The 48,763-nt window shown below is 59.8% G+C and carries 39 protein-coding genes; 24 read left to right on the top strand and 15 right to left on the bottom strand.

Features of this window, described 5'->3' with window-relative positions; all coding sequences use genetic code 11:
• Positions 1-780: 780 nt before the first annotated feature.
• Complete coding sequence (locus CKO36_RS10065) at positions 781-1,020, bottom strand: hypothetical protein (protein ID WP_200283928.1); 240 nt, start codon at positions 1,018-1,020, stop codon at positions 781-783.
• Positions 1,021-1,130: 110 nt separating this feature from the next.
• Positions 1,131-5,036 (bottom strand): DUF3683 domain-containing protein, encoded by a 3,906-nt coding sequence (locus tag CKO36_RS10060; RefSeq protein ID WP_200283927.1) that lies wholly within the window; start codon positions 5,034-5,036, stop codon positions 1,131-1,133.
• Positions 5,037-5,248: 212 nt separating this feature from the next.
• Between CKO36_RS10060 and CKO36_RS10055 the strand changes: the two genes are divergently transcribed.
• Together CKO36_RS10055 and CKO36_RS10050 are read left to right on the top strand one after the other, a co-directional pair.
• On the top strand, positions 5,249-5,797 hold the full coding sequence (locus CKO36_RS10055; protein ID WP_200283926.1) for an EF-hand domain-containing protein: 549 nt from the start codon (positions 5,249-5,251) through the stop codon (positions 5,795-5,797).
• A 106-nt stretch (positions 5,798-5,903) separates the two neighbouring features.
• Positions 5,904-6,467, top strand: coding sequence for a cytochrome b (locus tag CKO36_RS10050; protein WP_200283925.1), 564 nt, complete (start codon positions 5,904-5,906; stop codon positions 6,465-6,467).
• Positions 6,468-6,509: 42 nt separating this feature from the next.
• On the opposite strand, the gene CKO36_RS10045 is transcribed toward CKO36_RS10050, so the two are convergent.
• The gene (locus CKO36_RS10045; protein WP_200283924.1) at positions 6,510-7,835 is read right to left on the bottom strand and encodes an ABC1 kinase family protein; all 1,326 of its coding nucleotides are present in this window, start codon (positions 7,833-7,835) and stop codon (positions 6,510-6,512) included.
• Between the two features lie 201 nt (positions 7,836-8,036).
• Here CKO36_RS10045 and CKO36_RS10040 point away from each other — a divergent pair, with 201 nt between their 5' ends.
• The 5 genes from CKO36_RS10040 to CKO36_RS10020 all read left to right on the top strand — a co-directional run bounded on the left by CKO36_RS10040 (position 8,037) and on the right by CKO36_RS10020 (position 15,773).
• Positions 8,037-9,860, top strand: a complete 1,824-nt coding sequence (locus CKO36_RS10040) for an oxygen-binding di-iron domain-containing protein (RefSeq protein WP_242469510.1) — start codon at positions 8,037-8,039, stop codon at positions 9,858-9,860.
• A 343-nt stretch (positions 9,861-10,203) separates the two neighbouring features.
• Positions 10,204-11,151 carry a DUF808 domain-containing protein gene (locus CKO36_RS10035; RefSeq protein WP_200283923.1) on the top strand — a complete coding sequence of 316 codons (948 nt, stop codon included), beginning with the start codon at positions 10,204-10,206 and terminating at the stop codon, positions 11,149-11,151.
• A gap of 77 nt (positions 11,152-11,228) precedes the next feature.
• Entirely contained in the window at positions 11,229-11,687 is a 459-nt protein-coding gene (gene fliW / locus CKO36_RS10030; protein WP_200283922.1) for a flagellar assembly protein FliW, read from the top strand.
• Positions 11,688-11,821: 134 nt separating this feature from the next.
• Complete coding sequence (locus tag CKO36_RS10025) at positions 11,822-13,150, top strand: hypothetical protein (RefSeq protein WP_200283921.1); 1,329 nt, start codon at positions 11,822-11,824, stop codon at positions 13,148-13,150.
• 100 nt (positions 13,151-13,250) lie between these two features.
• Positions 13,251-15,773, top strand: a complete 2,523-nt coding sequence (locus tag CKO36_RS10020) for an EAL domain-containing protein (RefSeq protein ID WP_200283920.1) — start codon at positions 13,251-13,253, stop codon at positions 15,771-15,773.
• 39 nt (positions 15,774-15,812) lie between these two features.
• Here CKO36_RS10020 and CKO36_RS10015 read toward each other — a convergent pair whose 3' ends face one another.
• The 4 genes from CKO36_RS10015 to ureA are packed head-to-tail and all read right to left on the bottom strand — an operon-like array spanning position 15,813 to position 20,696.
• Positions 15,813-18,386 carry a penicillin-binding protein 1A gene (locus tag CKO36_RS10015; protein WP_338053452.1) on the bottom strand — a complete coding sequence of 858 codons (2,574 nt, stop codon included), beginning with the start codon at positions 18,384-18,386 and terminating at the stop codon, positions 15,813-15,815.
• 35 nt (positions 18,387-18,421) lie between these two features.
• A complete protein-coding gene (locus CKO36_RS10010) occupies positions 18,422-20,041 on the bottom strand; it encodes an urease subunit alpha (RefSeq protein WP_200283919.1) in 1,620 nt (539 codons plus the stop codon).
• Positions 20,038-20,373, bottom strand: coding sequence for an urease subunit beta (gene ureB / locus CKO36_RS10005; RefSeq protein WP_200283918.1), 336 nt, complete (start codon positions 20,371-20,373; stop codon positions 20,038-20,040). Before ureB ends, CKO36_RS10010 begins: the two co-directional genes overlap by 4 nt.
• Positions 20,370-20,696, bottom strand: a complete 327-nt coding sequence (gene ureA, locus CKO36_RS10000) for an urease subunit gamma (protein ID WP_200283917.1) — start codon at positions 20,694-20,696, stop codon at positions 20,370-20,372. The genes ureB and ureA overlap by 4 nt, the downstream gene beginning before the upstream one ends.
• Positions 20,697-20,802: 106 nt before the next feature.
• Here ureA and sthA point away from each other — a divergent pair, with 106 nt between their 5' ends.
• The gene (gene sthA, locus CKO36_RS09995; RefSeq protein WP_338053451.1) at positions 20,803-22,203 is read left to right on the top strand and encodes a Si-specific NAD(P)(+) transhydrogenase; all 1,401 of its coding nucleotides are present in this window, start codon (positions 20,803-20,805) and stop codon (positions 22,201-22,203) included.
• Here the strand turns inward: sthA and sbcB are convergent.
• From sbcB to rpsP, 5 genes are all read right to left on the bottom strand, one after another.
• Positions 22,200-23,705 carry an exodeoxyribonuclease I gene (sbcB, locus tag CKO36_RS09990; RefSeq protein ID WP_200283916.1) on the bottom strand — a complete coding sequence of 502 codons (1,506 nt, stop codon included), beginning with the start codon at positions 23,703-23,705 and terminating at the stop codon, positions 22,200-22,202. The two genes, sthA and sbcB, sit on opposite strands and share 4 nt — an antisense overlap.
• A gap of 15 nt (positions 23,706-23,720) precedes the next feature.
• Positions 23,721-24,065: a 50S ribosomal protein L19 gene (rplS, locus tag CKO36_RS09985; protein WP_200283915.1), complete on the bottom strand. Its 345-nt coding sequence runs from the start codon at positions 24,063-24,065 to the stop codon at positions 23,721-23,723.
• The gene (gene trmD, locus CKO36_RS09980; protein ID WP_200283914.1) at positions 24,062-24,841 is read right to left on the bottom strand and encodes a tRNA (guanosine(37)-N1)-methyltransferase TrmD; all 780 of its coding nucleotides are present in this window, start codon (positions 24,839-24,841) and stop codon (positions 24,062-24,064) included. The genes rplS and trmD overlap by 4 nt, the downstream gene beginning before the upstream one ends.
• A 1-nt stretch (position 24,842) precedes the next feature.
• Entirely contained in the window at positions 24,843-25,400 is a 558-nt protein-coding gene (rimM, locus tag CKO36_RS09975) for a ribosome maturation factor RimM (RefSeq protein ID WP_200283913.1), read from the bottom strand.
• Between the two features lie 61 nt (positions 25,401-25,461).
• On the bottom strand, positions 25,462-25,728 hold the full coding sequence (gene rpsP, locus CKO36_RS09970) for a 30S ribosomal protein S16 (RefSeq protein ID WP_200283912.1): 267 nt from the start codon (positions 25,726-25,728) through the stop codon (positions 25,462-25,464).
• Positions 25,729-26,097: 369 nt separating this feature from the next.
• On the opposite strand from rpsP, the gene gltB reads away from it, so the two are divergent.
• Together gltB and CKO36_RS09960 are read left to right on the top strand one after the other, a co-directional pair.
• A complete protein-coding gene (gene gltB, locus CKO36_RS09965) occupies positions 26,098-30,930 on the top strand; it encodes a glutamate synthase large subunit (protein ID WP_200283911.1) in 4,833 nt (1,610 codons plus the stop codon).
• Positions 30,923-32,389, top strand: a complete 1,467-nt coding sequence (locus CKO36_RS09960; protein WP_200283910.1) for a glutamate synthase subunit beta — start codon at positions 30,923-30,925, stop codon at positions 32,387-32,389. The genes gltB and CKO36_RS09960 overlap by 8 nt, the downstream gene beginning before the upstream one ends.
• 69 nt (positions 32,390-32,458) lie before the next feature.
• Here the strand turns inward: CKO36_RS09960 and CKO36_RS20110 are convergent, their stop codons facing one another.
• Together CKO36_RS20110 and CKO36_RS09950 are read right to left on the bottom strand one after the other, a co-directional pair.
• Positions 32,459-33,535, bottom strand: coding sequence for a methyl-accepting chemotaxis protein (locus CKO36_RS20110; protein WP_275957841.1), 1,077 nt, complete (start codon positions 33,533-33,535; stop codon positions 32,459-32,461).
• 202 nt (positions 33,536-33,737) lie between these two features.
• A complete protein-coding gene (locus CKO36_RS09950) occupies positions 33,738-34,772 on the bottom strand; it encodes an endonuclease (RefSeq protein WP_200283908.1) in 1,035 nt (344 codons plus the stop codon).
• Between the two features lie 163 nt (positions 34,773-34,935).
• Between CKO36_RS09950 and coaD the strand changes: the two genes are divergently transcribed.
• The 6 genes from coaD to ruvB all read left to right on the top strand — a co-directional run bounded on the left by coaD (position 34,936) and on the right by ruvB (position 38,786).
• The gene (gene coaD, locus CKO36_RS09945; RefSeq protein WP_200283907.1) at positions 34,936-35,412 is read left to right on the top strand and encodes a pantetheine-phosphate adenylyltransferase; all 477 of its coding nucleotides are present in this window, start codon (positions 34,936-34,938) and stop codon (positions 35,410-35,412) included.
• 58 nt (positions 35,413-35,470) lie between these two features.
• Positions 35,471-35,725, top strand: a complete 255-nt coding sequence (locus tag CKO36_RS09940; RefSeq protein WP_200283906.1) for a YfhL family 4Fe-4S dicluster ferredoxin — start codon at positions 35,471-35,473, stop codon at positions 35,723-35,725.
• Positions 35,726-35,804: 79 nt separating this feature from the next.
• On the top strand, positions 35,805-36,554 hold the full coding sequence (locus CKO36_RS09935; RefSeq protein WP_200283905.1) for a YebC/PmpR family DNA-binding transcriptional regulator: 750 nt from the start codon (positions 35,805-35,807) through the stop codon (positions 36,552-36,554).
• 6 nt (positions 36,555-36,560) lie between these two features.
• Positions 36,561-37,097 (top strand): crossover junction endodeoxyribonuclease RuvC, encoded by a 537-nt coding sequence (gene ruvC / locus CKO36_RS09930; protein ID WP_200283904.1) that lies wholly within the window; start codon positions 36,561-36,563, stop codon positions 37,095-37,097.
• The gene (gene ruvA / locus CKO36_RS09925; RefSeq protein ID WP_200283903.1) at positions 37,094-37,717 is read left to right on the top strand and encodes a Holliday junction branch migration protein RuvA; all 624 of its coding nucleotides are present in this window, start codon (positions 37,094-37,096) and stop codon (positions 37,715-37,717) included. The genes ruvC and ruvA overlap by 4 nt, the downstream gene beginning before the upstream one ends.
• Before the next feature lie 7 nt (positions 37,718-37,724).
• Positions 37,725-38,786 (top strand): Holliday junction branch migration DNA helicase RuvB, encoded by a 1,062-nt coding sequence (ruvB, locus tag CKO36_RS09920; RefSeq protein ID WP_200283902.1) that lies wholly within the window; start codon positions 37,725-37,727, stop codon positions 38,784-38,786.
• Here ruvB and CKO36_RS09915 read toward each other — a convergent pair.
• Positions 38,758-39,084, bottom strand: coding sequence for a late competence development ComFB family protein (locus CKO36_RS09915; RefSeq protein WP_200283901.1), 327 nt, complete (start codon positions 39,082-39,084; stop codon positions 38,758-38,760). The genes ruvB and CKO36_RS09915 overlap by 29 nt on opposite strands.
• 261 nt (positions 39,085-39,345) lie before the next feature.
• Here CKO36_RS09915 and CKO36_RS09910 point away from each other — a divergent pair, with 261 nt between their 5' ends.
• From CKO36_RS09910 to fliJ, 8 genes are all read left to right on the top strand, one after another.
• A complete protein-coding gene (locus CKO36_RS09910; protein ID WP_200283900.1) occupies positions 39,346-40,776 on the top strand; it encodes a sigma-54 interaction domain-containing protein in 1,431 nt (476 codons plus the stop codon).
• A gap of 154 nt (positions 40,777-40,930) precedes the next feature.
• Positions 40,931-42,334 carry a sigma-54 interaction domain-containing protein gene (locus CKO36_RS09905; RefSeq protein WP_200283899.1) on the top strand — a complete coding sequence of 468 codons (1,404 nt, stop codon included), beginning with the start codon at positions 40,931-40,933 and terminating at the stop codon, positions 42,332-42,334.
• A 150-nt stretch (positions 42,335-42,484) separates the two neighbouring features.
• Positions 42,485-42,832 (top strand): flagellar hook-basal body complex protein FliE, encoded by a 348-nt coding sequence (gene fliE / locus CKO36_RS09900; protein ID WP_200283898.1) that lies wholly within the window; start codon positions 42,485-42,487, stop codon positions 42,830-42,832.
• A gap of 33 nt (positions 42,833-42,865) precedes the next feature.
• Positions 42,866-44,497 (top strand): flagellar basal-body MS-ring/collar protein FliF, encoded by a 1,632-nt coding sequence (fliF, locus tag CKO36_RS09895; RefSeq protein ID WP_200283897.1) that lies wholly within the window; start codon positions 42,866-42,868, stop codon positions 44,495-44,497.
• The gene (gene fliG / locus CKO36_RS09890) at positions 44,490-45,494 is read left to right on the top strand and encodes a flagellar motor switch protein FliG (protein WP_207161438.1); all 1,005 of its coding nucleotides are present in this window, start codon (positions 44,490-44,492) and stop codon (positions 45,492-45,494) included. Before fliF ends, fliG begins: the two co-directional genes overlap by 8 nt.
• Positions 45,491-46,795, top strand: coding sequence for a FliH/SctL family protein (locus CKO36_RS09885; RefSeq protein ID WP_200283895.1), 1,305 nt, complete (start codon positions 45,491-45,493; stop codon positions 46,793-46,795). Before fliG ends, CKO36_RS09885 begins: the two co-directional genes overlap by 4 nt.
• Entirely contained in the window at positions 46,792-48,201 is a 1,410-nt protein-coding gene (locus CKO36_RS09880; protein WP_200283894.1) for a FliI/YscN family ATPase, read from the top strand. Before CKO36_RS09885 ends, CKO36_RS09880 begins: the two co-directional genes overlap by 4 nt.
• Positions 48,198-48,632, top strand: coding sequence for a flagellar export protein FliJ (gene fliJ, locus CKO36_RS09875; protein ID WP_200283893.1), 435 nt, complete (start codon positions 48,198-48,200; stop codon positions 48,630-48,632). Before CKO36_RS09880 ends, fliJ begins: the two co-directional genes overlap by 4 nt.
• Positions 48,633-48,763: the final 131 nt, after the last annotated feature.

The raw sequence follows: 48,763 nt of genomic DNA, 5'->3' as shown, positions 1-48,763 counted from the left end.
TTGAGCAAGTGCTTGAACGCATGCCTTGGCCGGCTTGGCCGGCTCGACGACGACCTCGACCGGCAAAGCGCCCCTACCTGATGCCTGTGGCGGCTTAGCAACAATGGACCAAGGCATGATCAAGGCCCATTTTTTTATTGTTTAAAAACACATCTGATGGGTTAAGCTTAATCGCCAAATTATACTCTTTTATAGAATCACGGTACCGTTCTAACGAAAATAGTAAATTGCCTTTCAGATTGGTGCTTAAAGATTTCTGAGTTGTATCATATTTAAGTTCTATGGTCTATCAGCGTATTGTAAGCCCTCGCCGCTTCGTCCACCCAAATAATAGGATTTAACTAATAACTCTAAAGCATTTATATCGTCCGAGTTGTCAGCCAAATGCTTGAGAAAATATTCAATGGCATCATCGTATTGGTCAGCTATAAAATAAGATGTTGCCAAATCTATATCAGTTGGCTCTACTTCTTCTAGAATTTATCTAGGTTTAGTGGCATTTACATTGTCGCCGCTTTCAACCGTTTGTGGTGTTGTAACGCAACCTAAAATTATGAATGCAAAATATATATCAGATAACCATGCTTTATGGCGTAAATAGGCATAATTTGCTACTCCTATGCTATTGCGATCAGTTAGTTAGGCAGAATGTCGGTCAAGTGTTCTAGACAGAATCTGCCTATTACAGCTTAGTGTAGATTCTGTCTAGCTCTCCAGCTTAAGCTATACTATGCAATTTATACTGGATAAACTCCACACACTCTGACTGTAAAGTTGAAATTAGCACATGCCGGAACCCCAAGCAACAGAAAATACAGTCAAAAGGATCGTTTTTAGGATCGATTCATCGCCAGAGCACGGCAGATAGGCGTCAAAGAGAATGCGCTTCAGTGGCTGGTGCGCCGCGCGGAGGCGTATCTTGTAGCCTTTCCAGACAAGCGTCTGCGGCAACATACGCTTGGGATGTAAATGATTATCTGGAACAGGCAGGCTGGCTAGACAGAATTTTAGACTGGCCATTCGTGCAAATCGTCGATGCTATACAGAATTTGCTGATGACCGCAGAGGCGACGGTGGTTTAGCGGTGACCATCCCTGATGACCATCCTGGATATCAGGGCATGGCCTGGATCATAACAACACGCGCTCAATCCCACCGGCGCGTACCTGCTCGATAAAGCCTTGCTGCCAGCCCTCGCCAAGCTGGCGGCGCGCCAATTCGACGACAATGTAATCAGTTTTCAGCCCTGTTTGGTCACTGAACTTGGCCAACCCTTGTTGACAGGCCGGGCAGGAGGTCAGCAGTTTGGCCTGACCATCGCTCACCCGGGTTTCACCCGTCAGCCGCTTCAGTCCGGCGGCCAGTTCCTCGGCCTTGCGCAGGCGCACTTGGTTGGCGATGTCCGGTCGTGCCGTGCCCAGGGTGCCGGCTTCGCCACAGCAGCGCTCGGAGAGCGTCACCGGCTGGCCCAGCAGTTGGCTGGCTACCGAGATGGGCTGGTACGCCTTCATCGGGGTGTGACAGGGGTCGTGGTAGAGGTACTGGGTGCCATGCTTGGGCGCGAGCGCCACGCCCTGTTCCATCAGATACTCGTGGATGTCGAGCAGGCGGCAGCCGGGGAAGATGCGCTCAAACTGATAACGCATGAGCTGGTCCATGCAGGTGCCGCAGGAGACCAGCACGGTGTGGATGTCGAGATAGTTTAGCGTGTGGGCGACGCGGTGAAAGAGCACCCGGTTTTCCATGGTGATGCGTTGCCCGCGTTGTTCCAGCCCGGCGCCGCGCTGCGGATAGCCGCAGCACAGATAACCCGGCGGCAGGATGACCCGTTCGCCCTGATGGTAGAGCATGGCGAGGGTGGCCAGACCGATATCTGAGAACAGGCGCTCCGAGCCGCAGCCAGGGAAGTAAAAAATCGCCCGCTGGTCGTCATCCTCTTCCTGCCGGGGGTTACGCAGGATGGGAATGCGGGTTTTGTCCTCCAGGTGAAGGATCTCCCGATAGCCCTGTTTGGGCAGCTCGACTCGAATCGGGCGACTGACCAGATGGCGCGCCTGCTCGAGCGCGCGCGGCCGACCGGTGGTGGCGCCCGGTGCCGTGGTGGGCGCTTTGGTCAGCCCCAAGCGCGCGGCAGCGCGGTGGGCGAGGTTCAGACCGGCGAAACCGCCTTGTCCCAGTACGCGGCGCAGTAGCCGCACCAGGCGCGGGTCCTGGGCGTTGAGAAACTGCATGGCGGCCCAGGCGCCTGGATGACTGCGCTTTTTGCCGCGCTCGACCAGCATGCGGCGCAGGCGCATGGTGACATCGCCGAAGTCGATATTGACCGGACAGGGCGGCTGGCAGTGGTGGCAGATGGTGCAATGATCGGCGATATCGTTCATCTCGGCGAAATGCCGCTGGGACAGCCCGCGGCGGGTCTGCTCTTCGTACAAGAACGCTTCAATAATTAGCCCGGTGCCGAGAATCTTGTTGCGCGGGGAATAGGACAGGTTGGCGCGCGGCACATGGGTCATGCACTTAGGCTTGCATTTGCCGCAGCGCAGGCAGTGCTTGACGTCATCGTTGAGCGCGCCAAGCTCGGTTTCCTCCAGAATGATGGCCTCGCGCTCGACCAGGCGCAGCGAGGGGGTATAGGCCAGCTCCAGCCCGCTGCCGGGGAGCAGCTTGCCAGGGTTGAAGCGCCCGTGGGGATCGACGCGGTCTTTGTAGGTGGCGAAGGCGGCCAGCCGCTCGGGCTCCAGGTAGCGCACCTTGGTGAGCCCAATTCCGTGCTCGCCGGAGATGACTCCGCCGAGGTCGGACGCCAGCGCCATGATGCGATCAACAATGCGGTCAGCCTCGTGCAGCATCTCGTAGTTAGAGGAATGCACCGGGATGTTAGTGTGCACATTGCCGTCGCCTGCGTGCATATGCAGGGCGACGAACAGCCGTGCATCGCGAAGCTTGCGGTGAATACCGGCGAGGTGCTCGCGCACCGGCGCGAGTTCCTGGCCGGCAAAGAGCTCATTGAGCCGGTTGGCGACCTCCTTGCGGTAGCTCTGGCGCAGATCGCGGCGCAGTAGCATGGCGAGCAGGGTGTCGTCCGGAGGGGTGTGTGAATCGCGGCTGGGGCGTACCAGGCCGCGTTCTTTCTCGCGCAGCAACTCGGGGTGCGCTGCAGCCGGCTCATCCAGGGCGGCCAGGATGCGTTGCCAGCGACTGCGCGCCTCGCCGACCGCCTCCCGCGCCGCTGCACACTTGGCGGCGAGAATCGCCTGACCCTCAGCCGAGTCCTCGTGATCCAGGGGGGCAGCCTGCGGCATGGGGCCGGACAGATAGTCCAACACGGCGGCCATGATGCGGTCTTTGTTGACGATCGACTGTTCGATATTGATGCGCTCGATAGCGCGGCTGTAATCAGCCAGGCGTTCAAGCGGGATGACCACGTCCTCGTTGATCTTGAAGGCGTTGGTGTGACGCGAGATGGCGGCGGTGCGGGCGCGGTCGAGCCAGAAGCGCCGGCGCGCCTCGGGGCTGGTGGCAACAAAGCTCTCGCCATCGCGGGCTGTCACGCTGTCGCGCACCTGTTCGGCTGCGGCCATCAGCGCCGCCGCGTCATCGGCGATCAGATCGGCGAGCAGCACCATTTTGGGCAGCTCGCGCCGCGCCGCCTTGGTGGAGTAGTTCACCGCGCGGATGTAGCGCTCATCGAGATGCTCGAGTCCCAGGATGAGGACATCTGAGCGGGCATCGATCATGTCCTTGATCTCGACGATGGCCGGCACCGCGCGGTCGAGATCGGCACCGAAGAACTCCAGGCACAGCGTCAGGCTATGCGCCGGCATGCGATGCAGAATAAAGCGCGCCGAGGTGATGATGCCGTCGCAGCCTTCCTTCTGCACCCCAGGCAAATTACACAGTGCCTTGTCGGTGACATCCTTGCCCAGGCCGGCCTTGCGGAAACTGGTACCAGGCACATCGATCAGCTCTGGCTCGCCCAGCGGCGTCTGGCCATCGGTGGCATAGCGCTGAATGCGAAAACGCACCCGCTCGGCATCCTGCAATTTGCCTAGGTTATGCTCCAGGCGCTTGACCTCTAGCCACTGGGCCTCGGGTGTCACCATGCGCCAGGAGGCGAGATTGTCCAGCGCCGTGCCCCAGATGACGGCCTTCTTGCCGCCAGCATTCATGGCCACATTGCCGCCGATGCAAGAGGCGTCCTGGGAGGTCGGATCGACCGCGAATGCCAGGCTCTCGGATTCCGCCCGCTCCGCCACCCGGCGTGTGACCACTCCGGCGCCGCAGTACACCGTAGGCACCGGCTCGGCGACGCCTGGCAGCGCGATGGTCTCAACCGGCGACAGCGCATCGAGCTTTTCGGTGTCGATCACCGCCGTGCGCGCCGACAGCGGCACGCCCGAGCCGGTATAGCCGGTGTTGCCGCCATGGGCGATCAGCGCCAGCTCGCAGTCGATGCAGGCGGCGACGATGGGCGCGACCTCGGCCTCGGCATCCGGGCTGATGACCACGAAGGGCAGCTCCACGCGCCAGTCGGTCGCGTCCGTGGCATGGGCGACCCGCGCCAGCCCGCCGAACTGGAGATTGTCCTTGCGCGTGATACCGGCCAAGCGCTGCTCAATGCGCTGGCGCAGCACCAGATCCTGCTCGAAACCCTCGGCCAAGCGGCGCACCGCCGTGCGCCCGGCTGTGAGCAGCGCGGCGGCTTTTTGGTTGTCGTTCAGACGCTGCTCGAACAAGTCCAGACGTTGTTCCAGCCCTTCGATCAACTGCCGCCGCCGCTTGGCGTTGTGCAGCAGATCGTCTTGCAGATAGGGATTGCGGGTTACCACCCACATGTCGCCGAGCACCTCAAACAACATCTGCGCCGAACGCCCGGTGCGTCGCGAGCCGCGCAGTTCCTCAATCAAGTGCCAGTTCGACTCGCCCAAAAAGCGGATAACGATCTCGCGATCAGAGAAGGAGGTGTAGTTGTAAGGGATCTCGCGGAGGCGATGGACTGGAGAGGGTGGGACACTGGAGGCTGTGGACTGATTCATGCAGAGAGACGGATGGTGGCAAAACAAAGGTGAATTCTAACGCAGCCCGGCGCCACTCCAGCAATGCGATCCGGCAGAAGTTTGCGACACAGGCCCGCGCGCATTAACCTGTCGTGGTGATGGCCATTGCGCGCGCAGCCGAGCGGCCCCTGGCCCCGAGTTAGAACCATCTTGCTGCTTTCAACGATTGCAAAGAACAGGAGCCATATTTGATGCGCATTCACGCTTTAACCCCTGCACTGCTTCCTCTGTTGCTGACCACCGTCCTGGGCGCTGGCCATGCGCTTGCTGAAGAGCCGGCCGCGCCATCGCGTGCCACCCCAACCGAGGCTTTCATGCAGGAGCTTGACAAGAACCAAGACAGCCAGGTGTCCCTGGATGAAGTCAAGGCGCCGCAAGCGGCCCGCTTTGCTGAAACCGATGCCGATGGCAACGGCTCCATTAGCACCGATGAGGCGCGCGCCGCCTTTGCCAAGCAGGTGCCGCCCGAAATGCTAAAACAAATGCGCGAACGCGGCATGCCTGATCCTGGCGACACCTTTATTAAAAACCTCGATACGGATGATGACCAGAGCGTCAGCGAGGAGGAGTTCGTGCAGCCGGCTGTGGAGTCCTTTGGTCGCATGGATGCCAACAGCGATGGCCTGGCGGATGCTGATGAGGTCACCGCTTTCTTTGATGCTATGCAGCAGGAAATGCAGAAGCGCATGGAGGAAATGCAGCGCCAGCATCAGCAGATGACGCCGCCGGCGCAGCAATAGCACGCCTTTTCACACGGCCGCCGCTGTGGCGGTCGCGGCGCGAATCCTGACAGGTTCGTTGCCGCTGTCCACAATTGTCTCTACTGAACTGTTGAGGATTGTCACTATGAGTACCGCATCGCCTGCGGGCCTTCAGAAATACGGCCTGGTTGCCCAGGCCTTTCATTGGTTGGTTGCCCTGTTGTTGCTTGGTTTGTTGATAACCAATGTGCTGCGCAGCAGCGCGGCGGAAGGCTCGGATGCCTTCATGTTTTGGCTGGGGTTGCACATGTCCTTCGGGATTCTGGTCTTTGTGCTGACCTTCGCGCGCATCTTCTGGGCTAAATTCACTCCGCCACCCGAGTTGCTGGATGCACCCCAGTGGTCGGTGCTGGCTGCCAAGGCTGCGCATGTGCTGCTGAACCTCTCCACCCTGGTGATTCCCGTGTTTGGCTATCTGCGTATCGCCTCCAAGGATATTCCAGCCAATTTCTTTGGTCTGCCGGTCCCCTCACTGGTTGGTGAGCAGCCCTGGCTGCACCATGTGATGGAAATTTTCCATGGCACACCGATGGCGATTTATCTGGTTAGCCTGGTGGGGCTGCATATCGCCGCTGCCCTATGGCATCAGTATGTGCGCAAGGATCATGCACTGGAGCGCATGTTGCCCTGGAGTCCGCCTGGGGCCTGAGCGAGCATCCCGGCGCCGCCTTGCTCAGCGGCGCCCTGAACGTTACAGATATCGCCCCATCATGGCACGAAAATCAATCCGCGCACGCAGGCGGCGGCACAGCATGAAGGTACCAACAAACTTGCGATGCAGGAATAAGCTGCTCGGATCCGGCAGTTCACTGAAGGCTCCGGCCAGATAGAGTTCGCGCCCGCGCTGGTAAATGCGCTCAAACAGGTCTGAATGACCAAAATCATAGGGGCCTTGAGTGCGCAGCATTTCACCGGACAGGCGCATGAGTTCGGTCAGGGCTTCGACATTGGCTTGCGGTGCGCTAGGGCTGAGATAGCCGAGATCAAGAATAGCCTGGTGCATAGCGGGAATATCGTCGGCCATGCCGGCGCTGGCAAGGCGGCGGAAGCCGCTGACCAGCCAGGGAGCAATGCGGGCGGTGGCACCAAAATCCAGTAACACAATGCGCCCGGACTCCGGCTGATAAAAATAATTGCCGAAATTCGGGTCGGTCTGCGCCAGTTGAAATTCAAACAGCTCGCGCAGGCTCAGATCGGTCAGTGCGGTGGCGACGCGATCACGTTCCTGGCGGCTGAACCGATGTTCGCTGAGCCGATCAATGGACACGCCTTCGAGATAATCCATGGCCAGAATGCGGCTGGTACTGAGATCGGGATGCACGGCTGGCACGATAAAGGCCGGATCCGCGCCAATCAGTTCGCGATAGGTGGTGAGTGCTGCGGCCTCGGCGCCATAGTCTGCTTCCTGATGCAACTGCCGGCGCGCTTCATCCAGCAGTGGCTGTGGATCGGCGCCTTTGGGCACCATCCCCAGGGTGCGGCCCAGCATGCCCAGGTTGTCGATGTCACTGTCGATGCTTTCGCGCACGCCGGGAAATTGAATTTTAAGGGCCAGCTGACGCCCATCCTGAGTTTCGGCGCGGTGCACCTGCCCGATGGAGGCCGCTGCAATGGGAGTGAAATCGAAGCGCCGAAAGGCTTGGTTCCACTGCGGGCCATATTCGCGCTCCAGCACCTGGGCCAGCTGGCTGAGCGGCATGGGTTCAGCGCGCTCGCGCAGACTGGCCATGATGGCCGCTGCCTCGGGGGTGAATACATCGGCGCCATCCATGGACATCATCTGTCCCATTTTCATCACCGCGCCGCGCATGCGCGCCAAGCGGTCGGTGAAGCGCTGAGTGGCGGCCGGGCTGAGCCGAATGCGTTGGCTGTCGGCGCCACGCGAGCGGGCTAGGTCGAAGAGTCCCCGCGCGCCCAGACCGGCTGCCAGGTCGGTGGTGGCGCGCCCAAGATGCCACAGGCGTTGGAGTCGATGGCTGGGAACGGCGCGGCCGTGGCCTTTGGAGAAGTCATTCATGGTGGGGATTCCTGCAATACAACGTCTAAAGATCAGAGTAATGGTGACCAGTGTGCCCCGTGCCCATCACTGGCGGCCATGACATTCGCCGTTGTGCATCGGTGGGGCAAAACCCCTCCGCTGGCGGTGACTGGTGCTATAGTCCGGGGGTGACAGACCGCCACTTTGCCACTCTGGTGCGGTCGCTGTGGAGACCAACTGTTGAGCAAAGCCCTGTGGACCTCTGATCTCACGCACCTGCTGGATGCCGATTGCAGCGGGCCGGTTGAACTTGCTGACCGCATCTGGTGGGTGGGTCATGTGCTGGTGGATGATCCCTTCCAGTGCCATGTCTATCTGCTGGAGCAGGGCGACCAATCGGTGTTGTTCGATCCCGGCTCGCGCCTGACCTTTCCCGGCACCCTGGCCAAGATTGAGCAGGTGATTGCCTTTACGCAGATTCGCTATTTCGTCTGCCATCATCAGGATCCGGATATTGCCGCCTCGCTGCCGCTGATTGATGAGCTGAATGCGCGCGAGGATGCGCTGATTGTGACCCATTGGCGCGCCCAGGCCCTGTTGCGCCATTACGCACTCCGGATGCCGTTTTGGCTGATCGATCAACACAACTGGCGTTTGCAGCTGGAGGATCGCGCGCTGGAGTTTGTCTTCACCCCCTATGCGCACTTCCCTGGCGCTTTTTGCAGCTTCGACCGGCACACTGGGGTGATGTTTTCCAGCGATCTGTTTGGCGGTTTTACCACGACGCCACAACTGGTGGCGAGAGAAGAGTCGCATATCGAAGCGCTCAAGCCCTTTCATGAGCATTACATGCCGAGCAACGACATTCTCGGCTATGCCATGGCGCAGTTTGAGCAATATCCCATCGAGATTATTGCTCCGCAGCATGGATCCATCATCCCGCGTCCGCTGGTGAGCTTCATGACTGAGCAGCTCAAGCAACTTAATTGCGGCATCTATCTGCTCGGTCAGGACGACAGCGACATTCGCCGCCTGTCGCGGCTCAATGCTACGCTGCGCGCCATTGCCGAAACCATGCTGCTGTATCGGGATTTCCGTGATATTGCCACCCGATTATTGGAACTGGTGCAGCGCAGCCTGCCGGCGGAACGCATTGATTACTATGCCGCCTTACCGGATCAAACCATCCTGGTGCTGAAGCGTGAGAATCGCTTCTCAGGTGGGATCGAAACCCAGTCGCATGATTTTCTCCCTTTCATCGGACAGTCGCGCGACATCTGGATTGAGGCCCATCGGCAGGATAGCGCCTTTGCCGATCATCATCTGTGCAGTGACATCTTTTGTGAGAAATATGCCTCCGATGGGTCCGGATCGCGCCTGGCGATTCCCTTGATTGGTCCCTCGCAACAGCGCATCGATGGCTTTGCCATCATAGAGCTCAGTCAAAGTGTGCCCTTTACCAAGGCGATTGAACAGATCGTCAAACAGCTTGCGGAACCATTGCAGGTAGCGCTGGAGCGTGAGGTGATTTATCGCTCCATTGACCTGGAGCGCGAAAAAGCCTACCAACGCTCGATTCGCGATGCGCTCACCGGCCTGTTCACGCGCTTTTATATGCACGATGTGATGGGGCGCCAGTGTGCGCTGCATGATCGCGACAGCTCGGCTGAATTTGCGGCTGTGATGATTGATATCGACCATTTCAAACGCATTAACGATAGCTACGGTCATGGGGCTGGTGATCAGGTGTTACAGACTGTGGCGGCCATGCTGATCGACTATAGTCGCACCACGGATATTCCCATCCGCTACGGTGGTGAAGAGTTCATCATTTTTATTGTCAGCCAGGGGGTGGAGGAGTCCATGGTTGCAACCAACCGGCTGCGTGACATGATTGAGCGGATGACCATCGATATTGGCACTGAGACGCCGCTGTCGATTACGGCCAGCTTTGGTGTCGCCAATCGACAGCAGGGTGAGAGCCTGGAGCATCTGATCGAGCGCGCCGATGAGGCACTCTATCGGGCCAAAGAAGGAGGACGGAATCGGGTTGAATCTGGGTAAAGACAGCGGGGCTCCTGAGAGCCCCGCTTGGGTTGAGTTGCAATTTATGGTGTGTGGATGACCTTTACCCGGCGGTTCCTTTCATGGCGTAAGGCACCAGTGGCAACAGGCACACAGCTGCCGTCATCCAAAAACCCATACGATTTTTCTTACGCAGTGCTTCATCGCTCATGGCCAGTTCCTCTCGATTACAGTCGGGTTGAGTCATTGGTCGTTTGAGATCGCTGGTGGAGTATCCGCCAGCCTCAGGTACGCAGATTGGTATCCGCAAGTAAACTTCAACAAATACCCGGAAAACTGTGTTCTTTTTCCCCTCAAATCTTAACTCGAAGGACGCCGTGCCATGGCCTCGACGCTACTCGCCCTCATTGATGATATTGCCTCGGTTCTGGATGACGTATCCCTGCTAGCCAAGGTTGCGGCCCGCAAAACCGCCAGCGTTCTGGGCGATGACTTGGCGCTGAACGCCGAGCAGGTCACCGGCGTGCGTGCCGCGCGCGAACTGCCGGTGGTCTGGGCAGTTGCCAAGGGATCCTTGCGCAACAAGGCCATTTTGGTGCCCTCGGCCTTGCTGATCAGTGCCCTGGCGCCCTGGGCCATCATGCCCTTGTTAATGCTGGGTGGTTTATACCTGTGCTTTGAGGGTTTCGAGAAAGTCGCGCATAAATTCTTGCTCGCCGCTGCTGATGATGGCCAGGTGGCGCAACAGGGCGAATTCAGCGCAGCGGTGCGCGAGGCGCAGGCGGCTGATCTCAGTGCGCTTGATCTCAATGCGCTGGAGCAGAACAGAATCCGGGGCGCAATTCGCACCGATTTTATTCTCTCGGCGGAAATTATTGTGATTACCTTGGGCACTGTAGCCGAAGCCGGCTTTCTGACGCAGGTGCTGGTGCTGATCGGTATTGCCATTCTGATGACGGTGGGCGTTTATGGGCTGGTGGCGGCGATCGTCAAGCTTGATGATGGCGGTCTTTTGCTGACCGAGCGTGAAGGTGACACCCTGAGCGCACGGCTGCAACGTCGCTTGGGTTACTTGATCCTGTCTCTGGCGCCCTGGTTGATGAAGTTTCTTTCCGTTGCCGGTACCATTGCCATGTTTTTGGTTGGCGGCGGTATTATTGCCCACGGTCTTCCCGGTGTGCATGAATTCATGCACCATGTCATGCATCTGATCACGCCTTGGTTGATCAATGCCAGCATTGGTTTGCTGGCCGGTGCCCTGGTACTGGCCGGCGTGCATCGCGTTCAGCACTGGCGTGCCCGACAGGAGTCGAACAGTGCCACGCATTGAGGGGTAAGATTCCCGTTCCTGCCCTCTGGACGTATTTTTTTGTCATCACCTCAGGTGCCATACATCAGGAGACCGCCATGACAACTGACTCGGAACACTCGCCAATCGACGAGAGCAAAATTCTGACCTTCCCGCAGGGATTGCCCGGTTTTGAGGATGATCATCGCTTTACCATGTTTCACAGCGAGGGCAGTGACCAAGCTGGCCAGGAGTCGGGCAACAAGCTGTTTTGGCTCGAATCTCTCGACAATCCTGGGGTCGGCTTTACTGTGGTTGATCCCACCCTCTATGGGCTGAACTATGTCATCGACCTGAGCGATGAAGAGCAGGCGCTGTTGCAGTCCAAAGATCCCAGCCAAATCCTGGTGCTGCTGATTCTGGCTAAAAATGACGACAGCAGGCCTGATCAGCCCAAGGTGCACGCTAACATCGCCGGCCCGCTGCTCATTAACATCGAAAACCGCCTGGCCATGCAAAAAGTCCTGGCCCACTCGCGGGTTGAAGTCAATATCGTCGATTCCAAGGTCGCCGGCTAACGCCCGTTCCATCGCCATCAATCATCTGTACCGGCACAGGGAGGTGCCCTGTCGCCATGCCTGTGATGTTCTCTTTTGTGCCAAGAAATTGTCGCCATCGCCTGTCTCGCAAGCTCGCGTTAAGCGGCTCGGGCTTGTTGTTCTGCGCAGTTGCACTCAGTCTGCCCAGTCTCAGCCAGGCAGACGAACAGCCGCCAGCAGTGCCATCCTCTTCTGCCGACCGTCCGCTGCTGGAGCAAGCCGGCCGCCTGCTCGAGCAGTCACAGCAGCAGGGCAGCGAACTGTGGCGCCAGTCGGTTGATGAAGCTGGCGATCTCTGGCAGCGCTCGCGCGCAACCGCCGGTGACTGGTGGCGACGTTCAGCTGATTGGTGGCCACGCGAGGATGCCACGCGCCCACACGAACAACCTGACAACTTTGCGGAACTCTGGTCCGGCGCTCTGCCGCCGCTGGAAGAAACCTTGAGTCTGCAAGAGGTGCAGCGCGACCTGCCTGAACAGGCCTGGTTTGCCCGCGATCAACGCGATGCTGAACAAGAGATTCACCAGCTGCTCGATCAGGCGGTAGCGGCATTGTCGCTGTCGCCACTGCAACATGAGCGTTCACGAATCGCTGAGCTGCATGCGCAGATTGAACAATCACGCGCAGACATCGCCCGCTACCGTCAGGAGCGGGTCGGCGCACCGACGCAATCCCTGGTCAAGCGCACCCGTGAGGACTACGACGCCCTGATTGCCGATGAGCAGCAGGTCATTGAGGATTGTCAGGCGCAACTGCAAGCGATTCAGCGTGATTTCGCCGGGCGTTTGCGCGCCATTGGTCTGGAACTCTCTGATGAGCAGGTCGAATTTCTGCTCGCCACCGTGGTGGGCGACTCCATGATCGACCTGGGGATTGTGTTTGACAATGTCAAAACCATCACCGTCCAACTGGAACGTCTGGTGCGCGAAAGCGGTGAGGATCTGGTCAGTGCCCGGCGCTATTATGGACTTTATGTGGTGCTGCTGCGGGCGCTCAAGCACATGCATCTGGACGTCGAGCAGCGGATTGAGACCGAGTATATCCCGCGCATTGATGACATCCGCGCCCAAGCCCGCGACCTCAGTATTGAGACGCGCCAATTGCTCAAGGCTCAACCGGAACGCGCCCAGGTCTTGCAAGCCAACCTTGAGGCCCAGCGCATGACCATCGCCGCTGCCGAGCGCTATCGCGACTACCTCGCCGAACAGGCGCGTCAGGTGCGCCGCGCGCGCGAAGCCTTGCAACGTGATATCCGCACCGCTTGGAACACCTACGAGACGGTGCGCGTTTCCGGTGAACTGGTCGCCCTGGTGCAATCCAGCCAGCAGTTAATCGATGGCCTGCTGGAGCGCCAAGTGCCACCCCTGCGCCCATTCGAGAACCTGGAAATGAAGCGCGAGTTTGAGAAGCTGACCGATCAGCTCAGAAGTTCTGAAGGCTGAGCGGGGCTAAAGCTCCCGACCGGTTTGAACTGACCTTTAACAACGGGGGAAAGGGACGTTGAGGAGATTGCATGATGCCAAGGACGTAGATCCAAACATCGTGTTCGATCCAGGCGATCGTTTGCTGAGTGAAATCATCGAGGGCAATCCGGTACCGACCTTTGTCATCGACGCAGAACATCGCGTCACCCACTGGAATCGTGCCTGCGAAATTGTGATAGGGGTGTCGGCCGCTGACGTCATCGGCACCTGCGATCAGTGGCGAGCCTTTTATTCCGAGCCGCGACCGGTGATGGCTGATCTTGTGCTTGATGGCGCATTGAATAGAGACTTTGAATACTATTACGGCCATTACAAGCCATCGTCCTTTATTGACGGAGCCTGCGAGGCCGAGAAATTTTTTCCGGATTTTCCCGGTGGCGGACGCTGGCTGTTTTTTACTGCTGCGCCGCTGCGTGGAACCAATGGCGAGATCATTGGCGCTATCGAAACGCTGCAGGATACCACTGAGCGCAAACGTGCTGAGCTGGCGCGAGCTGAGAGCGAGAGGCGCCTGGCCGAGGAGAATTACAAAGCCCTGTTCACTGAGATGATCAACGGCTTTGCCCTCTGCGATCTGGTGTTGGATCAGGACGGGCGACCGGTTGACTTCCGCTTTATCGATGTCAATCCAGCCTTCGAGGGGATGACCGGCCTCAGTGCTGCCAAGATTGCCGGACATTGTGGTGGTGATGTGCTGCCAAAGACCCGAGCCAATTGGGCCAAGCAATTGGGACAGGTCGCCCTCACTGGTGAACCCATGGCGTTTGAGGGTCACAGTGAAGATCTGGGAAAATGCTTTGAGGTGCGGGCTTTTCGCCATTCCTCGGGTCAGGTGGCGGCGACGTTTCAGGATATCTCCGGGCGCAAGCAGGCGGAACTGCGCCTGCAAATGCTAGCAAGTGTTTTTGAAAACACTCAAGAAGGGATTGTCATCACGGATCCCGATACCCGTATCTTGGAAGTGAATGATGCCTTTGTGCATATCACGGGTTATGCGCGCGAGGAACTCATCGGTCAAACCCCGAGAATACTTAAATCTGGTCGTCACAATCTGGAATTCTACACTACTATGTGGATGACCTTGCTGGAAGAGGGCTTCTGGCGGGGCGAGATTTGGAACCGGCGCAAAAGTGGTGAAGTTTTTCCCGAGCAGCTGACGATTTCGACGGTGCTTGATGAGCATGGACGTCCATTGCATTTTGTCGCCGTGGTTGTGGATATCACCGCGATCAAACGGCATGAGGCTGAACTGGATCGCATTGCGCACTATGATCCCCTCACTGGTTTGCCCAACCGCGTGCTGTTGAATGACCGGATGCAGCAGGCCATGATGCGGTCACAGCGCGACGGTAACCTCCTGGCCGTCTGCTTCCTTGATGTCGATGGCTTTAAGCCGGTCAATGATACCTACGGGCATGAAGCCGGCGACTATCTGTTGATTGAACTTGCGGATCGCTTTAACGAAGTGCTTCGCAAGCATGAAACTGCGGCTCGGCTTGGCGGTGATGAGTTCATCATCCTGTTGGCCGATTTGAAAGATCAAGCTCATTGCATTCAGGCACTGGAACGAATTCAGGGAGCTATCAAGCGGCCATTTGCGATTAAAGGTCAGGTGCTATCGATAACGGCCAGTGTCGGTGTCAGTATGTATCCAATGCAGGCAACAGACTCCGATACCCTGATTCGCGAAGCCGATCAGGCCATGTACAGGGCGAAACAACAGGGCAAGAATACCCATTGCTTCTATGAGGATACCCAGGATGCTGGTGTAATCGAGCGGCAACGCATGATCGATCGCGTCATTGTTGGCATCGCGGCTGGAGAACTGGTGTTGCATTATCAACCCAGAGTTAATATGCGCAGCGGTCATGTCATTGGGGTCGAAGCTCTGATTCGCTGGCATCATCCCGAGCGCGGTATGCTGCCACCGGATACCTTCATACCCATTCTTGAAGATTCCGATGCCATTATCACCCTGGGGGAATGGGTGATTCTGGAAGCCCTGCGTCAGCTTCAGCGATGGGAACAGCAAGGTTTACAGCTAGCCGTGAGTATTAACATCGCCGCACGCCATCTACAGAGTTCGGAGTTTGTCGCACGTCTTGAAGAGTATCTGCGTCAGGCTGGACGCCTGCATCGCGGTGGTCTCGAGATCGAGTTGACCGAAACCAGCGCCATCAAGGATTTAAGGCGCATTAAAAGTTTAATCGAAGCCTGTCGTGCCCTGGGGGTTGAGTGCGCACTCGATGATTTTGGGACTGGCTATTCGTCCCTGACTTACCTGAAGCTGTTACCCGTGCAGACCCTCAAAATAGATAAATCCTTTGTGCTCGATATGTCACAGGATACAGAAAATTATGCCATTGTTTCAGGTGTGATCGGTCTCGCGCGTGCATTTGGAATGACAGTGATTGCCGAAGGTGTCGAGACAACAAAGCACGGTGTAATACTGCTAGGCTTGGGGTGCGAGCTGGGCCAGGGTTTTGGTATCGCTCCGCCTATGAGCGCCGAACGTGTGCCCGGTTGGGTGCGTCAATGGAAAGCTGATCCAGCTTGGGCCATAGCCGCCTTTGGCGGCTAAACCGCGTCTCAAAATGGCGCTTCTCGAACAAGACGCGGTTTAGAACAACTCGTCAATGACGCGCGGTGCGCTTCTGCTTGATGAGCGGCCGTCTGAAGCACTGCCTCGGCGTGGTGCGGCAACCGGCTTGGGACCACCCAGTTTGTTCTGATACTCCACGCGCACGGTTTCGGTGCCGCCCCCGGACAGTGCCACCTCTACCATGCCTTGCGGACGCTTGATGGTGGCAACAGGAATGTCGGCCAGAGCTTCGCGCATAAAATCAACCCAGACTCCAAGTGCGGCCGTGCCCCCCCATTCACCATTGCCCAAGGGGCGGTTGTCATCCATGCCCATCCATACCACGGTGGTCAGTTCCGGCTGATAGCCGGCAAACCAGGAGTCGCGGGAATCATTGGTGGTGCCGGTTTTGCCACCGATATCGGTGCGTTCCAGCACTCGCGCGCGGGTCGCGGTGCCCGAAGTCACCACGTCTTTGAGGATGGAGTCGATGTTATAGGCAATGCGCGGATCCACCACCAGAGGCGCGCTGGGGGCCGCAGAGGCGCCATCGGGTTGCACCCGCGCGCTGCCATCCTGCGGCGGCTCCAGCCAGCATTCCAGGCAGGCACGCGGGGCCTTGGCATTGAAATGTACCCGGCCATGCACGTCTTCGATGCGCGCAATCAGATAGGGCTCCACCTTATAGCCGCCATTGGCAAAGACACTGAATCCAGTGGCCATTTCCAGCGGTGAGGCAGCCCCGGAGCCCAGGGCCATGACGATGTTGTCGGGCATGGCGTCGAGTGGAAAACCGAAGCGCTGAATGTAATTCCGCGCCGGTTCGACGCCCATGGTGTTGATTAGATCAATTACCGCCAGGTTGCGCGAACGGGCTAAGGCCTGTCGAATGCGCAGAGCCCCCAGAAACTTGCCATCGGCATTTTGCGGTCGCCACATGCCACGTGCGCCCATCATCTCAAACGGCTGGTCACGCACATAGCTGGCCGGCGTCCAGCCTTGAGCAAAGGCCGCCGCATAGACAAAGGGCTTGAAGCTCGACCCGGGCTGGCGCTTGGTATCGACCGCACGATTGAACTTGCTCCATTTGAAGGCATAGCCGCCCGACAGCGCCCGCACCGCACCATCCCAGGGGGACATGGCCACCAGGGCACCGCCGACCAGGGGAACCTGAGCCAGTTCCCAGTCGCCAGCGTCGTTCTGGTGCAGGCGGATGACATCGCCGACCGCCACCGCGTCGCTGACCCGTCGTGGTCGCGGCCCGCGCCAGTTCTCGGTCTTGTACCGCCGCGCCCAGGCCACTTGCGCAAGCGTGAGCGAGCGCGTCTGACCGTCGCCCAAATAAACTTCTGCCTGCTTGGCATCGACATGGGTCACCACGCCGACGGGCAGGCCGGGAACCCGGGGGCGCTTGCGCAGGTGCGCATCGAGCGTGGCCCAGCGTGCGCGGTCGGCGGCCGCAATCCGGGCTTCCGGGCCGTGATAGCCGTGGCGCCGGTTGTAGGCCATCAGGCCTTTGCGCAGTGCGGCATCGGCCGCCTGCTGCAAGGGTTCATCAACGGTGGTGTAAACCTTGAGACCGAGTGAATAGGCGTCTTGCTGGCCGAAGGTCTCAACCACCTCCTGACGCACCATTTCGGCGATATAGTTCGCTTCGAACTCGATCTCCGGGCGGTAATAGGTGGCGGTGAGCGGTTCGGCCAGCGCCTGACGATAGCGGGATGCAGTGATCAGTCCCAGCTCGCGCATGCGCCCAAGGATGTAGTTGCGCCGTTTCAGTGCGCGGGGTGGGTTGCTCAGCGGATTATTGGCCGAGGGTGCCTTGGGCAAGCCGGCCAGCATGGCCATCTGTGCCAGGGTGAGTTCATCGAGCGACTTACGATAATAAAACTCTGCCGCTGCCGAGATGCCATAGGCGCGGTGGCCGAAAAAGATTTTGTTCAGGTAGAGCTCAAGAATTTCTTCCTTGGTCAGTGCCTTTTCAATCTGCATTGCCAGCAGCAGCTCGGCCAGTTTGCGGCGGATGGTCTTATCGCGCGACAGGTAGAAGTTGCGGGCCACTTGCATGGTGATGGTGCTGCCGCCCTGGGTCATGGTGCCGGTACGCGCCACATGCATGGCGGCGCGCATGAGTCCGATGACATCCACCCCGACATGGGCAAAAAAGCGCGCATCCTCGGTGGCAATGAAGGCGTTGATCAGGTTGGGCGGCAGATCGCTGAAAGCGATGGCCCGGCGGCGCTGGATGCCAAATTCCGCCATCAGTGACCCTTGGGCCGAATAGACCCGCAGGGGTTCCTCGAAGTTGATGTCGGTCAGCCCCTCAATATCTGGCAGCTCCGGCAAGGTCACATAGACCACCACCGAGGCGCCCAGCAGGCCCAGCACCGCCAGGTCGAGCGGGATGGCGGCCACGCCGGCGAGCATGCGCCCGAACCAGTCCAGCACCTGCACGACGGGATGCGGTCCCGGTTTGGATGTGGATTTTGTCTTGGGCGGTGACGACTGGCTCGGGTCATTGCCGGTGGCACCCGCCCAATGGGGCGCCGGACGTTGGGGCGGACGCTTGCGCGTGCGCGTACCGGAAGACTGAGGTTGATCCTTGCTAGCCACCAAACACCCAAATCAAGTAAGAAAACAATCAGACCTCAGAAAAGCGTGTAACGCTGCCCCAGCGGAACGCTCGCCAGCAGCTCAGAGGCCATGGGGGCGCCATCGGCATACAGCTGCGCGCTGTGCGCATCGACCTCAATCGCCGGCTGCCAGAAATTGTGGATCATATCGACCTTGCGCACCTGGCGAACATCGCGTGCCACACCAATGCGGCGCGTTAGGTCAAGGCGCTGTGGCTCACCGGCCTGAAAGGCCCATTGCGAGACGAAGGTCATGCAAGTCTGGCGCGTGGCACCACCAGTGACGCCAAACATGGGCGCCATCTGAACCGGCTGTGCATCGGGTACTGCGGCTGCCTGATCACCCATGGGCGCAGCGGCGATGAGCCCGCCCTTGAGCACCAGGCTTGGACGCACGCCAAAGAAGGCCGGTCGCCACAGCACCAGGTCGGCTAGTTTGCCTACCTCAATGGAGCCCACCTCGTGCGCAATGCCGTGGTTGATGGCCGGATTGATGCTGTATTTGGCAATGTAGCGCTTAATGCGGTAGTTATCATTGTCCTCGCGGTCGATATTGGCGCCGAAGGGCGGCGGCGCCAGGTGGCCACGGCTGACCTTCATGTGGTGCGCCACTTGCCAGGTGCGACGGATCAACTCGGCAGATCGCCCACCCGAGGCCATCAGGCTGAGGCCACCGAGATCGTGCAAGACTTCCAGCACGCCAGCGCGAGCCGCTTGGGCTGGGTTCGACGTACCGGCTGTCAGGGTGGAGACGGGCAGGGCATTGGCCAAGCTCAGCGCCCGCAGGGCTTGCTCGGCTCCGCTGTCCTCGGTGTCGGCGTGCAGGGTACTGACACAGAGATCACCGACTGCAGCGATCAGTTCCGGGATGTCAGCAGCCTCATTGCGGGGGTCGAACTGCAGCGACAACTGCACATCCATTTTTTCCGCGATGTCAATCGAGTGTCGGATGTTGGTTGGCGCGCAGCCCCACACCGGGTGCAGTTTCAGCCCCATGGCGCCGGTGCGCACCTGCTCCTCGAGCGGATTGGGTAGGCTGCTGTTGCCCTTGGCCAGCAAGCCGACATTCACTGGCAGCCCCTCGGCGGCTTGCAGCATACGGCGAATATTCCACGGACCTGGCGTGCTGGCGGCGGCCAGGGTGCCGCTGCTCGGGCCGGTGCCGCCCCCGATCAGGGTGGTCACACCGGCCATGAGCGCCGCCGTTGCCTGGTTGGGAGCGACGAAATGCGCCATGGCATCCACGGCTCCGGCGGTCAGAATCAAGCCTTCGGCAGCGATGATTTCAGTTGCCGGGCCGATGAAGACATCCGCTCCGGTCTGGGTGTTCGGATTGCCGGCTTTGCCGATCATCGCAATCCGCCCGTTTTTGATGCCAATGTCGGCCTTGATTACACCCCAGAAGTCGAGCACCAGGGCATTGGTGATCACGGTGTCCATGACTTCATCGGCCTGACGCTGGCATTGCGCCATGCCATCACGAATCGATCCGCCGCGCCCGAAGCGGGCTTCCTCGCCATAGCGGGTCAGATCTTCTTCAATCTCGGCAAACAGGGCGGTATCGCCCAAACGCACCTTATCCCCAATGGTGGGGCCATAGAGTGCGGCATACTCGGCTCGGCTGATCGTGCTCATGTCGCGGGTTCCTCGGCTGGTGGCGGATCAATGGGGCCCATGACCTCACCGCGAAAGCCATACAGCTCGCGCGTGCCGGCATAGGGCAGCAAATCCAGCATGTAGCGCTGCCCAGGCTCAAGACGTCGGCTGGTCCCAGACGGGATCGCCAGCCGATAGCCGCGTGTGGCTTCGCGATTGAATTCCAGGGCCGGGTTGGCCTCGAAGACATGATAATGCGACCCCAGCTCAATGGGATGCTCGCCGTTATTGGCCGCCTCAACGGTCAGCACTGGGCACCCGGCATTGAGTTCAAGGTCGCCCGCAGCCAGAAGAATTTCACCAGGAATCATGTGTCGCCTCTCTCTGCATCGGAGCTGATCGGATGTGGCACGCAAATCAGGCGCACCCCATCGGGAAAGCTGGCCTCGACCTTGACCTCGGTCAGCATCTCAGCGACGCCTTCCATGACCTCCGTCGGGCGCAGCACTGCGCGGCTGGCGCGCATGACCGCTTCGGGGGCTTGTCCATCCCGGGCGCCTTCCAGAATGGCACAACTGATCAGGGCGACAGCTTCGGGATAATTGAGTTTCAGACCGCGCGCCTTGCGCCGCTCGGCTAACAGGCCGGCGGTAAACAACAGCAGTTTATCTTTGTCCTGCGGTGTCAGATCCATAGCTCGGCTCCTTGTGGGGGGGGAGGATTGGGCATCGGTCGCGACAGCCGCGACGCCTTTGGGTTAGTCTTTAGAGTTCAATTCATGCGCATGGGAGCAGCCAATCGTGTCCATCGACAAGCAATTCGACACTATTATCATCGGCGCCGGCCCGGCTGGCGAGGGCGCCGCCATGAAACTGGCCAAGGCCGGGCAGCGCGTGGCTGTCGTCGATGCCCAGGCACGGGTTGGCGGTGGCTGTACGCACTGGGGTACCATCCCCAGCAAGGCGCTACGCCATTCGATCCAGATGTTGGCGGATTATCGCCGCAATCCGCTGTTCGCGCATAGCAGCGGATTCATTGACGCCGATCTCCCGCAGCTGCTAAGGGCTGCGGATACGGTTATCGCTGATCAGGTACGCACTCGCAACCGCTTCTATCAGCGCAACCGGGTCAGTATCCTCTATGGTTGGGCGAGCTTTGTCGACCCGCACCGCATCGAAGTGCGCCGCCCCGATGGTGCCATTGATCAACTCACCGCCGCGACCTTCGTCATCGCTACTGGCTCGCGTCCCTACCATCCGCCCGATGTTGATTTTTCCAATCCTAGGATACTGGACAGCGACTCCATCCTAAAGCTCGGGCATACGCCGCGCTCGGTCACCATCTATGGGGCCGGGGTGATTGGCTGCGAATATGCCTCTATCATGAGCTATTTGAACGTGAAAGTGAATCTGGTCAATACCCGCGACCGCCTGCTGTCATCCCTGGATGACGAAATCACCGATGCGCTCGGCTATCACCTGCGCGATCAGGGCGTGGTGATTCGCCATGATGAAAGCTACGATCAGGTCGAGCCGGACCAGGATGGTGTGGTGCTGCACTGTCATTCTGGCAAAAAACTCAAAACCGAAGTGCTGCTGTGGGCCAATGGCCGCACCGGCAATACGGAGCGATTGGGCCTGGAAGCCATCGACATCACCCCCAACACACGTGGTCAGCTGGAAGTCAACGAGAGCTACCAGACCGCTCAGTCGCACATCTATGCCGCCGGCGATGTGGTCGGCCCACCCGCCCTGGCCAGCGCCAGCTACGACCAGGGCCGTTTTGTTGGCACCCATATCGCTGACGGACGCTGCGACTGGTCGCTGATTGACGAATTTCCCACCGGTATTTATACGGTTCCTGAGATTAGCTCCGTTGGGCGCACCGAACGCCAGCTCACCGCCAGCCAAATTCCTTACGAAGTCGGGCAGGCCGCCTTCAAAAGCATCGCTCGCGCCCAGATCACCGGCCATACGGTTGGTATGCTTAAGCTGCTGTTTCACCGCGACACCCTGGAAATTCTTGGCATCCACTGCTTCGGCGAACAGGCCTCCGAGATTATTCACATCGGCCAGGCCATTATGTCCCAGCCCGGCCGCGCTAACAGCATTGAGTATTTCGCTCATACCACCTTCAACTATCCCACCATGGCCGAAGCCTACCGGGTGGCCGCACTCAATGGGTTGAATCGCTTGTTCTAATTGGATGCCTGAAGTGGCAACTCAGCGCTGGCCGGGTCAGTGGGTGGCATGGATGCCTGAATCTGCCGGGGCCAGGCCTCAAGCGCGTCAAGGCATTGCTGTTTGCGCGCATCCGTATCCGACTCGGCGCGTAAGTCTGCAATGCACTGCTGGTAGCGCGGTAGTGTCAGCACACGGTCATGCGCTGTATCGTGCAGCCGCGTCAGGCGCCAGTGATCCCATGCTTGACGTTCGTGCGCAGTCAAGGTTTCCGGCCAGTTGCGCGCTCGGTAACGAAACAGCAGAACCGGCAGACGTGGATCCTTAAAAGCCAGATGCGCCTGTGCCAACTGCTGGGGCGACAAGTCGCGTACCTGGGCGATCAATGGCTGGTCAGCGGGGGCGAAAAAACCACGGTACAGTGCTTCGTCCGGGTCTGGTGCCGGGCCGTCAGCCGGTTGATCAAAGGCTGCACGCACGGCATGTTCGACTGCGGCCACTTTGTTGGGATGCGCAAGAAATTGTCGCCAGTGCTGCTCGACCTGCGTGCGGTCAATGGCCCAGCGTTCGGCAGCTTCATCCGACAAGGTTGGCATGGGGGCCACCATGGGTACAGCGTTCAGGCGCAGCTTTTTGATGGGCAGCCGGCGCACGCCCGAGGGCAAATCCTCGGCGCGGGTAAACACGCGGGTGCGGATAGCCGCCACATCCTCTGACAGCTCAAACAGTTCGGTTGGATCCTCGCGCAAGTCCCATACGATCATGCCATGGCGATCTGTCGGGCTCGGGGGAGCGACCACCATGACCGGCGCGATACAGCCACGCCCGGCCGGGTACTTGGAGGAAACATGCAGCACCGGCTGTCCCGACGCCAGCTGCTCGCGTACCCGGTCCTTATCGCGCAGCCCCAGTGCATAGTGAAACAAGCGTGGCTGGGCAGCGCGCAAGCGACGCGCCAGGGCCAGCGTGGCCCGGACATCCGCCAAGGCATCATGCGCGCCCTGATGGGGAATGTCGTTGGCGGCGGTCAGGCGCTCGAGCTTGAAGCTGGTGTTCCCGTGATCACCCTGGGGCCATTCAAGGCCTTGCGGTCGCAGCGCATGCGCCATGCGCAGCACATCGATTAAATCCCAGCGCGAGCACTGGTCGCGCCAGCTATGCGCATAGGGGTCGAGAAAATTGCGATAGAACAGGAAACGGGAGACTTCCTCGTCGAAGCGCAGGCTGTTGTAGCCAACCGAGCAAGTAGCGGGACGGGCGAGCTGCTGCTGAATTTCGGCGGCAAAGACCGCTTCACGGACGCCCTGCTGTTTGGCGTGCTGCGGCGTGATGCCAGTGATCAGACAAGCGGCGGGAGAGGGGAGAAAATCGTCCGCCGGTTGGCAGTAGCGCACCAAAGGCGGTTCGGTGGAAATCTCATTGAGTTCAGTGTCGGTGCGCAGCCCGGCGAACTGACAGGGGCGATCGCGCCTGGGGTCGGAACCCCAGGTTTCATAGTCATACCAGTAGAAGCTGGGCGACAAGATCGGGTGTGGCGGTCAGACCTTCTCTTTGATACGCGCCGATTTGCCGGAGCGCTCCCGCAGGTAGTAGAGCTTGGCGCGGCGTACATCACCGCGACGCTTGACGTCGATATTGGCGATGGCAGGGCTGTAGGTCTGGAAGACCCGCTCGACGCCTTCGCCGTGCGACACCTTGCGCAGGGTAAAGGCCGAGTTCAGGCCACGGTTGCGCTTGGCGATGCAAACACCCTCAAAGGCCTGCAAGCGTTCGCGGTTGCCCTCGGTGACCTTCACCTGGACCACTACGGTGTCACCCGGTGCAAACGGTGGCACTTCGCGGGTCATTTGCTCGCGCTCAAGCTCAAGAATCACGTTACTCATGGATCGATCTCTCCTGAATCCGGCGCGGCGCCCGGCCGAGCCTGAATAAAATCACGCAGCAATTGCTGCTCCTGTTTATCTAATGGGTTCTCTAATGTCGTTCGCGCCAGCAAGTCCGGGCGCCGCAGCCAAGTACGTCCCAGCGCCTGCTGATGGCGCCAGCGTGCAATGGCCCCGTGATCGCCGCTGAGCAAGACCTCCGGCACCCGTTGACCGTTGATGACTTCCGGCCGACTGAAGTGCGGACAGTCAAGCAGGCCGCTCATGTGCGAATCCTCGCACGCCGAGCGTGCATGCCCCAAAGCGCCGGGCAGCAGGCGGATGATGGCATCCATGACCACCATGGCCGGCAGCTCGCCACCGCTGAGCACATAATCACCAATCGACCATTCCTGATCGACGTACTGTTCGAGCACACGCTCGTCAATGCCTTCATAACGCCCGGCGAGCAGAATCCAGCCTGGTGCCTGAGCCAGCGCGTTGATGGCCGCCTGATCCAAAGGTTGGCCCTGTGGCGACAGATACGCCACCTGAGCCTGAGGCGCGGCGGCACGAGCAGCTGCAATGGCGGCCGCCAGCGGCTCAAACAGCATTACCATCCCGGGGCCGCCGCCATAGGGGCGGTCATCCACCCTGCGGTGCGGATCCGAGGCGTAATCGCGCGGATTCCACAGATGCAGTTCGGCGATGCCGCGATTCAGTGCCCGTGCAACGACGCCCTCGTCAGATAAAATACGAAACTGCTGCGGAAACAGCGTAATAACATCAAAACGCACGTCAGAAGTCCGGATCCCAATCGACGCTGATCCGGCCTTGTGCAAAATCAAGTTCGCGGATCACCTGCTCCCAGACAAAGGGAATCAGTCGCTCGCGCTCCCCGCGTACCACCAGCACATCGTTGGCACCGGTGGCCAACAGATGATGCACTGCGCCGAGCGGCTGGCCCGACACCGTCTCTACCGCCAGACCTTCGAGATCCGTCCAGTAAAATTCATCGGCTGCCGGAGCTGGCAACTGCGACCGCCACACACTGATCTCATGACCAACCAACGCCTGGGCCTGATCACGGTCATCACAAGCTTGCAAGCGGGCGATCAGCCCCTTGCCATGCCGCTGTCCCTGCAGCACCGGCCACTCGCGTGCTGCCGGATCCATGCCGGATTGATCCGATTGGGCGCCGGGCGCTTTGGGGTTGGGCGCACGACTCAACCACCAGGGCGAATACTTGAGAATATTCTCCAGGGGTTCGGTAGCCGAGAGCACCTTGACCCAGCCACGCACACCAAAGACGCCTACAATGCGCCCCAGGACAACACGATGGTCGGGCTTGTGCACCTGTTGGCCTACATTCTGGACTGGGTCGCCGTACTGATTCTGCGTCGCAAATGCGGGAAAATCAGGCTCCGACGGCGGCCTGGGCCTGCTTGGCGGCGGTTTTCAGCAACTGTGCTACACGCTCGGTTGGTTGCGCACCCTTGCCGATCCAATGCTCAGCACGGGCCCGATCCACGCGCAGGCGCTCTTCGCCGCCCTTGGCGCCGGGATTGAAAAAACCAATGCGCTCAACATACTTGCCGTCACGCGTACTACGGATGTCGGCAACGACGATTTGATAAAATGGCCGTTTCTTGGCACCCGCACGCGACAAACGAATCTTGACCATGACTAAAACTTATACCTGTCCGAGTTGATGTCCGGAGATGCCTCTCCGATTCAGGATGACATTGGGAGTCGCTGAGGCCGGGGCGTCTGCAACCCTGGCTGCGTCAAACGATCCAGTTTACCTGATTGGGTGCAGTAAAGGAACCTTTTTGCAGCCACCGGGAAGCCATTGCCCCAGTAGCCCCCCAGGGGTGGTCGGTCTTGAACGGTTGTCTGCTGTCAATGCGACTGGCATAGCCTCTGCTTCTGCCTTATCATCCTGCCTCAAATATCGCGACGGTGTCTGGGCCGCAAGACGGCCCGATGTCCTCTGCCGGGCATTGGCAACGGGCACCGTTTCAGACAGCAACGGTTGCATAGAGGTCGCTAGATGACGCCCCTGAAGAATTCCCTGGCCATCGCGGCGCTGGATACGAGTCCGGTGCCGGGGGTCCTGCCGCCGGCACAGGGTCTTTACGACCCTGCTCATGAGCACGACGCCTGTGGCGTGGGCTTTGTCTGCCATATCAAAAACCAGCAAAGCCATAAGATCGTACAACAGGGGCTGGAGATTCTCAGGCGCCTGACTCACCGTGGTGCGGTTGGCGCAGACCCCAAGGCGGGCGATGGCGCCGGTATTCTGGTGCAAATGCCAGATGCCTTTTTCCGCGCTCTGGCCGAAGCCGGGCAGTTGGGTTTCGACTTGCCCAAGCCCAATCATTATGGCGTGGGTATGGTGTTCCTGCCGCGCGATGAACAGGCGCGGGCGCAGATGCAGACCACGGTCGAGCAGCATCTGAGCGAGGGCGGTCAGACCCTGCTTGGCTGGCGCGATGTCCCGGTCGATAACAGCGATCTCGGCGAAAGCGTACTGCCTTCGGAGCCCATCATTCGCCAGGTGTTTGTGGCCTGCGGGGCCAACTGCAAGGATCAGGATGAGTTCGAGCGCAAATTGTTCGTTATCCGCAAGCGCATGGACAATGCCATCCGCGCCGCCGGTTTCGACAAAACCGCCTACTATGTCGCCTCCATGTCCTCGCGCACCATCAACTACAAGGGCATGCTGCTGGCCGATCAGGTTGGTAATTATTACCTGGATTTGCAGGACAAACGCTTTGCTTCAGCTCTGGCGCTGGTGCATCAGCGTTTCTCCACCAACACCTTCCCGACCTGGGATCTGGCGCAGCCGTTCCGCATGATCTGCCACAACGGCGAGATCAATACCCTGCGCGGCAATGTCAACTGGATGGCCGCGCGCCGCCACACCATGAAATCAGACATTCTTGGTGATGACCTCGACACCATCTGGCCCTTGATTCCCGAGGGGCAGTCCGACTCGGCCTGTTTCGACAATGCGCTTGAACTCCTGGTGATGGGGGGCTATTCACTCGCGCATGCGATGATGATCCTGATCCCTGAGGCCTGGTCCGGCAACAAGCAGATGGACGAGGAGCGCCGTGCCTTCTACGAGTACCACGCCGCGCTCATGGAACCCTGGGATGGTCCGGCGGCGGTAGCCTTCACTGACGGGCGCCAGATCGGCGCCACGCTCGACCGCAACGGCTTGCGCCCGGCGCGCTATCTGGTGACCAATGACGACATGGTCATCATGGGCTCGGAGATGGGCGTGCTCGATATCGAAGAAGAGCGCATCATCAAAAAATGGCGCTTGCAGCCGGGCAAGATGTTCCTGATCGATCTCGAACAGGGACGCATCATTGATGATGCCGAGATCAAGCGCGAGCTGTCCCAGGCGCGGCCCTATCGCGACTGGCTGGATCGCACCCAGATTCCGCTTGACTCCCTGCCAACCGATGTCGCTCCCATGGCGCCGACCGCCGAGGTGCTGCTCGATGCTCAGCAGTCCTTTGGATACAGCCAAGAGGACATTAAATTCCTGCTGATGCCGATGATTCTGACCGGCATGGAGGCCACCGGCTCCATGGGCGCGGATAATCCGCCCTCGGTACTCTCGGCTCGTTCCAAGCATCTGTCCACTTATTTCAAGCAGAATTTTGCCCAGGTGACCAACCCGGCCATCGACCCGATCCGCGAGGAGCTGGTCATGTCGTTGGTGTCCCTGATCGGCCCGCGGCCCAACCTGCTTGCTATTCATGAAGCGGGTGCCGCTGGTGAAGAGGCAGAGGATCAGGACTGGCATTGGCGCCTGGAAGTTGATCAGCCGGTGCTAACCAACGAGGATCTTGAACGCATCCGCCACATTGAGGACAACTCGGGCGGCGCCTTCCGCACCAAGAATATTGACAGCGTCTACCCCGCCGCCGAAGGTGTCGAGGGCATGGGTCCGGCACTGGAACGCCTGTGCAACGAGGCCGAACAGGCGGTGCTGGCGGGGCACAACATCCTGATTTTGTCTGATCGCGCCTCCAACCGCGATTTCATCCCCATTCCGGCGCTGCTCGCGACCTCGGCGGTGCATCATCATCTGATCCGTCGGGGCTTGCGCACCAGTTCCGGGCTGGTGGTCGAGACCGGTGCCGCGCTGGAGGTGCATCACTTCGCCACCCTGGCTGGCTACGGAGCCGAGGCTATCAATCCTTATCTGGCGTTCGACACCATTGAGGCGCTGCTGCCCCTGTTGTCATCCGGGCTTCCAGCGCGCGATAACACACCGACGCACTTTATCGATGCCCAGAGCCGCTACATCAAGGCCATCGGCAAGGGGCTGAAAAAGGTCATGTCCAAGATGGGCATCTCGACCTTCCAGAGCTATTGTGGGGCGCAGATTTTCGACGCCGTAGGGCTGAATCGCGCCTTTATCGAGCAGTATTTCACCGGCACCGCCAGCATGGTGGAAGGCGTCGGCCTGCCCGAGATCGCCCGTGAGGCGGTGCGCTGGCATGAGCTGGCTTATGGCAATGACCAGGTGCTGCACCGCCAACTCGATGCTGGCGGCGACTATGCCTACCGGCTGCGTGGCGAGGACCACGTCTGGACTCCGCAAAGCATCACCCAGTTGCAGCACGCGGTGCGGGGCAAGGATGCGAAGGCTTACGCAGACTTTGCCCGCCAGATCAACGAGCAGAACGAGCGCCTGCTGACCTTCCGTGGCCTGATGGACTTCGAATGGGCCGAGCAGCCGATATCCATTGACGAGGTCGAGCCGGCCAAGGAGATTGTCAAGCGCTTTGCCACCGGTGCCATGAGCTTCGGCTCCATCAGCTATGAGGCGCACTCAACACTGGCCAAGGCGATGAATGCCATTGGCGGCAAGTCCAACACCGGCGAGGGCGGCGAGGAGCCGGAGCGCTTTGCTCCGCTGCCAGACGGTGGCATGAATCCGGAACGTTCGGCGATCAAGCAGGTAGCTTCCGGGCGCTTCGGTGTCACGGTCGAGTATCTGGTTAATGCCGATGATATTCAGATCAAGGTCGCTCAGGGCGCCAAGCCAGGGGAGGGCGGTCAGTTACCCGGCCACAAGGTCAATGCCCAGATCGCGCGGGTGCGTCATTCCACCCCCGGCGTGGGCCTGATCTCACCGCCGCCGCATCACGACATCTACTCCATTGAGGATCTGGCGCAGCTGATCCATGACCTGAAGAACGCCAATCCCAAGGCGCGCATCAGCGTCAAGCTGGTCTCCGAGGTCGGCGTCGGCACGGTTGCGGCCGGGGTGTCCAAGGCTCATGCCGATCATGTCACCATTGCTGGCTATGACGGCGGCACCGGCGCCAGCCCGCTGACGTCGATCAAGCATGCCGGTTCGCCCTGGGAGATCGGCCTGGCTGAAACCCATCAAACCTTGGTATTGAACCGTCTGCGCGGACGCATCGCGGTGCAGGTCGATGGCGGTCTGCGTACCGGGCGCGATGTGGTGGTTGGTGCGATGCTCGGGGCTGATGAATTTGGCTTTGCCACTGCGCCGCTGATTGCCACCGGCTGCATCATGATGCGCAAGTGCCATCTCAACACCTGTCCGGTGGGGGTTGCCACCCAGGATCCGGAACTGCGCCGGCGCTTCACCGGTCAGCCCGAGCATGTGATCAACTACTTCTTCTTCGTCGCTGAGGAAGTCCGCCAGCTGATGGCCCAACTCGGCTACCGGCGTTTTGATGACATGATCGGTCAGATGGACCGGCTTAAAATGCGCCGCGCCATTGATCATTGGAAGGCCAATGGACTGGATTTCTCGCGCATTCTTGCCAAGCCGCAGGTGGGTTCTGAGGCCAAGCTGTTTAACTGCGAGTCTCAGGACCACGGGCTCGATAAGGCGCTGGATCACGAACTCATCCGCCAGGCCGAGCCGGCGCTGAAGCGTGGCGAGCCGGTGCGCATTACTACCGAGATTAAAAATTTCAATCGTACCTTTGGCACCATGCTGTCCGGTCGCGTCGCCGAGCACTATGGTTACCAGGGGCTGCCCGAGGACAGCATCTTCATTCGGGCACGCGGGATCGGCGGTCAGTCCTTTGGTGCCTGGCTGGCGCATGGGGTGACCATCGAGCTGGAGGGCGAGGCCAATGACTATGTTGGCAAGGGACTCTCGGGTGGGCGCCTGATCATCTATCCGCCAGCCAATTCCAGCATCGACCGGGCTGAGGACAACATCATCGTTGGCAACACGGTACTCTATGGCGCCATCAGCGGCGAGTGTTTCTTCCGTGGTGTCGGCGGTGAACGCTTCTGCGTGCGCAACTCCGGTGCCACGGCCGTGATCGAGGGGGTCGGTGATCATGCCTGCGAATATATGACCGGCGGCATTATGGTCTGCCTGGGCTCCACCGGGCGCAACTTCGCTGCGGGTATGTCAGGTGGTATTGCGTATGTCTTGGATGAGGATGGCACCTTTGCCGAGCGTTGCAACCTGGCCATGGTGGAGCTTGAAACCATTCCGCCTGAGGACAGCGGCAGCAGCGGGGACGATGGGGAATCCTTGGGGCTGGCCGATCCTGGTGATGACATGATCCGCCATGATGCGCGGCGTCTGAAACAGCTTATTCTCAAACACAAGCATCACACCAACTCGGCCGTGGCCAGCCGCATTCTCGATGACTGGGATCGGATGTTGGGCAAGTTCGTCAAGGTGATGCCGGTCGATTACCGCCAGGCTCTCAAGCAGATGCAGTTAAGTCAGAGTCGCCCGCCCAATCCGCCGCAACCGCGGCCCAACTCGATGCAAGCCACTGTGATGCCTGCCGGCGCCATTCAGCCCGGCACGGTTCAGGGTGATGCCATGCACAGCGGGGTGGTTAAACATGGGTAAGCCAACGGGTTTCATGGAATTTGCGCGCGCCGAGCTGGGCCTCCAACCGGCGGCTGACCGCATCGTCCATTATTCAGAGTTCACCCTGCCGCTCAGCGACAGCGAACTCAGCATTCAGGGCGCGCGCTGCATGGACTGCGGCATCCCTTACTGCCATCAGGGCTGCCCGGTCAACAACATTATTCCGGACTGGAACGATCTCATCTATCGCCAGGACTGGGAAACCGCCATCGAGATTCTGCACTCGACCAACAATTTTCCCGAATTCACCGGGCGCATCTGCCCGGCGCCCTGCGAAGCGTCCTGCACGCTCAATATCGACGACAACCCGGTCGCCATCAAAGCCATTGAACGTGCCATCATTGACCATGCCTGGGAGCAGGGCTGGGTCAAGCCTCAGGTGCCAGCGCATCGCACGGGCAAAAAAATTGCCGTTGTCGGCTCCGGCCCTTCGGGACTGGCCTGCGCTCAGCAGTTGGCGCGGGCTGGGCATTCGGTCGCTATCTACGAAAAAGAAGACCGCATTGGTGGTCTGCTGCGCTACGGCATCCCCGACTTTAAGCTCAGCAAGACACTGATTGACCGGCGCATGAGCCAGATGCGCACTGAGGGCGTCGAATTTCACACCAACTGCCATATTGGCGTGGATATCAGCATCGCCGATCTGCGTGACGAGTATGATGCCCTGGTGCTGTGCGGCGGCTCCGAGAAGCCGCGCGATCTTGACGTGCCTGGGCGCAGCTTTGATGGTATCCACTTTGCCATGGATTTCCTGCGTGCCAACTCCAAACGGGTGCAAGGCGTCTATGTGCCGGATGAGGATTTCATCAGCGCCGAGGGCAAGCATGTGGTGGTCATCGGCGGCGGCGACACCGGCTCCGATTGCATTGGCACCTCCAACCGCCATGGCGCCAAGTCCGTCACCCAGATCGAGATCCTCGACAAGCCGCCGGTCAAGGAAGACAAGGGCCTGACCTGGCCCAACTGGCCCAACAAGCTGCGCACCTCCACCTCGCAGGAGGAAGGCTGCGAGCGCGTGTGGAATGTGCTGACCAAGGCCTTCGTCGGCGATGGCGAAGCGCGCATTAAGGCGCTCCAATACGTGCTGGTGCGCTGGGAAAAGGATGCCGATGGCCGCTGGCAGATGAGCGAGGTGCCCGGCTCCGAGACCGAGATCCAGGCCGATCTGGTGCTGCTGGCCATGGGCTTTGTGCATCCGGTGCATGAGGGCATGATTGAGGAACTTCAGGACACTTCTGGCCTGTCACTGGATGCGCGTGGCAATGTCCAAGCCAGCACTGAGGGGCAGGCGGCCTATGCGACCAATGTCGAGGGCGTCTTCGCCGCCGGTGACATGCGTCGCGGCCAGTCGCTGGTGGTCTGGGCCATCCGCGAAGGACGGCAATGTGCCTGCACCGTGGATGAATGGCTGATGGGGCGCAGCGATCTGCCGCGCTGATGCGGCTGCTACGCTGATTGCTGTGCGGGCGACCTGGGTTGTGGCATACAGCCCAGGTCGTCTGCGGTTTTAAGCTGGGTTCGCCTGTGCCTCGACTTCGGTGCGGATTCGATCCAGCACCGCAAACACCTGATCGCTGTTGCACTCCATCTCATCGAGCGCGTCAAGGATCGCCTCGTATGGCAGTGGATCCTCGCTCAGCAATTCAAAAATGCGTCGGGTGCCATTATGCACCTTGGCATGAGGGGTGACTAAATCCTGATAATGCGAGGCGGTCGAGAAAACCGCCTGCCCATCGCCCTGCTCGTACCATTTACCCAGTCGGCAGTTGTGGTGATCAACGAAGGGAAAACATGGCTCGCGTTTGTTGATCGACAAATAGGTATTGACCTTCCAGATGACATGATCGAGCTTGGCCAGGCTCATAAAGACGCGATCAGTCATGCCATTCATATCGCTAACGGCGCTACCCACGCCGCTATGCAATTTGCTCAGATGCTGTTCAAATCCGCTCACCTTTTCGTCAACATGACGAACCCCGTCGACCAGTTTGACTGAGGTTTGCTCGACATTTGCCACCTGCTCCAGCATTTGTTCAATCACCCCGCGCGTATCTGCGATGGTGGTTTGGGTTTTGTCGGCCAGGTTGCGCACCTCGCTGGCCACCACCGCGAAACCGCGTCCCGCCTGACCAGCCCGCGCCGCTTCAATCGCCGCATTCAATGCCAGCAGATTGGTTTGTTCCGAGATCGCGCGAATCAGCCCCAGGACTTCGCTGATCCGGCCGGCATGTGTGGACAGCTGACTGACCACCAGATTCGATTGTTGGGAAGCCTTGGCCAAAGAGTGCAAAAAAGCGGCGATTTCCTTGATTTCCGTGGCTACTGAAGTAAATTCAGCCGTGACCGTGTCGATATCGGCCAGCGTACACTTGGCCAAATCGACCGATCCGGCCAGGTTGCCCTGGATATCGGTTAGCCCGCCCCGAACATGCTCGTTTTCGTAAGCCATCAGGGCGTTGAGCTGATTCTCCCGATATTGCGTGGCACGCAGTTGCGCCACCTCGGCGCGCAACTGTTCGACTTCGGCCTGTAGGGCTTCGTTTTGTGCGACTATGGTTGATTTGTCATCAATCAGTTGTTGCATCTGCTTTTGATGCCTGGATTTGGCGACTAACATCCTTCCTCCGGAAGCGCTTCGTGATGGATACTCTCGGGGATCTGCGCCCCCTCTTGCTTTCGCCCCTTGTCTTCGCAAGTGCAAATGCTAGCTTAGTCGATTCCCGTTAAAAACTTTACGGTTCATCGAGCTGCCCAGCCGAGCGCATTTTCTCTTACATCCTTACTGATCACAGTGACTGATAGTTATCGATAAAGGGGTTGCTGATGCCCTCAATCGAGCGGATGCGCCGGTTGCGCTTGATCTCCCAGGCGTCGGGCGGATCCTGGTTGTTCCAGGCCCGATACAGTTGCAGTTCCCGGTCATTCAGATACAGATCATAGGTCTGGCGCATGTAGAGCATGGTACGGGCAATGTCGCCGCGCACCGCCATCGGTGGCTGGACAAGACGCTGGTTGCCATCAATGCGGATGTCGCAGTCGCCATAGGTCTCTCCGCCCGACACTGTGCCCCAGCGATAATTCGAACGCTGGCCGTTGACATATCCTACGGATGGAAAAAGATTGTGCAAATCGTTATGTGCGGTGCGAAACACCGGATCCACCCGCTCACAGCAATCACGCCCGGAGAGCGTGTCCCCGCCGGAGATGCGGCAGGCAGAAAAATTATTCGGCTTTTGCCAGCAGGGGCGCGACTGGCCGAACTGCGAGGCTGGAAACACATGCTCGGCCTCCACCCGCTGCGCGCGGTTGTTGTTGCTGAGTTCGTCCAGCCCACAACTGCGCAAATCGACCTGCTGGGAGCGGTCATAACGACAGCCACAATAGAAGGTTGTGCGCTGACCGCGATAGACTTGCTCATACAACACTTTACGCGCCGCCGGGAAGCTTTCGGGTACACCCTGGCGCCAGCCAAACCAGGACAGCAAACGGTCGAGCCAGGCATTCGGATCCAACAGATCATCCAGCGCCTGGGCCGGATCTCCGCTGCTCAGCATTTCGGCGCCAATGTGCTGCGTGGCCTCGAACAGCGACTCGCGTATCTCGACTGTCACGGACAGCGCCTGCTGCGCCGGTTCCGGCAAGGGCTTCACCAGGGGCGGAGGCAGATAGGACAGCGCCAGCAGCGCTACTAGCGCAAGAGCGGCATAACGCAGCCGCCGCGAGCGCCACAACTGATGCCACCGCTGCGCCGACTGGCGATGCAACGATTGCGGCGGCTTGCGAGAAGAACGGCCCTTGGTCCGGCGGGGAGCGCGCGCCATCAGATCACCCTCTGGTCATTAAAACGCGCAAGAATAGCAGGATTGCTGGGGGCAATCAGTGCCTGGGATCGGCCTTTGGCAAGGTGCAGCTGCCAGCGGCCATCCCCTCTGGTATGCTGGGGAGCTTTAATTTCATCCACCAGGTTCCTGGCCACTGACTGGCATGCGCAGCATCGTTTACCCCGGCACCTTTGATCCGGTGACCAATGGTCACATTGATCTGATCGCGCGCGCGGCGCGTTTGTTCGACCATGTGGTCGTGGCGGTGGCAGAGGACTCCGCCAAGGCGCCCACCTTTCCGGTGGCGACGCGCCTGGAGATGCTCCATGGCGTTACGGCGGATTATGCCAATGTTGAGATCACCTCCTTTTCCGGGCTGCTGGTGGAGTTTGCCCGTGAGCTGGGGATTCCGGTCATCATGCGCGGACTGCGCGCGGTGTCGGACTTCGAGTATGAGTTCCAGCTTGCGGGCATGAATCGTCGCATGGCGCCGGATATCGAAACCCTGTTCCTGACGCCGGCGGAGCAGTACGCTTATATCTCCTCGTCGCTGGTCAAGGAGATCGCCCGGCTCGGCGGCGATGTGTCGGGGTTCGTGGCGCCGAGCGTCTATGCTGCATTGCAGGAGCGATTTCGCTAAACTGCGCGGGAACCGACCTTACATCCACCAACAACTGTTTTAGTGAAAGGAGTTTTTCATGGCTTTAATCATCACCGACGAATGCATCAACTGCGACGTATGTGAGCCAGAGTGCCCCAATGGCGCCATCTCTCAGGGTGACGAGATCTATGTGATCGATAGCGATTTATGTACTGAGTGCGTGGGCCACCACGAAACCCCTCAATGTGTCGAAGTCTGTCCGGTCGATTGCATCATCGTCGATCCGGATCACACCGAGACCCAGGAGCAGCTGCGCGCCAAGTATGAGCGCATCACCAGCGATAACGGTTGATCGCTCGCGTTCTCCATTCCATCCAGACCCGGCGCGATTCGTCATTCCAACGGATCGCGCCCCTGACACAGGGCAGCGCATGGCAGGCCATAGTAAGTGGGCGAATATTAAGCATCGCAAGGCGGCGCAAGACAAAAAGCGCGGCAAAATCTGGACCAAACTGATTCGGGAAGTCACCATCGCAGCGCGCGAGGGTGGAGGCGATGCCTCAGCCAATCCGCGCCTGCGTCTGGCGATCGACAAGGCGCTGGGCGCCAATATGCCCAAGGATACCGTTGATCGCGCCATCAAGCGCGGTGCTGGTGCCGATGAGGCTGACAATTACGAAGACATCCGCTACGAAGGCTATGGTCCGGGTGGCGTGGCGATCATGGTCGATTGCATGACCGACAACCGTAATCGCACCGCCTCGGAAGTGCGCCACGCCTTTAGTAAGCATGGCGGAAATCTGGGCACCGATGGCTCGGTGGCCTATCTGTTCACCAAGCAGGGCGTGATCAGCTTTCAGCCCGGCACTGATGAGGACGCCGTCATTGAGGCCGGTGTGGAGGCCGGTGCCGAGGATGTGGTGGTCAATGAAGACGACTCCCTGGATGTGATCACCCAGCCGGAGAGCTTTGTGGCCGTCTGTGAGGCTCTAGCCGCCGCCGGGTTTGACACTAGTGTCTCGGAGGTCAGTTTCAATGCGGCGACCAATGTTGAGCTCGACCGCGACACGGCAGAAAAATTGCTCAAGCTCATTGATACGCTCGATGATCTTGATGATGTGCAGGATGTCTATCACAACGCCGATATCAGCGATGACATCATGGCGCAGTTGGATGCCTAGGCGGTTATGACCGCGCCACCGGCGCTCAGACACCGCGTTTTGGGGGTTGACCCGGGCTCGCGCAACACGGGCTTCGGCGTTATTGACAGTGATGGACGCCAAAGCCGCTGTATCGCCAGTGGCTGCATTCGTGTTGGTCAGTTCAGTTGGCCACAGCGTCTGGAGCTGATTTTTGATCGCGTGGCCGCTTTGGTGGCGGACTATCAGCCGCACGAAATGGCGGTGGAACAGCTCATCTTTGCCCGTGACCCAACGGCAGCGCTCAAACTCGGGCAGGCGCGCGGCGCCATTCTCTGTGCCGGCCTCAAGGGCGGCCTGGATGTGCATGAATACAGCGCCAAATCCGTCAAGCTCGCGGTGGTCGGTACGGGCGGCGCGGATAAGGTGCAGGTGCAGCACATGGTGCGCGTGCTGCTGTCGCTTGCGACGCCACCGGGTGAGGACGAGGCTGATGCGCTGGCCATAGCCCTCTGCCATGCCCACTCGATGGGAATCCCGGCGCGCAAGCGCGCAGCGGCCTCCTGGCGGGATTTTCGTCCATGATCGGTCGCATTCGCGGGCAATTGCTGGCCAAGCAGCCACCGCAGTTGCTGGTCGATGTGCAGGGCTTGGGCTATGAGCTTGAAGCGCCCATGTCGGTGTTCTACGACCTGCCGGAGCTGGGCGCATCCGTCACCCTGCTGACCCATCTAATGGTGCGTGAAGATGCCCATGTGCTCTATGCCTTTAATACCGAAGGCGAACGGGCGCTGTTTCGGCATTTGCTGAAAGTCAGCGGCGTGGGGGCAAAAATGGCGCTGGCGATTCTCTCGGCGATGGATGCACAGCAGTTTGCCCAGTGTGTCCAGTATGAGGATCTTACCGCTTTGTATCGGGTGCCGGGGGTGGGGAAGAAAACCGCACAGCGCCTGGTGATCGAGATGAAGGATCGTTTGAGTGCGTCGCCGCCCGCTGCCAGTGGCATCGCAGCTTCCCCTTCCGCTGCCACCGGCCGGCCTGCAACCCTGGAGGCCAACAATCCTGTTGCTGAGGCGGTGCATGCGCTTGAAGCCCTGGGATATCGCCCGGCAGATGCCAGTCGCATGGCCCGCGCCGCAGCTGAGCAGGCGCAGAGCACCGAAGACATCATTCGTGTCGCGCTGAAGTCGCTGAACAAAGGCTGAAAACGCAATGTCAGCAACCGAAGAACGCCTGATTGCCCCCGAGGCGGGCGCCGATGAGCAGACGCTGGATCGCGCCATGCGTCCGCGCCGGTTGGCTGACTACATCGGTCAGGCGACAGTGCGCGAGCAGATGGAGATTTTCATCGGTGCCGCCCGGGCGCGCGACGAGGCGCTGGATCATACGCTGATTTTTGGTCCGCCCGGACTGGGCAAGACCACGCTGGCGCATATTCTTGCCCATGAGATGGGGGTGACGCTGCGCCAGACCTCGGGGCCAGTGCTCGAAAAACCGGGGGATCTGGCGGCACTGCTGACCAATCTTGATGCGGGTGACTTGCTGTTCGTGGATGAAATCCATCGTCTGAGCCCGGTGGTGGAGGAAGTGCTCTACCCGGCGATGGAGGACTTTCAGCTCGATATTATGATTGGTGATGGCCCGGCGGCGCGTTCCATCAAGCTGGATCTGCCGGCCTTTACTTTGGTCGGCGCCACCACGCGGGCTGGGCTGCTGACATCACCGTTGCGGGATCGCTTCGGCATCGTGCAGCGACTGGATTACTATTCACCGGCGGATCTGGCGATTATTCTGCGCCGTTCGGCGGAAATTCTGGCGGTGGACGGCGATGCGGAGGGGCTGCGCGAGATCGCGCGGCGCTCGCGTGGCACGCCGCGCATTGCCAATCGTCTGCTGCGGCGGGTGCGTGACTACACGCAGATGAAGGCCGATGGGCGTATCAATCGTGCGGTGGCCGATCAGGCGCTGCGCATGCTGCAAGTCGATCAGCAGGGCTTTGATCAGATGGACCGGCGACTGCTGCAAGCCGTGATTGAGAAATTTGCCGGTGGTCCGGTGGGGGTCGAGAGTCTGGCGGCCGCCATTGGCGAGGAGCGCGGCACCATTGAGGATGTGCTCGAACCCTATTTGATCCAGCAGGGGTATCTGATGCGCACGCCACGCGGGCGGGTGGCGACCCTGAGCGCTTATCAGCACCTCGGACTCAGGCCGCCGTCATCCGTGCCGGAGGATGATCTGTTGGCGGTTAGCGCTCTCCGTCCTGACGACGTTTGACAATGCTAATGGCCTTGGAAACGGCTTGTTCGACCTGATGTTTCATGGATTGGCTTTCATCGCTGGTGAGATTGGCGGATAGATCGACACTGTGGCGCACATAACGTGCTGGCAACTGGTTGAGTGCCAGGCAGGTGATGTCGGCTAGCAGATCCTGATCGGGGGGTGTCGCGAAGGCTTTTCCACACACCCGAAACATTTCGTCACGCACCAGGAGTTCGTAGCAGTTAATGATGCTGGAGTGCATCGCAGTCTCTTCGCTAAGTCGATGGGTTTCGTCAGCTTTACTGATGTGCATTATACTACCTCTACCAGTTAATGGATGATTCTTACCGCGAATGGAGCGCACGTGATTCGATGTTGTTGCAAGCATGCCAGGTCATACCGCAGCAGCTACAGCGTTTTGCTGGCAGACGTTCAGGCATTAATCGCTTTAGATGGGCGCCGCATAACAACAAGTCAAACAACTGAACGCTCGTGAACAGGTATCGCATTTTGCTCGATTCGGGACGCTGGCGCCATCCTATCGGGAGGCAGCCTGTTTGGTGGTGCGCGCCGCATGCCTGATGCACTGGATGCGATGAGTTCCAGGCTGCGTATTGCGCTCTGTGGTGACAACGAGCAGGTGCGTCGCACAGCCTGGGTGCTGGCTTTTCTGGGTATGGATCCTCTGATACTGCCACAGTATCCGCCCAGGCTGGAATTTGTCGCCGAGCAGCAGGCAGTGGCGCTGTGGCTGTGCGATGCGGCCGCAGCGCTGCGCGGGGAGCTGGATGCGCTGGCCGGCAGCCGAAGTGAAGCCGAGGCCAAACCCGAGTCCGTTCCGCTGATCTGCCAGCCGCTGGATGATGCCAACTTCGCCGATAAGCGCGTTGCCGTGGTGAGCAATCCTCTGGTTCCTGGTCAAGTGATGGCGGTTTTGCAATGGATCGCGCGTCAGCGCGGCACGGCGGGTGCGTACGGCGATGATTTAATCGGGCAGCATGCTGGCATGCAGCAGGTGCGACGCCTGATTGCTCAGGTGGCGCGCACGGATGCCACAGTGCTGATTCTCGGTGAGACTGGCTCTGGCAAGGAGGTGGTGGCGCGCGCTATTCATCGTGCTTCAGCGCGAGCCAGCAAGCCGTTTGTGGCGGTCAACTGCGGCGCCATTCCCCCTGATTTGCTTGAAAGCGAGCTCTTTGGGCATGAGAAGGGCGCCTTCACCGGCGCTTTCACCGCGCGCGCCGGGCGTTTCGAACTGGCGGGGGATGGGGTGATTTTTCTCGATGAGATCGGCGACATGCCCGTGCCCATGCAGGTCAAACTGCTGCGTGTGCTGCAAGAGCGCAGTTTCGAACGGGTGGGCTCCAATAAGACGCTGCCGGCCAATGCGCGGGTGATCTCCGCGACCCATCATGATCTCGATCAGGCGGTTGCAGAGGGGCATTTTCGTGAGGATTTGTTTTTTCGGCTCAATGTGTTTCCCATTGATCTGCCGCCGCTGCGGGAGCGCCGCAGCGATATTGCGCTGCTGATCGATACCCTGAACGAGCGTCTGTGCGAACAGGGCGCCGAGCCGGCGTTGCTGACTCCGGCGGTGATCGCGCATCTGAGTACCCTGGATTGGCCTGGCAATGTTCGCGAGCTTAGCAACCTGCTGGAGCAGCTGTCGATCATGTATCCGGCGGAGCTGGTGGATCTTCCGCAGCTGCCGACCCGTGTGCGCCCGGAGCATGTCGCCGCGCCGCTCTTTCCGGCAAGCGAGCCGGCTGTGCAATCGACGGGCGCGGGCCATGCTGCGATGACGTTGCCAGAAGGGGTGGGACTGCGCGACTATCTCAACGATCTTGAGCGCGGCATCATCCTGGCGGCCTTGGATGAGCATGGATTTGTGGTGGCGCGTGCTGCGCGGCGCCTGGGCATGCGTCGCACCACCCTGATCGAGCGCATGCGCAAATTTGGCCTCGAGCGCGAGGAGATGATCAAGGCCTCGGAGCGCCGACAGTGACGGGGGTGACGCAGTAGACGGATCTGACAGAGCCGGCATCGGGAGTCAGCGGCCTTTTCCGAAACTGATCCCGTCCATATCTTTCTGCCCATATCCTTAGGAATGGCCCTGAATTTGCTACCGTGCCCGGTAAGCAAACCTGTAAGGGAATCCGATGAATAGAACCACTCTACTTTTGGTTGATCCCTCACCGGCTGTGCGACAGCAGCTGGTGGCGGTGTTGGCGGCGATTCCCAAAACCCATCTCGAAACCTGTACGGTTGAGCGTATTGCTGCTGAAAGCGCGCGTTTGCGCCCGGGAGCCTGGCTGCTCACCGATGCAGTGCGCGGTTTTGCCGCCGATGGCGCGGCGGCCATGGTGCCGGAGCGCTGCGCAAGCCTGGCGCTGGATAGTAGCCAGGAAGCCCTATTGAACGCGCTGCGGGCCGGTGCGGAGCAACACTTTGCCCTGCCTGATCAGGCGCTGGCCTTGGAGCAATGGCTGCGCACACTGGTCAAATCCAAATCCAGAGCGACGGCGAACAAGGAGCCGCTGCTGGTGGCTGAGAGTCCGGCCATGCAGCGCTTGCTTGGGCTGATTGAGCGCATCGCTGATTCGTCGGCCGCCGTGTTTTTGACGGGGGAATCCGGCGTGGGCAAGGAGGTGCTGGCGCGTGAGCTGCATCGGCGCTCGCCGCGTCGTGAATGCCCCTTCGAGGCGATCAACTGCGCGGCGGTGCCGGACAATATGCTGGAAGCGACGCTCTTTGGCCATGAGCGCGGCGCCTTTACCGGCGCGAGTGAAGCGCGCCCGGGCAAATTCCGCATGGCCGATGGTGGCACACTGCTGCTTGATGAAATCACCGAGATGCCGCTTGATTTGCAGGCGAAGTTGTTACGCGTGTTGCAGGAGCGCGAGGTCGAACCTTTGGGTGCGCGGCGGCCTAAATCGGTGGATGTGCGCGTGCTGGCGACTTCCAACCGAGCCCCGCAAGCGGCGCTGGCCGATGGGCAGTTGCGCGAGGATCTGTTCTATCGGCTCAATGTCTTCCCATTGCATCTGCCGCCGTTGCGCGAGCGCCCGGAGGATTTGCTACCCTTGGCTGAGGCCTTCGCGCGCGAACTCTCGCATGGGCGGATTCGAGGTTTGACGGTCAGTGCCGCTGAGCGCTTGTGCGCTCATCACTGGTCGGGTAATGTGCGCGAGTTGCGCAATCTGATCGAACGCAGTTGCGTGCTCTGTCAGCATACGCCCATTGATGCCGCCGATCTGATGTTCGAGGCCGACTGGCTGCGTGCCGCAGGGCGCAACGATTCCGAGCCCTTGCCTGATGCTGGTCGGGAGCCTGAGCGGGATTCAGATCTGGATTCGGATGCAGCGGCGCGAGCCGTCAGGAATTCGTCATCCCACCTTGGTTCCCAGCTCCAGCAACAGGAGATTCGCGTCATTCTTGACACCCTGGCGGCGGTTGGCGGAGATCGCCAGCAAACCGCGAGTCGGCTGGGCATCAGTCCGCGAACGCTCAGATACAAGCTGGCGCGCTTGCGCGATGCAGGCGTACCCATTCCGTCTGCCTAAATGGTACACGCGGAGAGTGGCGTTAATTTTGCATGGTTTTTTGACAGTCTTCCGGAGCGTCTGGGCGGCAGTCGGTGGCGGTCATCGCCTGATGCTCCGGAGGCCATCGCCAGCGCTTTAGCCGGCATCCGTTAGTCTGAGAGGTGGATCATGAGCGATACGAATATTCAAAGCGTTGTGCAGCAGATGCGCACCCTGGCGCAGTCGGGGCGTGCCGGGGGAGGTGAAGCGGCCAGCGGCATGCCCTTGGTTGATGGGACCGCCCCCCCCAACGAACTAAACTTTGCGGCAACGCTGAAGGATTCAATTCGCGCGGTCAATGCCCTTGGCAAGGCCTCGGGAGAACTGCAAACGCGCTTTGAGCTGGGGGATCCGGATGTCAGCCTGCCGCAGGTAATGGTGGCTGGAGGCAAGGCGGGGCTGGCCTTTGAAGCGGCCAGTCAAATTCGCAATCGTCTGCTGACGGCCTATCAGGAAGTGATGCGCATGTCGGTCTGATCCTGATGACTGATGTGACAGAGACATAAACCCATGGCTGCGGCAATCACTGAACAGTTCTCAACCGCTTTCAGAACCTTTACTTCGTTGCCGGCGGGACGGCAGCTGGCGTTATTGGGCTTGATTGCCGGAGGTTTGGTTGCGGTTGCCGGTTTGCTGTTTTGGTTGCTGCGTCCCACCTATGCGCCGCTGTTCGGCCCGATGGACAATGCTGAGGCCGCGCAGGTCATGGAGGCGCTGGGCCAGATGGGCGTGCCCTATCAGGTTAGCAACCGCATGGGCCAGATGGGGCAAATTGAAATTCCCCAGCGGCGCATTGCCGAAACCCGCTTGTTGCTAGCCGGCCAGGGATTGCCGAAAGCGGCTGACCTCGGGTTTGAGCTGTTGCAGGAGGATGCCGGATTCGGCGCCAGCCGCCTGATGGAAGCGGCGCGTCACCAGCGCGCGCTCGAAGGTGAACTGGGGCGTTCGGTCGCGGCGCTTGATCCGGTTGAGCTGGCGCGCGTGCATTTGGCTCAACCAGAGCGTTCGGTGTTTGTGCGCGAACGGCGCCCGCCAACAGCTTCGGTGGTCGTTCATTTGCGCACCGGTCAGCAACTCAGCGATGCCCAGGTGGCTGCTATTGTGCATTTGGTGTCATCCAGTGTTCCGGCGCTGGAACCCGATGCCGTGACGGTGGTAGATCAGACCGGGCGCCTGCTGACCAGGAACGATGAGGAATCGGGGCTCAATGCCAGTGCCGATCAACTTGAGTATACGCAAAAGCTGGAAGACACCTATGTGCGACGGGTGCGCTCCCTGCTGCAACCCATTCTGGGTGCGGACAGGATGCGGGTCCAGGTGGCGGCCGATCTTGATTTTTCGCGCGTGGAGCGCACAGAGGAAGCCTACGATCCCGACGGCACCGCGTTGCGTTCCGAGCAGATCACCGAGCAGGAGCGCATTGGCAGTGATCTTGGACCCATGGGGGTGCCGGGTGCCCTGGTCAATCAGCCGCCGCAGGGCGGCCAGCTTGGCGATCCCAATAACGCCAATGCTGAAACTGAAACGCCCAAAAGTCGCAGTCTTGACAGTGTGCGCAATTACGAGGTTGACCGCTCTATCGCTCATGTCCGCGAGATGCCGGGAGCCATCAAGCGCCTGTCCACGGCTGTGGTGGTGGACTACATCGAAGAGGAGGATGAAGAAGGCGAGGTGACCCGGGTGCCGCGTCCGGCGAATGAGCTTGACAACATTCGCGCCTTGGTGCGTGAGGCGGTGGGCTTTAACGAGGCGCGCGGTGACACTATAAATGTCGTATCAGCCGCCTTTACCGATGAGGCGCCTATTGAGCCGGATCCCTTCTGGACGCAGCCTTGGTTTATCGATCTGGTTAAGATCATTGCCGGGCTGTTGCTTGCGATTCTGGTGTTGCTGATGGTGGTGCGCCCTGGGGTCAAGCAGCTGCTTGAAGGGCCTGTGCTGATGGAAAAAGAGGGTGAAGATGACGATGAAGAGCAGTTGGCCCTGAGTGAGCAAGGCTCGGCGCTGGCCGCATTGGCTGGGCCTGGTGGACCTGATCAGCAGGCGCTTGATCTGGATGCCGTGCGAGAAATGATCAAAGAGGATCCCAAACGCGTGGCACAAGTGATGAAAACCTGGTTAGGAAGTGGTGGCGATGGCTAGTTCAAGCAAAATGACCGGTGCTGAGAAAGCAGCTGTCTTCCTGATGAGTCTCGGTGAGGGGCCGGCAACGGCGGTGATGGAGCATCTGGGGCCAAAGGAAGTGCAGAGAATCGGCGGCGCCATGGCGTCGCTGGAAAGCGTTTCGCGCAGTCAGATTAACCAAGTGCTGGAACAGTTTTCCGTGGTCGTTCAGGATCAGACCTCTTTGGGTATCGGATCCGATGACTATGTGCGTTCGGTGCTGACCAATGCCTTGGGCGACAAGGCTAGTGGCGTGATTGACCGCATTTTGCTGGGGCGCAACTCGAAGGGAATCGAGGCGCTCAAGTGGCTGGATGCGCGCTCGATCGCTGACATGATTCGCAACGAGCATCCGCAGATTGTGGCGATTTGTATGTCCCATCTCGACCCCGATCAGGCGGCTGAGACCTTGTTGTTCCTGCCTGATCGCATGCAATCGGACATTATTTTGCGCATTGCTACCCTGGATGGTGTGCAGCCGATGGCGCTGCAAGAGCTGGATAACGTGCTTGAACATCAGTTGGCGGGCAAGAGTTCCGCGCAGTCGTCGTTGATCGGCGGCGAGCAGGCGGCGGCCAACATCCTCAACTACATGGACGGTTCCAAGGAAGCGGTCGTCATGGAGGGGGTGTCCCAGGTGGACGAAGACCTGGCTGAACGCATCCAGGAGCTGATGTTTGTGTTTGGCAACCTCATCGATATTGATGACCGCGGATTGCAAATGCTGATGCGCGAGGTCTCCAGTGAGGTGCTGGTGGTGGCGCTTAAGGGAGCAGATGAGGATCTGAAGGATAAGATTTTCAAAAACATGTCCAAGCGCGCCGGAGAGATGCTGCGCGAAGATCTGGAAGCCAAGGGTCCGGTGCGACTGAGCGAGGTTGAAGCCGCACAGAAAGAAATTCTCGCCACCGCACGCCGTATGGCCGATGAGGGTGAGATTGTACTGGGTGGCGCAGGCGGTGAGGCCATGTTGTGACGGCCCAGGCCGCTTCAGTCGATGATGTCGTCTTTGCCGAACAGGCTGCGGATTGCGAGGTGGAAACCTGGAAGCCGCCGTTCTTCGGTGAGCTGCCGTCGCAAGAGCCGGAAGAAGAGCTGCATCTGCCGACAGCGGCTGAAATTGCTGCGATTGAGGAGACTGCCCGTGAGATGGGCTATGCGGCCGGGTTCGAGCAAGGCTTTCAGGAAGGCAGTGAGCGTGGCCGGCGCGAAGCTGAGCAGGAAACCCAGGCCCGGGCGGATCAGGAACTCAAGGCCTCGGTAGCGGCGCTTGAGAGTGTAGCGCACCAGTTATCCGATCCCTTGTCTTCAGCGGCGGACGATCTGGAACCTGAGCTCCTGCTTCTGGTCACCACGCTGGCGCGGCGCGTCATAATGGCGGAACTCGACAGTCGCATTGAGCTGGTGCGCGAAGTGCTGCATCAGGCACTGCAGCGCTTGCCCTCACGACATACGCAAGTGCGGGTGCGGGTCAATCCCGAGGATCTTGCGGTGGTCGAGGCTTATGCCGAGGATCATGCCGAGAATATTCGCTGGTTTGCCGATGTTGATTTAACCCGTGGTGGTTGCCTGGTTGAAAGCGGCCCAAGTCGTATTGATGCCCGCGTCGAGACGCGCCTGGCTCAGGCTGTGGATGCGATCTGGGGGGAGCTGAGTCGCCCGCTTGAGGATGAGCCGGCGGATGACTGGCCGGAGGAGATGAATCCGGCGGCTGATGTTCAGGCCGAGCCGGCATCCTTGGATACCAACAGTGAGCCTCAAACCCAACCCGAGCCTGAGCCTGAGCCTGAGCTCGAACCCGAACCCGAACCCGAATCTGAGTCGCCGGTGTCGGATCCCGATGTCTCGGATGCTGACGTTTCGGATGTTAACGCCGCCAATGATTTTGAGGCGGCCGATCTCGAAGCCACTGATCGTGAGGATGCAGACTTCGAGGCAGCGGATCCTGGCGAGACGGCGTTTAACGTCGCTGATGTTGATGCTGATGAGGCAACGCTTGGCGCCGCTGATACTGAGGAGCCAGAGGACCTCAAGGCTGCTGATTTTGATGAGGCTGATCTTGAAGCCGCCGACCTTGATGAAGCGGATCTTGATGAAGCGGATCTTGATGAAGCGGATCTTGATGAAGCCGATCTGGAAGTCGCGGATATCGAAGAAGAAGCGGAGGATACCGAGGACTTAGTCGCTGAGGTCGAAGATACAGCAGACTCGCTTGAGTCTGCGGACAAGGCGCCGGATACGGATCGGGCGATTGCAACCGGGGAGGCGCCGTCATGACCGAAGTCATCAAACAGCTGCGGCAACAGCGTGGCGGCGAACTGGTGCATGGGCTGCGTGCCAGGCTGAACGAATCTCAGCAGCGCGTTGCGCGAGTCTCGGATCCGTTACCGGAAGGGCGGCTGTCGCGCATGGTGGGTATGACCCTTGAGGCTGAGGGGGTGCGCCTGCCGGTCGGCGGGCGGGCAGCTATTCATACCGCCACCGGCCAGCGCCTGCCGGCTGAGGTGGTTGGTTTTCATGGCGAGAAGACCTTTCTGATGCCGGAGGGGCGGCTGGAAGGTTTGGCGCCGGGCGCGCGCATCGAACCGCTGGAGCAGGCTAGGCGCATCGGTGTTGGGCCGGAATTGCTGGGGCGCGTGATTGATGCCAATGGCAAGCCGCTTGATGATGGTGGTCGCCTGCGCGCCTCGGAGCATATCCCCATTGAGGGGCGTCCAATCAATCCGCTGACCCGCGATCCGGTGCGCACGCCGCTTGATGTCGGCATCCGGGCGCTGAATGGTTTGCTGTCGGTGGGGCGTGGCCAGCGTCTCGGGCTTTTTGCCGGCAGTGGCGTGGGTAAAAGTGTACTGCTGGGCATGATGACCCGTCATACCGAGGCTGACGTGATTGTGGTCGGGCTGATCGGTGAGCGCGGGCGTGAGGTGAACGAATTTATTCACGACATCCTGGATGTCGAATCTCGCAAGCGCACCGTGGTGGTTGCGGTGCCGGCGGATCAGCCGCCGCTGCTGCGTCAGCATGGCGCCTGGGTGGCCACGGCTGTTGCCGAGTATTTTCGCGATCAGGGCTTAAATGTGCTGCTGCTGGTTGATTCCCTGACCCGCTTTGCCCAGGGCGCGCGCGAGATTGCTATGGCCATCGGCGAGCCGCCGGCGACCAAGGGGTATTCCGCCTCAGTGTTTGCGCGTTTGCCACAGTTGGTGGAGCGTGCTGGCAACGGCGACAAGGGCGGTGGCTCAATCACGGCTTTTTATACGGTGCTGGCCGAGGGCGATGACCAGAACGATCCCATTGTCGATGCGGCTCGCGCCATTCTCGATGGCCATGTGGTGCTGTCGCGCGCCATCGCCGAAAGTGGGCGTTATCCAGCGATTGATGTCGGGGCTTCGGTGTCGCGTGTGATGGATGCCCTGATTGATGATGAGCATCGGCGTGTTGCGCATCACTTTCGCAATCTGAATGCCACTTATGAGATGAACCGCGATTTGATCGCGGTGGGAGCCTATCGCAAGGGCGCCGATGCTGTGCTGGACGAGGCGGTCGTGATGCGCACGCGTCTGGAGGATTATGTGCGCCAAAATCGGGTTGAGGCCGTCACTTTCGAGCAGGCACGCGAACAGTTGAGTGCGCTGTTCAGCGTGCCGAAGAAGAGTGCGCCGGCTGATAGTTTTAATTTATGAGCGTCAAACGTTTTCAGCGCCTGCTTAAGGTGCGCGAAATGATTGAAAATCAAGCCGCCATCGGGCTGGCAGCGCGCCTTGATGAACTGCACCGCATCGAAGGGCAGCACGGGCAGCTTGAGGACCTGCTGAATTCCTACCTTGAGGTTGGGGTGCCGAACAGTGCACGTGGTATGCGGCAGGTCGCAGAAATGCGCAGTCAGTTGCGTACAGTGATTGAACAGCAGGAGCTGCGCATCGCGGAGGCGGAATTTCGCGTTGAGGAGGCGCGTGATATTTGGATGGAAAAGCATCGCGATAGTCTGTCACTGGAAAAGCTGATTGAGCGCCGGCGCCAGGTTGAGGAAATGACGGAAAATCGTCGCATGCAATCCGAGCAGGATGCCTGGGCAACGCGCCAGGCCTTTGATCGGGTACAAGCCGACCAATAGCCGCTAAACCGCGTCAATTTAGAGGTGCGTAATTCTTATGCTATAGTTTGCGCTCCATTGTGCCACGCATCGTTTGGACGCGCACTTGCCGACATTTTGGTGACAGGATCGTTTCATGTTGACGTTAGATC

It is taken from the genome of Rhabdochromatium marinum, assembly GCF_016583795.1.
Classification (GTDB): Bacteria; Pseudomonadota; Gammaproteobacteria; order Chromatiales; family Chromatiaceae; genus Rhabdochromatium; species Rhabdochromatium marinum.
Note: the sequence above shows the minus strand (reverse complement) of the source record. Positions and strands in the feature narration are given on the sequence as shown.

What these genes read in the sequence shown, in the direction of transcription:
- ureA (WP_200283917.1), bottom strand. Translation starts at nt 20,696, where the DNA reads ATGGATCTGACACCGCAGGACAAAGATAAACTGCTGTTGTTTACCGCC.
- CKO36_RS20110 (WP_275957841.1), bottom strand. Translation starts at nt 33,535, where the DNA reads ATGCAACAACTGATTGATGACAAATCAACCATAGTCGCACAAAACGAA.
- fliG (WP_207161438.1), top strand. Translation starts at nt 44,490, where the DNA reads ATGGCTAGTTCAAGCAAAATGACCGGTGCTGAGAAAGCAGCTGTCTTC.
- CKO36_RS10035 (WP_200283923.1), top strand. Translation starts at nt 10,204, where the DNA reads ATGGCCTCGACGCTACTCGCCCTCATTGATGATATTGCCTCGGTTCTG.
- CKO36_RS10055 (WP_200283926.1), top strand. Translation starts at nt 5,249, where the DNA reads ATGCGCATTCACGCTTTAACCCCTGCACTGCTTCCTCTGTTGCTGACC.
- ruvB (WP_200283902.1), top strand. Translation starts at nt 37,725, where the DNA reads ATGTCAGCAACCGAAGAACGCCTGATTGCCCCCGAGGCGGGCGCCGAT.
- CKO36_RS09935 (WP_200283905.1), top strand. Translation starts at nt 35,805, where the DNA reads ATGGCAGGCCATAGTAAGTGGGCGAATATTAAGCATCGCAAGGCGGCG.
- fliF (WP_200283897.1), top strand. Translation starts at nt 42,866, where the DNA reads ATGGCTGCGGCAATCACTGAACAGTTCTCAACCGCTTTCAGAACCTTT.
- CKO36_RS09910 (WP_200283900.1), top strand. Translation starts at nt 39,346, where the DNA reads ATGCCTGATGCACTGGATGCGATGAGTTCCAGGCTGCGTATTGCGCTC.
- rplS (WP_200283915.1), bottom strand. Translation starts at nt 24,065, where the DNA reads ATGAGTAACGTGATTCTTGAGCTTGAGCGCGAGCAAATGACCCGCGAA.
- CKO36_RS09915 (WP_200283901.1), bottom strand. Translation starts at nt 39,084, where the DNA reads ATGCACATCAGTAAAGCTGACGAAACCCATCGACTTAGCGAAGAGACT.
- fliJ (WP_200283893.1), top strand. Translation starts at nt 48,198, where the DNA reads ATGAGCGTCAAACGTTTTCAGCGCCTGCTTAAGGTGCGCGAAATGATT.
- ruvC (WP_200283904.1), top strand. Translation starts at nt 36,561, where the DNA reads ATGACCGCGCCACCGGCGCTCAGACACCGCGTTTTGGGGGTTGACCCG.
- ruvA (WP_200283903.1), top strand. Translation starts at nt 37,094, where the DNA reads ATGATCGGTCGCATTCGCGGGCAATTGCTGGCCAAGCAGCCACCGCAG.
- fliW (WP_200283922.1), top strand. Translation starts at nt 11,229, where the DNA reads ATGACAACTGACTCGGAACACTCGCCAATCGACGAGAGCAAAATTCTG.
- coaD (WP_200283907.1), top strand. Translation starts at nt 34,936, where the DNA reads ATGCGCAGCATCGTTTACCCCGGCACCTTTGATCCGGTGACCAATGGT.
- CKO36_RS10060 (WP_200283927.1), bottom strand. Translation starts at nt 5,036, where the DNA reads ATGAATCAGTCCACAGCCTCCAGTGTCCCACCCTCTCCAGTCCATCGC.
- CKO36_RS09905 (WP_200283899.1), top strand. Translation starts at nt 40,931, where the DNA reads ATGAATAGAACCACTCTACTTTTGGTTGATCCCTCACCGGCTGTGCGA.
- ureB (WP_200283918.1), bottom strand. Translation starts at nt 20,373, where the DNA reads ATGATTCCTGGTGAAATTCTTCTGGCTGCGGGCGACCTTGAACTCAAT.
- fliE (WP_200283898.1), top strand. Translation starts at nt 42,485, where the DNA reads ATGAGCGATACGAATATTCAAAGCGTTGTGCAGCAGATGCGCACCCTG.
- CKO36_RS10010 (WP_200283919.1), bottom strand. Translation starts at nt 20,041, where the DNA reads ATGAGCACGATCAGCCGAGCCGAGTATGCCGCACTCTATGGCCCCACC.
- CKO36_RS09940 (WP_200283906.1), top strand. Translation starts at nt 35,471, where the DNA reads ATGGCTTTAATCATCACCGACGAATGCATCAACTGCGACGTATGTGAG.
- gltB (WP_200283911.1), top strand. Translation starts at nt 26,098, where the DNA reads ATGACGCCCCTGAAGAATTCCCTGGCCATCGCGGCGCTGGATACGAGT.
- CKO36_RS09880 (WP_200283894.1), top strand. Translation starts at nt 46,792, where the DNA reads ATGACCGAAGTCATCAAACAGCTGCGGCAACAGCGTGGCGGCGAACTG.
- CKO36_RS10045 (WP_200283924.1), bottom strand. Translation starts at nt 7,835, where the DNA reads ATGAATGACTTCTCCAAAGGCCACGGCCGCGCCGTTCCCAGCCATCGA.
- CKO36_RS10065 (WP_200283928.1), bottom strand. Translation starts at nt 1,020, where the DNA reads ATGGCCAGTCTAAAATTCTGTCTAGCCAGCCTGCCTGTTCCAGATAAT.
- CKO36_RS09950 (WP_200283908.1), bottom strand. Translation starts at nt 34,772, where the DNA reads ATGGCGCGCGCTCCCCGCCGGACCAAGGGCCGTTCTTCTCGCAAGCCG.
- CKO36_RS09960 (WP_200283910.1), top strand. Translation starts at nt 30,923, where the DNA reads ATGGGTAAGCCAACGGGTTTCATGGAATTTGCGCGCGCCGAGCTGGGC.
- rpsP (WP_200283912.1), bottom strand. Translation starts at nt 25,728, where the DNA reads ATGGTCAAGATTCGTTTGTCGCGTGCGGGTGCCAAGAAACGGCCATTT.
- CKO36_RS10050 (WP_200283925.1), top strand. Translation starts at nt 5,904, where the DNA reads ATGAGTACCGCATCGCCTGCGGGCCTTCAGAAATACGGCCTGGTTGCC.